This is a genomic window from Alkalibacterium gilvum, assembly GCF_900109085.1.
Taxonomy (GTDB): Bacteria; Bacillota; Bacilli; order Lactobacillales; family Carnobacteriaceae_A; genus Alkalibacterium; species Alkalibacterium gilvum.
This window is the reverse complement of the sequence record NZ_FNYW01000002.1, coordinates 115,344-173,014: the sequence shown is the minus strand read 5'-3', so window position 1 is coordinate 173,014 and position 57,671 is coordinate 115,344. Positions and strand designations below refer to the sequence as shown.

At 38.9% G+C, this 57,671-nt stretch carries 47 protein-coding genes, 1 tRNA gene and 1 pseudogene (1 of these 49 only partly in view); 10 read left to right on the top strand and 39 right to left on the bottom strand.

Translation table 11 applies throughout. The annotated features are described in order from the left end of the window. Window positions 1-31 precede the first annotated feature (31 nt). The 5 genes from BMX83_RS01790 to BMX83_RS01770 all read right to left on the bottom strand — a co-directional run bounded on the left by BMX83_RS01790 (window position 32) and on the right by BMX83_RS01770 (window position 6,856). Window positions 32-1,030: an acyltransferase family protein gene (locus BMX83_RS01790; protein WP_091632467.1), complete on the bottom strand. Its 999-nt coding sequence runs from the start codon at window positions 1,028-1,030 to the stop codon at window positions 32-34. Between the two features lie 249 nt (window positions 1,031-1,279). Then, window positions 1,280-2,524, bottom strand: a complete 1,245-nt coding sequence (locus tag BMX83_RS01785; RefSeq protein WP_091632464.1) for a CinA family nicotinamide mononucleotide deamidase-related protein — start codon at window positions 2,522-2,524, stop codon at window positions 1,280-1,282. Window positions 2,525-2,664: 140 nt separating this feature from the next. Beyond that, complete coding sequence (gene map / locus BMX83_RS01780; RefSeq protein WP_091632548.1) at window positions 2,665-3,420, bottom strand: type I methionyl aminopeptidase; 756 nt, start codon at window positions 3,418-3,420, stop codon at window positions 2,665-2,667. A gap of 742 nt (window positions 3,421-4,162) precedes the next feature. Next, window positions 4,163-5,077: a nuclease-related domain-containing protein gene (locus tag BMX83_RS01775; protein ID WP_091632462.1), complete on the bottom strand. Its 915-nt coding sequence runs from the start codon at window positions 5,075-5,077 to the stop codon at window positions 4,163-4,165. Between the two features lie 870 nt (window positions 5,078-5,947). After that, complete coding sequence (locus BMX83_RS01770; protein WP_091632459.1) at window positions 5,948-6,856, bottom strand: diacylglycerol/lipid kinase family protein; 909 nt, start codon at window positions 6,854-6,856, stop codon at window positions 5,948-5,950. 220 nt (window positions 6,857-7,076) lie between these two features. On the opposite strand from BMX83_RS01770, the gene BMX83_RS01765 reads away from it, so the two are divergent. Beyond that, the gene (locus tag BMX83_RS01765; protein ID WP_091632456.1) at window positions 7,077-7,535 is read left to right on the top strand and encodes a flavodoxin; all 459 of its coding nucleotides are present in this window, start codon (window positions 7,077-7,079) and stop codon (window positions 7,533-7,535) included. Between the two features lie 61 nt (window positions 7,536-7,596). Here BMX83_RS01765 and BMX83_RS01760 read toward each other — a convergent pair whose 3' ends face one another. Then, window positions 7,597-8,145 carry a TetR/AcrR family transcriptional regulator gene (locus BMX83_RS01760; protein ID WP_143059467.1) on the bottom strand — a complete coding sequence of 183 codons (549 nt, stop codon included), beginning with the start codon at window positions 8,143-8,145 and terminating at the stop codon, window positions 7,597-7,599. Between the two features lie 311 nt (window positions 8,146-8,456). Between BMX83_RS01760 and BMX83_RS01755 the strand changes: the two genes are divergently transcribed. Together BMX83_RS01755 and BMX83_RS01750 are read left to right on the top strand one after the other, a co-directional pair. Next, entirely contained in the window at window positions 8,457-9,695 is a 1,239-nt protein-coding gene (locus tag BMX83_RS01755; RefSeq protein ID WP_091632451.1) for an aminopeptidase, read from the top strand. Between the two features lie 326 nt (window positions 9,696-10,021). Further along, a complete protein-coding gene (locus BMX83_RS01750; RefSeq protein WP_091632449.1) occupies window positions 10,022-10,372 on the top strand; it encodes an ASCH domain-containing protein in 351 nt (116 codons plus the stop codon). A gap of 32 nt (window positions 10,373-10,404) precedes the next feature. Here BMX83_RS01750 and BMX83_RS01745 read toward each other — a convergent pair whose 3' ends face one another. Beyond that, a complete protein-coding gene (locus tag BMX83_RS01745; protein ID WP_091632446.1) occupies window positions 10,405-11,349 on the bottom strand; it encodes a LacI family DNA-binding transcriptional regulator in 945 nt (314 codons plus the stop codon). A 233-nt stretch (window positions 11,350-11,582) separates the two neighbouring features. Here BMX83_RS01745 and BMX83_RS01740 point away from each other — a divergent pair, with 233 nt between their 5' ends. Both BMX83_RS01740 and BMX83_RS01735 read left to right on the top strand, forming a co-directional pair. Next, window positions 11,583-12,383, top strand: coding sequence for an endonuclease/exonuclease/phosphatase family protein (locus BMX83_RS01740; RefSeq protein WP_177170454.1), 801 nt, complete (start codon window positions 11,583-11,585; stop codon window positions 12,381-12,383). Window positions 12,384-12,469: 86 nt separating this feature from the next. Beyond that, window positions 12,470-13,780, top strand: a complete 1,311-nt coding sequence (locus tag BMX83_RS01735) for a glucoamylase family protein (protein WP_091632441.1) — start codon at window positions 12,470-12,472, stop codon at window positions 13,778-13,780. A gap of 56 nt (window positions 13,781-13,836) precedes the next feature. Here the strand turns inward: BMX83_RS01735 and BMX83_RS01730 are convergent, their stop codons facing one another. The 14 genes from BMX83_RS01730 to bglX form a co-directional block, all read right to left on the bottom strand. Continuing rightward, entirely contained in the window at window positions 13,837-15,459 is a 1,623-nt protein-coding gene (locus BMX83_RS01730; RefSeq protein WP_091632438.1) for a glycoside hydrolase family 13 protein, read from the bottom strand. Between the two features lie 110 nt (window positions 15,460-15,569). Then, window positions 15,570-16,397 carry a sulfatase family protein gene (locus tag BMX83_RS10960; RefSeq protein WP_218141904.1) on the bottom strand — a complete coding sequence of 276 codons (828 nt, stop codon included), beginning with the start codon at window positions 16,395-16,397 and terminating at the stop codon, window positions 15,570-15,572. A 62-nt stretch (window positions 16,398-16,459) separates the two neighbouring features. Continuing rightward, window positions 16,460-17,032 carry a sulfatase-like hydrolase/transferase gene (locus tag BMX83_RS10955; protein ID WP_218141903.1) on the bottom strand — a complete coding sequence of 191 codons (573 nt, stop codon included), beginning with the start codon at window positions 17,030-17,032 and terminating at the stop codon, window positions 16,460-16,462. Between the two features lie 45 nt (window positions 17,033-17,077). Then, on the bottom strand, window positions 17,078-18,298 hold the full coding sequence (locus BMX83_RS01720; RefSeq protein ID WP_091632435.1) for a glucoamylase family protein: 1,221 nt from the start codon (window positions 18,296-18,298) through the stop codon (window positions 17,078-17,080). Window positions 18,299-18,318: 20 nt separating this feature from the next. Continuing rightward, complete coding sequence (locus BMX83_RS01715; protein ID WP_091632433.1) at window positions 18,319-19,293, bottom strand: carbohydrate ABC transporter permease; 975 nt, start codon at window positions 19,291-19,293, stop codon at window positions 18,319-18,321. Window positions 19,294-19,309: 16 nt separating this feature from the next. Next, window positions 19,310-20,167: a carbohydrate ABC transporter permease gene (locus BMX83_RS01710; protein WP_091632430.1), complete on the bottom strand. Its 858-nt coding sequence runs from the start codon at window positions 20,165-20,167 to the stop codon at window positions 19,310-19,312. After that, on the bottom strand, window positions 20,168-22,459 hold the full coding sequence (locus BMX83_RS01705; RefSeq protein ID WP_091632428.1) for a DUF5696 domain-containing protein: 2,292 nt from the start codon (window positions 22,457-22,459) through the stop codon (window positions 20,168-20,170). Next, window positions 22,452-24,470, bottom strand: coding sequence for a YIP1 family protein (locus BMX83_RS01700; RefSeq protein ID WP_091632424.1), 2,019 nt, complete (start codon window positions 24,468-24,470; stop codon window positions 22,452-22,454). The genes BMX83_RS01705 and BMX83_RS01700 overlap by 8 nt, the downstream gene beginning before the upstream one ends. 15 nt (window positions 24,471-24,485) lie before the next feature. After that, entirely contained in the window at window positions 24,486-25,358 is an 873-nt protein-coding gene (locus BMX83_RS01695) for a carbohydrate ABC transporter permease (protein WP_091632421.1), read from the bottom strand. Window positions 25,359-25,373: 15 nt separating this feature from the next. Continuing rightward, entirely contained in the window at window positions 25,374-26,285 is a 912-nt protein-coding gene (locus BMX83_RS01690) for a carbohydrate ABC transporter permease (protein WP_091632418.1), read from the bottom strand. After that, window positions 26,272-29,268 (bottom strand): extracellular solute-binding protein, encoded by a 2,997-nt coding sequence (locus BMX83_RS01685; protein WP_177170453.1) that lies wholly within the window; start codon window positions 29,266-29,268, stop codon window positions 26,272-26,274. Before BMX83_RS01685 ends, BMX83_RS01690 begins: the two co-directional genes overlap by 14 nt. A gap of 31 nt (window positions 29,269-29,299) precedes the next feature. Further along, the gene (locus BMX83_RS01680; RefSeq protein ID WP_091632412.1) at window positions 29,300-30,709 is read right to left on the bottom strand and encodes an ABC transporter substrate-binding protein; all 1,410 of its coding nucleotides are present in this window, start codon (window positions 30,707-30,709) and stop codon (window positions 29,300-29,302) included. A gap of 93 nt (window positions 30,710-30,802) precedes the next feature. After that, a complete protein-coding gene (locus BMX83_RS01675) occupies window positions 30,803-34,147 on the bottom strand; it encodes a GH36-type glycosyl hydrolase domain-containing protein (protein WP_091632409.1) in 3,345 nt (1,114 codons plus the stop codon). 11 nt (window positions 34,148-34,158) lie between these two features. Next, the gene (gene bglX, locus BMX83_RS01670) at window positions 34,159-36,318 is read right to left on the bottom strand and encodes a beta-glucosidase BglX (RefSeq protein ID WP_091632407.1); all 2,160 of its coding nucleotides are present in this window, start codon (window positions 36,316-36,318) and stop codon (window positions 34,159-34,161) included. A 478-nt stretch (window positions 36,319-36,796) separates the two neighbouring features. Between bglX and BMX83_RS01665 the strand changes: the two are divergent. After that, window positions 36,797-37,522, top strand: a pseudogene (locus BMX83_RS01665) (aldo/keto reductase); the annotation flags it as partial. 60 nt (window positions 37,523-37,582) lie between these two features. Here the strand turns inward: BMX83_RS01665 and BMX83_RS01660 are convergent. The 3 genes from BMX83_RS01660 to BMX83_RS01650 all read right to left on the bottom strand — a co-directional run bounded on the left by BMX83_RS01660 (window position 37,583) and on the right by BMX83_RS01650 (window position 39,526). Continuing rightward, a complete protein-coding gene (locus BMX83_RS01660; protein ID WP_091632401.1) occupies window positions 37,583-38,368 on the bottom strand; it encodes an alpha/beta hydrolase in 786 nt (261 codons plus the stop codon). 12 nt (window positions 38,369-38,380) lie between these two features. After that, window positions 38,381-38,791, bottom strand: a complete 411-nt coding sequence (locus tag BMX83_RS01655) for an OsmC family protein (RefSeq protein ID WP_091632398.1) — start codon at window positions 38,789-38,791, stop codon at window positions 38,381-38,383. 661 nt (window positions 38,792-39,452) lie between these two features. Further along, window positions 39,453-39,526, bottom strand: a tRNA-Arg gene (locus BMX83_RS01650). Between the two features lie 214 nt (window positions 39,527-39,740). Between BMX83_RS01650 and BMX83_RS01645 the strand changes: the two genes are divergently transcribed. Further along, complete coding sequence (locus tag BMX83_RS01645; protein ID WP_091632396.1) at window positions 39,741-40,367, top strand: YczE/YyaS/YitT family protein; 627 nt, start codon at window positions 39,741-39,743, stop codon at window positions 40,365-40,367. Window positions 40,368-40,416: 49 nt separating this feature from the next. Here BMX83_RS01645 and BMX83_RS01640 read toward each other — a convergent pair whose 3' ends face one another. The 9 genes from BMX83_RS01640 to BMX83_RS01600 all read right to left on the bottom strand — a co-directional run bounded on the left by BMX83_RS01640 (window position 40,417) and on the right by BMX83_RS01600 (window position 49,943). Beyond that, window positions 40,417-42,174, bottom strand: a complete 1,758-nt coding sequence (locus BMX83_RS01640) for an ABC transporter ATP-binding protein (RefSeq protein ID WP_091632393.1) — start codon at window positions 42,172-42,174, stop codon at window positions 40,417-40,419. Beyond that, complete coding sequence (locus BMX83_RS01635) at window positions 42,171-43,988, bottom strand: ABC transporter ATP-binding protein (protein ID WP_091632390.1); 1,818 nt, start codon at window positions 43,986-43,988, stop codon at window positions 42,171-42,173. The genes BMX83_RS01640 and BMX83_RS01635 overlap by 4 nt, the downstream gene beginning before the upstream one ends. A gap of 432 nt (window positions 43,989-44,420) precedes the next feature. Next, the gene (locus tag BMX83_RS01630) at window positions 44,421-44,741 is read right to left on the bottom strand and encodes a PTS lactose/cellobiose transporter subunit IIA (RefSeq protein ID WP_091632388.1); all 321 of its coding nucleotides are present in this window, start codon (window positions 44,739-44,741) and stop codon (window positions 44,421-44,423) included. Window positions 44,742-44,764: 23 nt separating this feature from the next. Beyond that, on the bottom strand, window positions 44,765-45,091 hold the full coding sequence (locus BMX83_RS01625) for a PTS sugar transporter subunit IIB (protein ID WP_091632385.1): 327 nt from the start codon (window positions 45,089-45,091) through the stop codon (window positions 44,765-44,767). Window positions 45,092-45,174: 83 nt separating this feature from the next. Next, window positions 45,175-46,158 carry a Gfo/Idh/MocA family protein gene (locus tag BMX83_RS01620; protein WP_091632382.1) on the bottom strand — a complete coding sequence of 328 codons (984 nt, stop codon included), beginning with the start codon at window positions 46,156-46,158 and terminating at the stop codon, window positions 45,175-45,177. Window positions 46,159-46,237: 79 nt separating this feature from the next. Beyond that, complete coding sequence (locus tag BMX83_RS01615; RefSeq protein WP_091632379.1) at window positions 46,238-47,080, bottom strand: metallophosphoesterase; 843 nt, start codon at window positions 47,078-47,080, stop codon at window positions 46,238-46,240. 227 nt (window positions 47,081-47,307) lie between these two features. After that, window positions 47,308-47,583, bottom strand: a complete 276-nt coding sequence (locus BMX83_RS01610) for a hypothetical protein (RefSeq protein WP_091632376.1) — start codon at window positions 47,581-47,583, stop codon at window positions 47,308-47,310. 216 nt (window positions 47,584-47,799) lie between these two features. Next, on the bottom strand, window positions 47,800-49,275 hold the full coding sequence (locus tag BMX83_RS01605) for a DUF1538 domain-containing protein (protein WP_091632373.1): 1,476 nt from the start codon (window positions 49,273-49,275) through the stop codon (window positions 47,800-47,802). Between the two features lie 23 nt (window positions 49,276-49,298). Then, the gene (locus tag BMX83_RS01600) at window positions 49,299-49,943 is read right to left on the bottom strand and encodes a P-II family nitrogen regulator (protein ID WP_091632370.1); all 645 of its coding nucleotides are present in this window, start codon (window positions 49,941-49,943) and stop codon (window positions 49,299-49,301) included. Between the two features lie 207 nt (window positions 49,944-50,150). On the opposite strand from BMX83_RS01600, the gene BMX83_RS01595 reads away from it, so the two are divergent. Then, window positions 50,151-51,488: a sodium-dependent transporter gene (locus BMX83_RS01595; RefSeq protein WP_091632368.1), complete on the top strand. Its 1,338-nt coding sequence runs from the start codon at window positions 50,151-50,153 to the stop codon at window positions 51,486-51,488. A gap of 798 nt (window positions 51,489-52,286) precedes the next feature. Here BMX83_RS01595 and BMX83_RS01590 read toward each other — a convergent pair. The 6 genes from BMX83_RS01590 to BMX83_RS01565 form a co-directional block, all read right to left on the bottom strand. Next, entirely contained in the window at window positions 52,287-53,537 is a 1,251-nt protein-coding gene (locus BMX83_RS01590; protein ID WP_091632365.1) for a mechanosensitive ion channel, read from the bottom strand. Window positions 53,538-53,665: 128 nt separating this feature from the next. Next, window positions 53,666-53,905 (bottom strand): DegV family protein, encoded by a 240-nt coding sequence (locus tag BMX83_RS11090; protein ID WP_091632362.1) that lies wholly within the window; start codon window positions 53,903-53,905, stop codon window positions 53,666-53,668. Continuing rightward, window positions 53,902-54,543 carry a DegV family protein gene (locus tag BMX83_RS01580; RefSeq protein ID WP_091632359.1) on the bottom strand — a complete coding sequence of 214 codons (642 nt, stop codon included), beginning with the start codon at window positions 54,541-54,543 and terminating at the stop codon, window positions 53,902-53,904. Before BMX83_RS01580 ends, BMX83_RS11090 begins: the two co-directional genes overlap by 4 nt. 14 nt (window positions 54,544-54,557) lie before the next feature. Then, entirely contained in the window at window positions 54,558-54,761 is a 204-nt protein-coding gene (locus BMX83_RS01575) for a hypothetical protein (protein WP_091632357.1), read from the bottom strand. A 44-nt stretch (window positions 54,762-54,805) separates the two neighbouring features. Beyond that, window positions 54,806-55,162, bottom strand: coding sequence for a hypothetical protein (locus tag BMX83_RS01570; RefSeq protein ID WP_091632354.1), 357 nt, complete (start codon window positions 55,160-55,162; stop codon window positions 54,806-54,808). 53 nt (window positions 55,163-55,215) lie between these two features. Then, window positions 55,216-55,488, bottom strand: coding sequence for a DUF503 domain-containing protein (locus tag BMX83_RS01565; protein ID WP_245746613.1), 273 nt, complete (start codon window positions 55,486-55,488; stop codon window positions 55,216-55,218). A 207-nt stretch (window positions 55,489-55,695) separates the two neighbouring features. On the opposite strand from BMX83_RS01565, the gene BMX83_RS01560 reads away from it, so the two are divergent. Together BMX83_RS01560 and BMX83_RS01555 are read left to right on the top strand one after the other, a co-directional pair. Then, window positions 55,696-57,219 (top strand): ClC family H(+)/Cl(-) exchange transporter, encoded by a 1,524-nt coding sequence (locus BMX83_RS01560; RefSeq protein ID WP_091632348.1) that lies wholly within the window; start codon window positions 55,696-55,698, stop codon window positions 57,217-57,219. 147 nt (window positions 57,220-57,366) lie between these two features. Beyond that, on the top strand, window positions 57,367-57,671 hold the beginning of the coding sequence (locus BMX83_RS01555) for a DUF368 domain-containing protein (protein ID WP_091632345.1). 622 nt of this gene lie beyond the right edge of the window; only the first 305 of its 927 coding nucleotides appear in the window; the start codon lies at window positions 57,367-57,369; its stop codon lies off the right edge, out of view.

The following is a 57,671-nucleotide window of genomic DNA, read 5'->3' as shown; positions in this document are numbered from 1 at the left end:
CAAACCTTGTTGAAAGCAAAAAACCGCTGGATTAGCGGCTTTTTTTATCTTTTCTAGTCTGGTTTGGCTTGGTCCATTTAATGTCCAACTTATAAAATAAGAGACCGATTACGATTGGGATGGTTAAAAAGGTGAACACATAAAGGATGCCACTTAAATCCGAAAAATACGCATGAATACACCAGAAGTAAAACATTTGAGTTAAATAAATATGAAAAGATGCCCGCCCAATCAGAAGGCTTAGTTTTTCTAGAGGTGACTCCCGCCCTATGCTTAAATAATTATTGGCGACTAGGATAATCAAAAGGGTATAAAAATAGGATGGGGCATGTTGGCTGTTCCAAAATTTTTCGACAATACCTATCCAGTCATAATAGTAGACCGCTGTAATGTAAATAAAACTGACCAAGGCTGGAATTATTAACCCTTTCACTTTTATATCAGACTTTTTAAGGGCATACCATATGCCCAAGACCAGTGCGAAAAGATAACGAATAATTAAAATACGGTATAAACTTCCGTCAATAGTCAAAGTGTACGACATGACATCTATAAATAAACTGACAAAAAATAGCAGGATCATCATTCGTGTCGGCTTTTTTCTCATTATGATATATAGGAAGGGGATAATGACTGTCGCTTGAATCATTATTGGTATAAAATAGCTCCCCGGTCCGTAACCGCCTTCAAAATAGCTAGTCAAAAGTTTCTTAATATCTTTATTTTCAAAGTGTACGTACTGAATGATTACTTCCAATAGCCAGATACAGGTAAAGGGTAGAAAAATACGCCGGACTTTGTTCATGAGATAATGCGGCGTAAAAATACGTGATAATTTGGTTTGATTTTTTCTCATAAATGACTGTGCGGCATTGTACCCCATGAGTACCATAAAAACAGGAACGGCCTGCCAAATATAATAAGGCGCAAAAATTTTGTATAGCCTCACATCGGATAAACCATGGACAAAAATAACTGAAATAATTGCCAAGGCTTTAAGGGTATCGATCGCATCATTCCGCTTAACCATAGTGCACCTCTTTTCTACCCAAGAGTATACTAACTTTCCCCTTTTTCAACAAGTTTATTGCTTGTTGAAAGGTTAATGAAAAATATACGCGATGTTTAAGGTGTAAATGAATCGATTCACTCCTCTATCACTTCTTCATTTCAACCTATTAAGCTCAGTGGCCCATCTGTGATTTCAAGAGTCATTCATCTCATTCAAAGAAAAAACAGACTCACTAGAAAGTGAGACTGCTCTTTATACGTTTAATTTTTATTTTACTCGTTCGGCTAAAAAAGCGAGGGCTTCGTTTTTAAGGATTTCTTTTAGTATAGCGGGTGATTTTTGAGAAAGAGGATAGGCCTTTGTTTGACTTTTTTTACCTTTCAAAGAGACTGAAATGTATCCTGTGCCAGACATGACGTGTTTTCTTTCATCAAAAGTGGTGTCTGCTTCAATACTCAGTCCGATATCTGTATTAAAGTCTTCTCTCGTTTTAAGGGCCAGGGCTTCTACTCTTTCTTCTGTTGACTTATTATCCAAATGAGTGAGACCCCACTTCCTTACTTTTGCTTTGTTTGCCTTCACCACTCGCCCGCCTTCAATCACTGACGTCTTTTCTGAAACATTTGTCAAAGAATACATGACGAGCCCGGATGTAAATCCTTCTGAAAGGCTTAGGGTCAGCTGTTTATTTTCCAATAATGCCATGACATGGTTTTCAACCGTCTGATTTTCGCCATAGCCGATAAAGTTTTCGGACAGCATGTTTAGGATATCGTCGGCTACTTTTTGATTCAATGCTTTAGCTTCCTTGGTGCTGGCTGCACTGGCTGTGATTCGAATGGTTACGTGACGAGGCTTGGCATACAGGGCGATGGTCGGATTCGTTTGGGCTTCAATCCGTTCATCCAAAAGGGTCGCGACTTTCGATTCACCAATCCCATTAAAATTCATGAAGAGTGATTCAATCTTTTCATTTTGCTGCATATTTTCTTGTATATACGGTTTCACTTCATTTTTAAGCATGGTTCTCATTTCGTGCGGGACCCCTGGTAGCAGAATAAAATGCTTCGCGCTCTCTCCTTGACGCTTCAGTTTATAGGCAGCGCCACAAGCTAGCCCAACAGCGTTATGAAACGTCTGACCATTTTTAAACGTCAAGGCTTCACGGTACACATTTTCATCTGGCTTTCGCCCACGTTTTTCAAAGAAGTCATTCATCAAACCAAGCTGTTTGTCATCTGTAACCAGCTCATCGCCAAAAAATTCAGCGGCTACTTGTTTGGTAATGTCATCTTGCGTCGGCCCAAGCCCTCCTGTCAGGATAATGAGATCCGATCGTTGTGAGGCGAGTTTTAAAGCGGCTTCTAACCGTTCGGGATTATCCCCGACTGTCTGCTTGTAATAAATACCTACGCCGATATCCAAAAGTTCCTGCGCAATCTCGGGTGCATTGGTATCGATGACGTAGCCCATCAAAAGCTCCGTCCCAACTGAAATAATTTCTGTTTTCATTCTTATATCTCCTCTGTCAATCGTTCTTATCTTATTTATTTTAACAGAAGTAAAGAGGCGACTGTCTGTATAATGCTTATATTATTGTAAAAAAAAGAAGCCCGTCTATGTGGGCTTCCTTTTACAGTCTATAGGCAATATTATTCGCCTTTTTGTTTTGTTAAAATACGTGGACCTTCTTTGGTAATCGCAATGGTGTGTTCATATTGGCAGCTAAGTCCGCCATCTTGCGTACGCGCTGTCCAACCATTATCATCCATTTTAGAACGCCATGTTCCAGTATTCACCATCGGTTCAATCGTAATAACCATACCTTCTTTTAAACGCGAGCCCTTACCCGCTTCTCCATAATGTGGAACACTCGGTGCTTCGTGTAGCGTTGGTCCAATGCCGTGCCCAACAAATTCTCGTACAATCGAATAGCCTTCTCCTTCAACGTAGGCTTGAATGGCATGACCAATATCCCCCATGCGATTCCCCAGTTGAGCCGCTTCAATCCCTTTATATAGCGCCTCTTTTGTAACATCCATCAATTTTTCAAGTTCCGGCGTCGGCTCACCCACGCTATAGCTCCAACATGAATCTGCCAAGGCGCCGTTCAAATTGATTACCATATCAACTTTGATCAGGTCCCCTTGCTTCAACTTTTCTTTTCTAGGAAAGCCGTGGCAAATTTCATCGTTGACACTCACACAGGTTGAGTATTTATAGCCTTCAAAGCCTTTTTGTTCAGCTATTGCATTGTTTTTGTCGATGATATCTTCTACAAAGTTTTCAATATCCATCCCTGTAATACCCGGTTTTATAAAGTCGCGCAAGCTTTCGTGGATTTCAGCAAGTAAATCGCCTGCTTTATCCATCGCTTCAATTTCGCGAGATGATTTTAATGTGATCACAAAACATTCTCCTTCATTATTCATTTCCTCTACTATTATAGCGAAAACACTAGGCATTAAAAACCTTTTTTATCGAAAACTTGTTAATTCAGATGAACTGTTGCTGATGGTGCATGTTTAGGTGCGTTTGAGCGGGGTGTGGGTGTGATATTGGCGTAACGTGTGGGCATCGTGTGTTGGGGGTCGTTTTACATGACGTCCTAGATAACGTTTTAGATAACGTTCGGACACATTAAGGACTATTTGATTGCGTAATGGTCAAAGTTTTCCATCTTCGACATTTCCAGATGATGATTGATGTGGCAGTGTCCGAACTTAGCGTGGGTTCGGACACTCTGAGATATATTTAGTCAAGAAATCGTCAAACTTCACCATCTTCGACGGTTCCAGACAATAAATAATGTGATAGTGTCCGAACTTAACTCGACTTCGGACACTCTGAGATATATTTAGTCATGTAATGGTCAAACTCACCCATCTTCGACGTTTCCAAGCAAGAAACAATGCGCCAGTGTCCGAACTTCACCCGAACTGGACAAGCGCTATCGGACAGGACTACGCTAGTTGTTTAAACGCCGATAGTAACAAAGCACAAACCAAACAATCAATGCTGGTCATACGCGCCAGGGCGCGTATGTTCTTATCTGATTCTCTATTGTAAAAACTGTCTAGCCAGACAGTTTTATCCCTACTAAAAAATATAAAAGGAAGCCTTCGATACAAAATCGAAGGCTCAGACCCTTTACAAATAATATGTAGCGCTAGTTTTCCCTTCTTTTTCGAACGCCTTAATTAATATCCGCCTAATTTTTCTAGAATTAATTTCCCCTCCGCACCACTGGCATATCTTCCTCGTCGTTACTTTTTCATCTGGAAATAGCAATTTAAAATCCATTATATGCCCAATGATCAACTCGTAAGTCGCCACGCTATGAGAACAGTCCCTGCATTTGGCTCGTCCTCTTGTTATTTCTAATGATGCACTACTACATTTAGGACAAAATAAACCTTGTTTCAAATTATTCAAGTCATAGTCAGGCAGGTATTTTTGATAAGGAACCTCTGTTTTATGTTCACGCACTATTTTTTCAGCTGCCAATCGTTGTTTCTTTGTCAAAGAAATATTGTGCTGATTGAGTTCGTTCAAATGCTTTTCTATCTGATTCGGTAGGAGGAACGGGTCGGTCGGCTTAGCTAGATACAAGGAAAACGTGGGATGAACAAATACGATAAATGATTTCACCGTTAGGCCTGATCCAAATTCCTTGATCACATCCTTCATTAATGTTTTAGAGCGGCTTATTTGAGTGACAGGGCTGACGATTTCTTGACCTGACAGAGTTAGCAGTTGACCCGCAGAAAACTGATAATTTCCTTTATAATTTTTCACCTCGTAAATATGCAGCGCATCCGTTGTCATGACAAGGCTGTCAATTTGAAAGCTGTTGCCTCCGCTAATAAGCAGCAAATCGTTCATTACCAAGCAATCATTCGTCAGATGCTTTTTGACAATTTCGTCAAAAAGCGCCTCTCCCGCGTAACCTTTTTCAAGATTCAATAGATAATTCTTATCTGAACTCGATAAATGCATTCGTTTATCCAGAGCTTGCAGTCCCAAAAGCAGTTTAGACTTAGTTCTCTCTTTTAATAACTTCATTTCAACACCTCCACTATAGATATTTACGAAAGAATTAAAAACTCACGAAACTATTTCGTTTTTTAATGTATTTCTTATAAATGAAGAGCATATCTGTCACAAATAAAGATGAAGTCATTCGGACGTATTGTGTGGTGGTGTTAGGGACATTATATTGCGTTCGGACACTCTAAAATATATTTAGTCATATATTGGTCGAACTCCCCAGACTTCGACACTTCCTAACGATAATTAATGCACTAGTGGCCGAACTTCACCCGACTTCGGACACTCTAAGATATATTTAATCATACAATGGCCGAAGTTCCTCAGTTTCGACGTTTCCAGACAAGAAACAATACGCCAGTGTCCGAACTTCACTCGACTTCGGACACTCTGAGATATATTTAGTCATGCAATGGCCGAACTCCCACAGCTTTGACACTTCCTAACGATAATTAACGCACCAGTGGCCGAACCACCTAAAATAAAGCACAAAAAATATCAATGCGGTCCATACGCGCTCTAGCGCGTATGTTCCTCCATTAAAGCTTTACTGTCGAAACTGTCTAGCTAGACAGTTTCATCCTTCTTAAGCATTACAAAAAGAAGCCTTCGACAGAAAAATCGAGGGCTTCTTTCTTTATTATAAAAACCGTCCGCTTAGTAGAAAAGTGGGTTCTCTTTATCAAAATTGTCGTGTTCGTTGACTAGTGATCGTATTTAGTCTCCTCGCCTATTTTTTATAGGGATGAAAGGGTTCAATTGAGGAGTGACTGTGATTACCTGTGAACAGTGAATTTTAATAAGCGGACAGTTTATCTGATAGGGGAGCTTTTTTAGGAATCAAGGTGAATTATTACCCTAATTCTTACTTCAAGTATACACACTTTAGTCATTTTTGTCAGGTACAAAGACTTCCATGTAGTGTTTAAATACTTCTAATTTTATTGGTAAATAATCGCCTTCGTCTCCATCAACGTTTGTGACAACTGTTTTATATTTTTCCTCATTTGTTAAGGAAATTTCTGCTGTTTTAAATTTACGGTAAAACACATCGTCATCTTCTGACACTTTTCCAGAGAATATCTTAGGAATCAAGTTAAACTTCTCGGCAATGTTTTCTCCTTTTACAGCCAGTAAATGTAAAAAGCCATCATCTTCACTCGCATCTGGAATCATTGTTGGAATCCCCGCAACAGAATTAGTCAGCGCGATAATGACTAGGAATGAGTCAACTTCTGTTATTTCCTCTTCAACATTGAACTTAAATGGGTACACTTCTTTTTCAGAAAGTGCCTTGAACCCTTCCAGCAGATAAGCAAAGGGACCTAATTTCGTTTTTTCTTCAACAGGTACGGAATGCACAGCTTCGGGAATAGAGCCAATCGCTACAATATCAACAAAAAACGTATCATTAATCTTCCCAATATCAATCGCTTTTTTCCGACGAGTCGTTAAACCCTTAACTGCCTTATCAGGATTCATTGGGATACCTAAAACGCGTCCCAAATCATTCACTGTCCCTAGCGGAATGAAGCCAAAGGGTGGACGATTTTCTTCAGTCGCAATCCCATTCACACACTCATTGACAGTCCCGTCACCACCTAGCGCATAAATAGCATCCACTTGTTGCTGCGTTGCTTCACGGGTGAATCGCGTCGCATCCCCCTCTTTTTCTGTCCATTTCAATTCCACTTCATCATATATTTTCTCAAGCTCTGTTTGAACTTTAGGGCCATATATTTTCCCCTCAGCACGGCCGCTTGACGGATTAACAATCACAACTGCTTTAGTCATAAACCTAATCTCCTTTATGTACTCAATTTTAAATGCATTTTATAACGTCATTCTTCTTATCAATTATACCTGTTCCGCAGACTTTATCATAATTAAAGGTCTGAATCTGTCATGTCTTTCTGTCTTTTATTGAATTGCATCCGTTTAAATGGTATTCTTCTTTTGATGAGATGAATACGAACCTATAAATGAGATTTTTCAGAAAGAAGGATATAAAACGATGCCGAGTGTAATGATTGTCTACGCAAGCTTGACGGGAAATACAGAAGAATGTGCGGAAATTTTGGAACAAGCTTTCATCGAACTTGGTGCTGATGTCGAGGTTGTAGAAAGTATTGTTGCTGATCCAGAAGACTATACTGAGTACGATATCAACATAGTTGGTACATACACCTACGGGACAGACGCAGACTTGCCTGATGAAATTGTTGATTTTTATGAAGAATTAGAAGACGTCGATTTGAGTGGCAAAATTTATGGAAACTTTGGTTCAGGTGATACGTTTTACGAGAAATACTGTAAATCAGTTGACGATTTTGATGAACAATTTGAAAAAACTGGCGCAACTTTTGGCGCTGAAAATGTCAAAGTTAACTTGAATCCTGAAGAAGAAGATGCAGAAAATCTTAAAGCCTTTGCCAAAAAATTGATAGCTGCCTATGAAAACAAAACAGCTTAAAGCAACCTAAAAAAAAAGACTTCTCTAAATGAAAATCATTTGGATAAGTCTTTCTAATTAACTAAATTTTGCCTACCTTCTTGTCTTTCCAAACCGTTTTTCCATAATATATTATAGAATTGGCAATATTATCTATCTCCTCTTCATGATAGTCCAATTGCCCCTGAGCGGATAATACAGCAGCACCATGTACCGCTGGCCATATAATTTCCATGAATTCTTTTCGATCAGTGTAATCTTCAAATTCCGACATGTTTTCCAAAACGTCGTATATGGAATTCAACACGTAGGCATTTAAATCATCAGCGGGATGTCCTTTTCCCATAAAGATTGCACAGAAAAGCGTGCCTTCTTTTTTTGCAAAGCGCATGTAATTGGCACAGACAACTACCAAACCCCTATCGCCAGTAGTCACTTTAAATACTTCTTCCTGCACCATCGTTTTAATATAAAGAAGCAAATGCTCTCTCAAATCATCCATATTTTTAAAGTCTTTATATATGGGTTGAGTAGATGCATTCAACGATTCAGCAATGCGACGGGCAGTAAAATCCTCAAACCCATCATGTTTAACAAGATCTAAAGCGGCATCTAGAATATGTTTCTTCATAATCCTCTTTTTCCTTGACACATCCCTCACTCCTAACACGTATAATCATCTACTATGTAAATCATTCCACTTACTTCTCCATTATTATACCATTATGGTTATTTACAGGAAAGTATTCTTGTGAAAAGTTAATAAACTTAATTAATATGATCGATACAACTGGACTATCTTTGTAAATATTAAACAATTTTGTTTATATCATCCGATTACTTATCTGAGTACATTAAAATTTGATGAAAGTTTTAGATTGTGACAAACTGTCATCTATGCTAATATTATTAGAGTAATAAAAATATATAGGAGGAATTTAAATGACATTACCACATTTCCAAGAAAATTTAAAAAAATATGCGGATTTACTCGTTTCAACTGGTGTAAATGTTTCTGATGGGCATACCGTTGTCTTGAGCGTTGACGTAGATCAAGCAGAACTTGCTCGCTTTATTACCGAGGCAGCTTACCAGCGTGGAGCTAAAGAAGTCATCGTCAAATGGACAGATGATCAAATCACGCGTTCAACTTTCAAGCATGCTCCTCTAGACGTTGTTTCAACCGTTGAACAGTACAAAGTAGATGAATCTCTGGATCACATCGAAAAAGGAGCAAGCCGTATTAGCGTGCGCTCATCTGATCCTGATTCTCTAAAAGGACTCGACAATAAAAAGATTGCGGCTGCTCGAAAAGCAAGAGGAAAAGCTTTCTCTGCTATGCGTAAAGCAACCCAATCAAACAAAGTCAGCTGGGTTGTTGCGGCAGCTGCTGGTGAAAAATGGGCAGAAAAAGTATTCCCTGATCTAGAAACGAAAGAAGAACGTGTGGATGCTTTATGGGACAGAATCTTCAAATCAATTCACTTATATGACGAAGACCCTGTCGCAACTTGGACAAACAAAGATAAAACATTGGAATCCAAAGCTGACGAATTAAATAAAGAACAATTTGTTTCCTTACACTACACTGCGCCAGGAACAGATTTAACCGTTGGACTACCTAAAAACCACCGCTGGGAAGGTGCTGGTAGTTTGAACTCACGCGGCGAACGCTTTATGGCTAACATGCCTACAGAAGAAGTGTTCAGCGCACCTGACGCAAATCGCGTAGACGGTGTGGTTGTTTCCACAAAACCATTAAGCTATGCTGGTAACATTATCGAAGGCATGACATTCCACTTCAAAGATGGAAAAGTTGTGGACGTTTCCGCTGATAAAGGCGAAGATGTCATTAAAGAATTAATTAAAGCTGACGAAGGTGCGGCTCGACTTGGCGAAGTCGCTCTCGTTCCTGACGCATCACCAATTTCACAATCTGGTTTAACATTCTTCAATACCCTATTTGATGAGAATGCATCCAACCACTTAGCACTAGGCTCCGCTTACGCTTTCAACCTAGAAGGCGGAACTGAAATGTCTGAAGAAGAACTCAAAGCAGCCGGCTTAAACCGCTCTGACGTTCACGTAGACTTCATGATCGGATCAGACCAAATGGATATCGACGGCATCCGCGAAGACGGCACACGTGTCCCAGTCTTCCGCAAAGGCGCCTGGGCATAAGAAAAGTTATTTAAGTTCGACTGACACTCGCGAAAAATAGGAAGCAAAGCCTGAATGAGCATCCCGCGCAATGGCTTGGGTTATCTTTTTTCGTGAACGTGTCAAACTTAAATAACTAGACAATAAGGTAGTGAATCTCCTCATTGTCGATTCATACTGCGGTTCTACGTCATAAATGACTAGAACCTCACCAAAAAGTTATGTAAGTTCGATTGACACTCACGAAAAATAGGAAGCAAAGCCTGAATGAGCATTATTGAAATAGGAACTATACTGAAAAACCTCCTGTCTTTTCAGGAGGTTTTTTCAAGAAAGGAACAATCCCTATGCATTATTTTATGGGGCTTTACGATAAGCCTTTCAAATTAGTGGAAGCAGGCGAAAAAACGGTGGAAGTCCGCCTGAATGATTTGAAACGACAGAAGTTGAAAATAGGCGACTTTATCACCTTCAATAAATTAACTAATCCTTTTGAAGCTGTTACGGTACGCATAACAAAGTTGTCTCACTTCCCTACCTTTAAGGAGATGTTTCAAGCTTTTCCTGCAGACGCACTCGGTTCTAAAGATGCAACACTTGAGGAAATGCTTGAACGTACGCATGTGATTTATCCTCCAGAAAAAGAACAAGAATGGGGTACGCTAGCCATTTCGATCGAACTAAGTGAAGAATATTAAACAGAAAAAGCTGCCATTCGTGGCAGCTTTTTTTAATTCGTCCCATAATATGTAGCAATTAATTCATCTTCTGTCTCTTTTTCTTTAATCAGATCATTTAAAACAGTAACAGCTTTAGCTCCCCACTCATATTTTGAATAGTATACACTCTTTATAGGCGGATTTAAATACTGCATGACTTTATTTTTGTCAAATCCGCTTATTATCAGCTGATTAATGATATCTATATCATTTTCATACATGTAATTATAAATTCCAAGAGCCATTTCATCATTTAGTGCAAAGACCCCATATTTTTTCCATGATTCTATTTCTATTTTTGATCCAGCTTCGTAGCCAGAGGTCTCATCAAAATTTCCTACTATAATTTCATATGGGATTTTCTCACTTTCTGCTACTTCAACAGCGGCTTTAGTTCTTTCTATACTGTCGTAGTTTTTTTGCGGTCCTGAGATAATATAAATCTTATCAACATCTTTTTTTATTAAATCTTTCACAGCTGCTTGAGATCCTGTTCTATTATCAAGCAACACCGTCTTTACGTTATCATGCTCGAGCTTTCGATCTAATACCACTATTGGATACTTCAAATCAGCATATTTTAATAATTCCTCATCTGTATAGGTCATATCTATAACCAGAATCCCATCGATCAATCGCTGGGGTAAAAATAAGTGCGCTCTCTTCCCAGAACAAACGATTAGATCAAATCCTAATTCATTAGCTTTTGTATTCATCCCTTCAAGAAGTTCTGAATAGAATGTACCTTGATAAGAAGACAAATAAACAGCTATAATATCTGTCTTTTGTTTTCTCAGATTCTGACCTGCCATATTGGGGATATAATTCATTTCTTGAGCAATGGTCTGTATCCTTTTTCTTGTCGCTTCACTTACCCTTGGACTATTATTTAACGCGTAAGAGACTGTTGATATAGATACCTCAGCTTTTTTTGCAATATCACGTATACCGACCATTCATTGCCCCTCCATTCTTTTTGGCTTATACAACTAATATACCATAATCTTTATCTTTATTGTATTAATTTCACAATTCTTTTACAAATAAAACGCTTGCAATAGAAACGTTTCGCATGTATGATAAAGACGTTATTACTAGTTTTTAACTGATTTTCTTTAAACAAAAATTATCAATCTATAATTAATGGTTTACCATTTTAAAATGACATCAAAACATAAGGAGCATTGAATTGGAAAAATACATATATAAAATTGCTACATATAATATCAGAACAGACACTCACGCTGACGGCGCTGAAGGCAGCAGATTCCGCTGGTCTCATAGATTTTCTTATATAAAAAAGCAGATTGAAATAAATGATTGGGATATACTAGGGATACAAGAAACAAGACAAAACCAGTTAGATGATTTCAAGTCTTTATCTGGTTGTGAAGTGGTCGGTTCAAAGCGTTCTGAATCACGTGATGCCGAATACAATCCTATTATCTTTAAATCTGATAAGTTTGATCTTATTGAAACCGAAACGTCATGGCTCTCACCTTCTGGTTCTAAAAATAGTCAAGCTGTTGAATGGAAAGCGGCTTATCCACGCATATTCACGACAGCCGTTCTAAAAGAAATCAAAACAGGGCAAACACTAACGTTTATAAATACACATTTTGACCATGTCAGTGAAACTGCACGCTATCATTCTGCCCAACTCATTGCAAAAAAATTGCCTAGATTAAAGGATAGAGGACCTGTTTTTCTGATGGGTGATTTTAACGGTGGATGCTCAGAGCGCTGGTATAAAGTAATCACCAATGATTTCTTGGATTGCGAAACCCTTGCGCCTCATAAAGTCGGTCCGGATGTCTCATGCACTATGAGCACTTTAGATTCTGATCCCAGCTGGAGTGACATGAGTAAAATCGACTATATTTTTTACGATCGGGATGTCGAAGTTTTAAAGACTGAAACCTTAACGGATAAGTTTCATGGTTCTTATCCTTCCGATCATTTTCCGCTTTCAGTAAAGTGTTTATTGTAATAAAACTGCCACCTATTATTGTCTTTAAATCGGAATTACCGGTGAAAATTAAAATTTTAAGTGATCAAAACGTTAGGAGTGACTTTATGAAAAAAGTGTTTATCTTGTTTTTTGCTGTCTTTTTAATTGGATGCGAATCCTCAGAAAAAAAGCATGAAGAAGAACTTAATACTGTGGCTAAAGATACCTATGCCTTCTTTGAAGAATTTACTGATCAAAAAACGGGTCTTACATCAGACAGAGTGGATGTAAGAGACCATATTGATAAAGCCGGCCACACTTCTCCCACGAATATTGCGATGTATATACTAAGTACTGTTTCTGCAGTAGATTTAGATGTCATCTCACGTGAAGAAGGACAGGAAAAGATAGCAGCAACTCTTGATACATTACAGGAAATGGATACGTGGAACGGTCTCTATTATAATTGGTACTACATAAATTCAGGAGAAATCATGTCGGATTGGGGTCAGTTCATTTCCATGGTTGATAATGGATGGCTGACTGCAAGCCTCATAATTGCAGGAGAATATTTTGACGGTCTAAATGCGCAAAGCAGTGATTTAGTTGATAAGATGAATTACCGTTCTTTGTATGATGAAGATCACGATTTGTTTCGTGGGGGATACGATGTCGCTGAACAAAAAATGACCGATCATCATTACGGTACTTTTTATTCTGAAACGCGCATGACGAGCTACTTGGCTATCGGAAAAGGAGATGTACCTGAAAAACACTGGTGGGCAATGAATCGTACACAGTTACCGTCAGATACTTGGCAGTCTCAAATTCCTGAAGGTGAAAAAGTGACTTATGATGGAACAGAGCTCTATCAGGGTCATTATGAGTATGAAGACATTACCTTTGTTCCCAGCTGGGGAGGTAGTATGTTTGAAGGTCTCATGCCGGCACTTATATTAGATGAAATACAATTAGCAGAAAAAGGATTAGGTTTGAATAATGCAAGACATGTTGAGGCCCAAATCAAGTATGCAGAAATTAACGACTTGAATGCCTGGGGTCTTTCCCCGGCAGCAACGCTAAATGGTTATTCAGAATTTGGTGTTCCAGAAATGGGGATTTCGGGCTATGAGAGTCAGTCAACAGTGACCCCGCATGCAAGCTTCCTTGCTTTAGATTATGACAGTGACGCTGTTATGTCTAATTTAAAAAAGTTAAGAGAATATGATATATACGGTGAGTATGGCTACTATGACTCCGTCAACTTGAAAACAGAAACGGTTGCGCAGTCATACTTGGCGTTGGACCAGGGAATGATTATGCTTGCCATTGCTAACTACTTAAATGATGGTGTGATCAGAGAGTCTTTCCACAATACAGAGATCGGAAGTAACCCCGAACATTTACTGAAAAAAGAAGATTTTCTGATAAATTAAATGAAAATGAAATCAGCTGCACACTTGTTTTACACTAGTGTGCAGCCATTTTTATTCTATTGATTTTTTATGACAAGTGTTTCATATGGTTCCAATTTAAATTTGGAATAATTAGATGGTTCTTTTCCAGTCGAGGACATGATCATTTCAAAACCATTGTTCATTTCATCAAGTGTAACATCACATTGTTCTTCGCTGAAATTGGCAATCACTATCCAAATTTCATTATCATATTGACGCTCATAAACAAAAAGCTGGGGGTGCTTTTCAAATAAGAGCTTGAATGTACCTTGTGTTATGATCGGATTGTTTTTCCTTAGTTCTATAAGCTTCTGATACGTATAAAACACGGAATCTTTTCGTTCTAAATTATTCTCTACATTTATTTCCTTATAATTCGGATTTACTTTCAACCAGGGTTCGCCTTCTGTAAAGCCTGCATGTTTATCATCGTTCCACTGCATTGGCGTGCGTGCATTATCTCTTCCCTTGGCGTTTATCGAACGTATGATTTCTTCATGAGAATAACCCTGATCTAACCGTTCATAATAGAGATTGATCGATTCGATGTCTTCCGCTTCTTTGATGTCTGAAATCGGCTGATTCGTCATCCCTATTTCTTCACCTTGATAGATATAGGGTGTTCCTTTCATTAGATGAAGGAGTATGGCGAACATCTTGGCACTTCTTTCTCTGTATTCTTCATCATTTCCCCACCGTGAAACGATCCGCGGAGTATCGTGATTATTCCAGAATAAACTGTTCCAAGTATCATCGGGTAACTCTGTCTGCCATTTTTTGAATACCTGCTTTAGTTTCAGGAAATCCAGATCTAATAAGTCCCATTTTGATGTCCCCGGTTTTTCATCCAAGGTTAAATGTTCGAATTGAAAGACCATTGATAACTCATTACGTTCAGGAGAAGCAAACAAGGGAGCTTTTTCCGGAGTGACTCCCCACGTTTCACCAACAGTCATGACATCATAATTCCCAAAGGATCGCTGATTCATTTCCTGAAGATAGTCGTGTAATTTGGGGCCATTGCCTGTTATCAACTTGTCTGGTTCTTTGCCTATTAAGTCAATAACGTCCATACGAAAACCACCGATACCTTTTTCCAGCCAGAAATTCATCATATCATATATTTCCTGTCTGACAGCAGGGTTCTCCCAGTTCAGATCGGGTTGCTTTTTACTATATAAATGAAGAAAATACTGTTGTGAGTCTTCATCCAATTCCCAGGCAGAACCACTGAACATGGAAACGAGATCGTTTGGCTCACTGCCGTTCACAGGGTCTCTCCAGATATAGTAATCTCTATATTTATTCTCTTTGCCTTTTAAAGCTTCTTTAAACCATTTATGTTCATCAGATGTATGGTTGACGACTAGATCCATTACAATATGGATATTACGTTTTTTAGCTTCTTCTATCAATTGATCCATATCTTCCATTGTTCCAAACTCAGGGTTGATCGCTTGATAATTACTGATGTCATACCCGTTATCATCATTTGGAGATTCATAAACTGGGCTTAACCATATGCCTGTGACCCCCAGTTCTTTTAAATAATCAAGTCGACTGATGATCCCTTGTATGTCTCCTATCCCATCTCCGTTAGAATCCTGAAAGCTTCTAGGGTAAATCTGATACATTACTGCATTTTTCCACCAAGTCATTTCATTACTCCTTAAAATGTAAGTTTAGTCTCTGAACAATAGTTTCCCAGAATAATCAGAGCTCTGAGTATTCCGGGAAAGTAGACTGTCAGTCCTATGTTCGGTCAGATCTATTTGAATTCGTGAGGGTGTCTTTCTCTGAGTTTCTCTGCTGCTTCCGTTCTGCCAGTCGGAATCAGCCGTTCATTGATGTACATTTCTAGATGACCATTCGCATGATACGGTCCTCCCTCTTTCAAAACTGTCCACATAGGATCATGGGGGACGTTCATTTTACTCAACATTTCATCGTGCCATGTCGCTAATGTCTCAATGGCTTCTTTCACTACTTCCGGATGTTCATCTGAGAGGTCAGTGGTCTCATGCGGATCAGCCTTCAAATCATAAAGTTGATGCTTATCGAATAAATGATACCCGTCATGATAGGTGCGTATATATAGCCAGTTATCAAATCGCACGCTTCGCTGACATACATGGGCATTTTGACTGATTACTAAATAATCTCTGCCGTTATCTTTTCCTTCAGTTAAAGTGGAAGCATAAGATTGTCCATCCCAATCGTCACTTTTTCTTGCATCAAGCAGATCGCAAAGTGTAGTCAGGATATCCAGGCTATAGTGTAATTCGTTGTCTACATGTCCTTCTTTTGACCCAGGCATTTTTATGATCATCGGAACATTACAAGTGTATTTGTCTGCAGTACCATGTTCAGCATAAATACCCAGTTCACCTAAGTTCTCACCGTGGTCTCCTGTGATAATGATCATGACGTCATCTTCTATGCCTTGTCTTTCCAGTTCTTCCATAAGCATCCCCAAATGATCATCCATGTAGCGTATTCCCGTATCATAACCGTCGATCAGCATCCGCATGTCATTCATATCTTTTATTTCAGCGGGATGTCTCGGGAATCCGGGGATCAGTCTATTCCAGAACATGTCGACTTCCCTTGCCGAATGAGGGCCGACTAATTTTCGATCTTCTTTTATTTTTTCTTCGGTCAACCATGAAGCAAAGGATCATTTTCAAAAGGCTCCCCGTAACTTTCTGACGTACGATAAGGGGTGTGCGGGTCCCAGTAGTTGACGTATAAGACCCAGTCATCCTGTCCTTCTTTTTGCTTCAATTTTTCTATAGCCAGTGGCGTGATATCTGAAGCGATCTCGTCCCCTAGTTTTCCAACATTGATGACTTGGTTCCATCCAGCATTAAAATGCCAGGCTGAATGACGTTCAGGGAAAGTACTGATCAATGTTGTGTCCATATCTTTTTGTCTAAATATTCCTGCGAAGCTGAATCGATCTAAATTATCTTTAAAATCAAGATCCTGTTCTGATACTCTTAATTTTGATGCTTCTCCACCATGGTTGATCAATCCTGTTCTTATACCCATTTTTCCTGTTGTCAAGGCTGTTCTTGAAGGCAGGCAAGGTGCATCTGACGTATAATAATTTGTAAAGCGGACACTTTTCTCAGCTATTTTATCAATAACAGGGGAAGTGTTCCTCTTATAGCCATAACACCCTAGATGATCCGGTCGCAGTGAATCGACATCAATAAAAAGTAATTTCACTTAGAATACTCTCCTTTAATATTTTCTTCTTATATGGTCAATGGTTTACTTAGATGTTTTTACCCAGTTCAATTTTTCTGTTGCGTTTTTGACGTACTTGTTCTGCATATAAAGCTTCCAAATCAGACCGCTCTGATAGTTCGCGGCCATCAGTAATGTCGCGCCTTTATCGATACCTATAACTCTTTTAGCTACCCATAAATCATTATCTTCCGCATTGAATGAGTCCAGGAATCCATATTCGCTCCATAATTCCGGAATATTATTATAAAAGTTTTCAAGTACATTCAGAGAATCATCTGGTGTAAATACGATAGAGCCTAAAGCAGCCGTGGGAGCAATGGTTCCATAGTCATTTTTTAACGGTTTATTGTCTATATCGTAAGCCGGAGCGCCATGTGCATGATAACCATTTGGCCCATCACACGCAGTAAATCCCCATGTGTTTTCACCGTAAGAAGGATAGTTGTCCTGATGGTCGATCGCATATTGTTTTTGTGCTCGTGATGCTGATACCGAATTATCAAACCAGTTGATGCCATCTTCATCCACGACGTTTTCAAAGTCATACCATGCATGAGAATATTGATGAACGAATAATGGATTATGTCTTGTGGCATAAAATTCAAAATCTTTATACGTTCTTAGTTCACGATCAAAACCTTTGTAAATTTTCGCCGGGACGGCATGTGTCGGTGAAGCGACACCTAAAATATACTGCATTAGTTGTTCTGCATACATATCCCATTGACCAAAGCCGCCTTTTTCTTCAGTATAGCCCATGTAATAAAGATTACGCTCTTCATCGTAATACTTTGTCCAGTCGATACGATGATATATTTTGTCCATATATTCATACACTTCGCCACCGAAATATTCAGCGACAGTGATGGCCCCATTTACCAGCAAAGCCGTATCAATGATCGATGCACAGTCATAAAATGCTTCGAACTTTTCAGCTGTTTCTAAATTAAGAAAATGATAATAGAAACCATTCAGATGTTCTGCATTGTGCCAAAAAGTTTTAAGTGTTCCTAATGCTCTCTTATGTCCTTCATCTTTAGTTATCCAGCCTTTATCCACACCTACCACGATGGCACTTAAACCAAAGCCGACAGAGGCAATACTAGCTCTGTGTTCGTCTTTTTCTCCGTTCCCGTCACGTACTAGACCATAACCTGGACTATTTTCGTCCGTATTCGCTTCTTTCCAGAAAAAGTCGAAGCTGCCTTTCATTTCCAGTTCCAGTATTTCTTCTTTGTTCATTTTGTCAATACTCTCCTTTTTTATTCACCGGTTATTCCGGATCTATCTATACTTTCAACAAACCATTTTTGCGAAATGAAGTAAATGATCAGCAGTGGAATGATCGATAACAACGTAGCTGCTAATTCGATTGCTTCATTTACTCCTGCTATTCCGTCGCCACCGCTGCCTGGGAACATATTATTGTAAGCAGCAACGAAACGCTGTAATTCTAAAGGCAAGGTGCTCAATGTTCCACCAAAGTATATTGAAGCCAAGTATGTTTCGTTCCAATACCAGACTAATGAGAACAAGAAGCTGATTATAAATGCTGATAGTCCCATAGGTATGCCTATTTTGGTAAAGATTTTAAACTCCCCTGCTCCATCTAATCGGGCTGCTTCGATCAGTGACACGGGTATGGCACGATAGGTCTGATAAAATATCAAGATGAATATCGCACTGTTTATCCCCTGCCCCAAACCTGCAGGAATCGCATAAGCCGCTATACTTCCAAGCAGACCTAAATTATTAAATAGAATATATCTTGGTATTACTGTGATTTGCGGCGGGATAACAAAGGTACTAATAACTAATACGAGTAGTATTCTTTTACCTTTGAAATCATATCTCGCAAAACCATATCCTACAACAGCTGCTACCATCATTTGTAAAACTGAGGGTACTACTGCTACAAATATTGTTTCAAGCAAAGTAGGTATATAATCTAAAACTTCATAGGCGCGTGTAATGTTCTCAGTATAAAAATGCGTCGGAATCCAATTGACTGAAGAGTTCAGCAAGTCACTTAGATCTTTGAAAGAATAAGATATCATGTAAATGACTGGATATAAAAAGACAAATCCTACGCTGATAAGTAGAGCATAAAATATGACTTTCATTATCAAACCCCTATCTGAGTTTGTTCCGAGCAGCCTTTTTTTAACTTTGACCCATTTTGACGGTTGTTTTTTCTGCTTACGCTTCGTAGGCGGCTGGCTCTCTAATGTTTTCATAGTCAATCCCTCTCTCTTATTTATACTTGCGATTGAAAAGTCCGATAATGCCTGTGAATGTTATTAAGACCAGAACGATCAGAATAAAATATATCCAGGACAATGAAGAAGCATAGCCAAAACCAGTTTCTAATTGGAACATATTGGATTGAATATGACCAACGATCGTGCTTAATGAAGAAACTGAATACATCACCGTCGTATAGACTATATTTACCATGATCATTGGAAATAAAGATGGGAGAGTGATTTTCCAAAAGCTTTCCCATGACGATGCTCCATCGATAGACGCAGCTTCATAAATCTTTTTGTCTACTTTCTGCAGGGCTGAATTGAATATAAGTATTTGTACTCCTGAGAACCATAAAAGTATAATAAGATTATCGATAATGTAAACAAAGGAGCTGGCAAGAATATTGTCCATGCCGGCAATCATTTCATAAAGGGCATTAGTTTCCACCATGTTCAAAGTCGCTATATCGAGACCTATAAGCTTGTCCAGAACAGGTCCGCTACTGATAATCACAGGCAGGAAGAAGATGGTTCTAAACACACCCTTGAATCTAATGTTTTGATTGAGTAATAAGGCGATCAATAAAGATATGATCACTATCAACGGAACAGAAATAAGTATTTCTCTAACGTATTCTATCAGACGATTGATGAATTCTATATCACTCGTCATGGCACTTTGGTAATTTTCAATGCCGACGCTTTCTGTCTGGATCCCTTCAGTTGTAATCGTGACATCAAAAAAGCTGAGGTAAAACGAGTATAAAATCGGATAAATCGTTAAAGTAACAAAGCCGATCAGCCAGGGAAGTATAAATAAATAGCCTTTATTTTCTGGATTTTTCATTATTTTCTTTATCATCTAGACTCCCCCTTTGGTTATAGTAAATGACTTTCCGTCTACAGTACCATGGGCTGTTTCAGCTGCTTCTTCTTGGTAGTTGACTTGTATAACTGTATCGTTAGAGTAGGTCACTTTGATCAAACCCTCTTCTACTATTTCGCGGTTTACGATCGTTGCCTTTTCCGTTGCTTCGGCCACTTTTTTAATTTCTTTGTATTGATTCAAAACCGAAGCTTCCCAATTTTCGAATTCAGATGTATAGAGATTATTTGATTCTGTTTCAATTAATTTATAAGGATCTTCTGTTGTCAAATAGAAAGATGGATACGCTCCGTACTCTACCATTTTCAGTAAATGTTCATTTTGATTAGGCACAAAGTTGGAAAATGGCGCGTAATAATCAACATATCCCTTTAGAACGATTTGAATGAAGGGCACATTATCGGTCATGTAAATGTAATTTGAATTATCCATTGGTATATCAAGATAACTATCCATTAATTGCCAAAGGTAACTGTTCGGTTCATATAATGCCAGATCATCTGCTGTATTTTTCTTCATATCTTCAATCAGTTCAATCGTTTCAAGCATATTTTCATCTCGACTATGCCTGTTTCCCTTATTATACGATGAAAATAAAGCTTGAGGAGTGTTTTTTAATGCTAGATTCGTCATGCCATATTTTTCGTATTCATCCTTATCTTTCTCTAAAAGGTCATGTGCCCCTTGTGGAAGCAAATAAGAATAAGGAGTTCCTTCTTCTTGATTAAACATCAGAGTATTAGCGTTGATTTGTTCGATAAATTCATTATTTTCAATTTTTGTTGGTCGATGGTAGGCTCGTGTATAATCTGTCTGAAAATGAAGATCGAATCCGAGCTGACCCAGCTGGTCTTTGACTTCAATGACTTCATCTTTTTTCCCTAAATGGCTGTCTATTGGAAACTTACTAGGTAGAGATCCTGTAGCCCCACCATCATACCAGCCTCTATAAACAAGCATCGCTTCACTTAAACCTTTTTCTTTCAAAGATTGCACGTGGTCATAAACATCCATTATCGGCGTCATTGTGATGTAGCTGTCCCAAAAAAGTCCTTCTTCTTTTTCTCCGCCTAAAAATTCAAGACGAACGGGAGGTGTTTCTTTTTTATCTTCCTTCAGTATATTATGCTCCAGAAGGTATTTCTGGTACATTTTCGCCATTCCTACATAACTCGCTGAATCTTCTTTTAATAACTCAAAGTGTAATTTTATATCAAATTGATTCCGTTTATCTTGTATACTGTCGATTGCTTGTGCCCCACTTCGACTTGTAGGCTGTCTATATTCTGATCGAAAAATGTATTCTGTTGTCAGCCAGTTGAACTCAGTAGATAGTCCAGCTTTTTGGGCGACGATTTCGCTGTAAGGCGCCCCTGATTCAACGATCGTAAACAGGCCATTTTGATTCACTCCATGTACATATCCATAAACCGGTAAAGATAAATTATGAGCAGCTTCTTCATCTGTTAAAGCTTTACTCTTAACGATCCCTGAATCTTCTCCATAAAATCTTGCACGATAAGGATAATCCATACGTGCCGTATCATCGTCGAAACGAAGAAGCGCTCCTGAACCATCTGGAATAAATTGATAACCACTTATTTCCTGTTGTTTGGTCGCTCCCAAGAATGGATAGAGTGATAGATTTTTTAATCTCGCTTCGTCTGTTTCTTTAATCGATTCTTCAGGAATAACCACGCTGAAACTTGAATTTTCAATCTCGACTTTCAGGGTCACTTGGATAGACGAAGGAAATGTGATGACTGCACTGAAACCTTTATCAGTTTTAGTTACGTCTACTTGTGTTTTTTCATCTAAAATGTACTCTGTCTGTTCTTTATTGTTTCCGTTGACACTTGTTATCGATACGGCAGATCGAGCAAATGACTGCCATGTGTCATTAAGATTCTCTTCTTCAATGTTGTCTATTGTGGAACTCCAAATATAATTTGTTTCCTTGTTTAACACTTTGAATGCTAGTGTATCATTTTCTAAATATAAAGCAGTTGCCTCATTCTCAGCTATTAATTCAAAATTATCCAGTGAAGGATTGGGACTTTCAACTTCAGACATGTCATAAGGGGTCTCCAGTGTCCCTTCTTCCGTAATTTTATCAAGGTTTTCAGTCTGTTCGTCTGTATTTGTTTGAATCGTTTCCGTCTCTTTTGTTGAGGCGTCTTCTTTTACATTCTCATTTGCATAAGCAGCCAAGGTCACTGAACTGAGCATCCCTACACAAACAAACAGCATCGTTAATTTTTTATACACGTGTCAACACCTCCAACACTAACTCATAGACGAAATCATACAGATTAACAAATAAAATATACATAATATATAAAACAACGACTGTGATCACAGCTGCAAATAAAGTCAGAAGTATATTCTGAACGATTTTCCAGCCTTCAAAATCATGCATTTCCTTGATGACCATCACAAGGTGCACCAATGTATATACAATCATGATTTGAATCGGGAAGTTGAATAAAAATGCTTCATTCAAGGTCAAGGCATTAGATAACAGTATGACTGGTATCATACCTACGAGAAGCGGTGCAAAAGAATAAGCCACACCCATATAAATGTCTTTGAATGACCCTTCCCCTTCAGTTATGGTCGAAACCATATAGTTCATACTGATAAGCAAAGCAAAACTAAGTATAAACAAGAGGACTAACATGAAAATGTTATAACTTTCAAGCAACTTGTAATTAAATATAAAACCAGTAAAGTAATTAAATAATATAAATTCGATTACTAATATACCGTATATAATACTCGCTGCTGTGACCGAAGATTTACCTAAATTCTGAATCTCATATAAAGTATCTAAAGGATGCCTGAACATCCGGAAAACATACCCAAGCTCTCTCAGCAGTTTTCTTTTACTGGTTCTTTCTTTAAACATCTGATAAAGTGTTTTGCCTGTTTTACGTTTCACCAAGTAATTGACCACTTTAAATAAGATAAACAGAACTATGATTATAAATAGAGTCATTCCTAAGTTCTTCTGAAACCAGTCATTCCTTATTTCCCAAAAAGTGTCTGAATATGCCGGTATGTCTTTGGCTGTTTCAAATGAATTTAAAGCCTGAGAATATTTTTCTCGTTGAAAATAAGATTCTCCAAGAGCATATCGCGCCATTTTGAAAGAAGGGTTCATATTGATGACGTTTTTCCAGTATTCTTCACTCTCAGTATACTTTCCGTCTTCATAAAGAATCAGTCCCTTATGTATTTCATCAGCGAATTCAGTAGTTTTCAGTTTATGGATCAATTTTGCTTCCGAGTCCACTACATACAGCGTTCCTTGTTCGTCAATACCAATAGCTGAAGGACTATTATAGACCCCTAATCTCTGTGATCCAGAATCCCTTTTACCAAACTTAAATAAGATGGATCCCTGGTCAGAGTATTCAATGACTTCGCCTTCACTGGTCAATACGTAAAAATTATCATAAAGACCTGAAGCAATATCGATAGCATTTTCGGGTTGTTCTGTCCCCTCATCGAGCATGTTAGCTCCGGCAACATTCAGCTTTTTGATATTGTTCGTTTCAGCTGTTGTCGTGACGGTATATACGATCCCTTTATCATTGATATCGATATTACTCGTTGCTGGAGGGACATTTCGAAAAACTTTCGACTGTTGTATTTCTGATAAAAGGTTGTCGCGTATCACCTGCAGAAAATTCGTAGGTGCTTCGTTTGCGCCATAGTATCCTAAAAAATCTCCAACTGCATTCATTTGTATAATTCCTGCAGTTGCTCCTTCACCGATCACATACATGTTACCTCTTACATCTACAGATATTTTTCTGGGCGTAAAGGGGGACGTTTCACCGAAGATCGGTTCATCCGGTCTACCGAATTCGGCAAGGATTTTTCCATCAGGAGCAAATTTCACGATACGAGAAGAAAGACCATCTGCGACATATATATTATTATCTTTATCGAGATCTATTCCTGTAGGTCCAGATAAAATGTCTTCACCAAAACTGTCGATCAACTCACCTTGTTTATTCATTATCATTACTTTTTTCTCTTGAGAATCAACAAGGTAAAGTTTATCTTCCTTTATGACGATATCCTCAGGAGCTTTCATTTGATTACTAAACAATATATCATACGCTTCATATGCTGTCTGCGTTTCTACCAATTCTCCACTTGGTGCTTTTGAATAGGTCTTATACGCAGCAGCATCAACCGGGAGTGGTAAAGAAACAAGCATGATGAATAGTAATAGTAAAAATCCGGTTAACTTACTTATTCTTCTCATGTTTACCCTCCTGTACTATTTAATACCTGAATGAGCCATTGTGTCCATTACTTGTTTTTGCAAGAATATAAAGATCACTAAGTTTGGAATGAACATGATCAATGACGCTGCCGCACTTACGCCCTGCCCTGCGACCGCGTTACCTTTTGTGGCCAGCGTGCTCATGTAAAAGGCAAAGGTTCTTAAACTCTCATTATTTATAAATACATCTGATATCTCGACGTTGTTCCAGGTAGCCTGGAATGCCAATATAGCCACTGTCGCAATAGCAGGTTTGATCATGGGAAGGATGACTCTTATATATATCTGAAAATCATTCGCCCCATCCATTATGGCAGCTTCAAGCATTTCATCAGGTATCTGATCAATAAACTGTTTGATCAGGAATAATCCCACTGGCATCGCTAAAGCCGGTAATATATGCACCCAGAATGTATTGATGAGACCCAGTTGTTCTATAACGAAATACCTTGGTATCGCTACGGCTGTGGCTACGAACATCAATGCAATCGTATTGATTTCCGTCAGTGCTTTTTTCATTCGAAATTGCTTTTTAGATAAAACATAGCCTGCCATCGTTGCGACAATGATCGTTAAAACAACAACGACTAAACTTACAACGATACTGTTAAATAAATAACGGGACATTGGTGTAGCCCCCAGACTTGTACTTTCAAACAAATTCCTGAAGTTCTGCCACGTTGGTTTTTCGACAAAAAATCTAGGAGGGAAAGCAAAGAGTTCATCGATCGGCTTGAACGCATGATTGAATATATAGACGATCGGCAATCCCATAAATATGGCTAATGGGATCAGAACAGCATAGAATTTTAATTGACTTTTATGAAACGTTTTCGGATTTATCTGACGTCCTTTGAATGCTGACATAATACTCCTCCTATTTTAATCGTTATCACCAAATAATTTCGTGGCTACTTTAGAAAATGAATAGATCAATAATAATAATAATACGGATATAGCTGCTGCATATCCCATTTCATAACGCAAGAATCCATAATCATCAATGTGATTGACCATTAATTGTCCCGCATTTTGCGGAGTCGGATTGGAACCCGACAAGGCGACACCGATCATACCCCCCTGGAACGCACCAACCACCGCCATAACGGCTCCAAATAACATTTGTGGTCTCATCGATGGGATCGTTATATAAATAATCTCCTGAAAGCGATTGGATAAGCCATCAATATAGGCTGCTTCATAGACTTCCTTATTGATATTCAATATTCCTGAAAGCATCGCTAAGAAGCCCACTCCCATACTACTCCACAGAGAAACAATGATCATGATGTTCATTAAATGTTCAGGCGATTGCAGAAATTGAATCGGTTCAGATATGAAACTGAATCGGATCAGCAAACTATTCAAATATCCATTGGCGTCACCACTGAAAATTATCGTCCAGAGTACTGACATGGCTATCCCCGCAGTCATAGAAGGTGAGTACATGATCAAGGCTAAAACCGTACGTGGTTTATGAGAAATTTGCGCCAGCATCCATGCAACCATAAAGGATAAAATATAACCGCCAGGCCCAACGATCAATGAGAACTTCAATGTGTTGGGTAAAACTTTCTGCATGAACACTTCATCCTGCGTCAATAAATTCACATAATTTTCAAGTCCCGCAAAAGTTGGAAACTGTATGGAGTCAAAATTTGTAAATGATAAAAATATAGCCATGATCACAGGTACGATAATAAATACAAGGAACATCAAAAAATAGGGTATGAGGAACGCAAAGGTTCCCCAACCACTGGTATATTTAATTTTATTCTGCTTACTCTTCATCATTTTGATTCATCCATTCTTTAACTGTTTCCAACTGGGGAACACGGTAAGGTTCAACGATTTCTCCATCTTCAATATAATTAAACTCTTCCATTTTTCTACGGATTTCCCGGTTTGCAGTGATCACACTGTAATCAAGGGAAGCACGGACATTCTGTCCATAAAACACGGTATCTGTCCATGCGTTGCTGATCTCTCGTTCCACCATATAAGATCCAGGTATTTTTGGTACTTCTTTTAAATATTCCCATTGTTCCAAAATCACTGATTTATGCTCTTCCTGCCAAGGCAATTCCTCGAAGGCATCTAAATTAGCTGTATGCCACATATATTCGGGTCCGAAAAGTGTCTGTAAATTTGTAGCAAATTCGACTTGGGTATCTTCAGACATCCACCATTTCATGAAGTCCCAGCCTTCTTCTTTTTTCTCACTTTTTTCGAAGATCATTCCACCCTGTGCAGATCCGGGCGCAGATCGATCGACGGTTCCATCTTCTTTCAATACACCAGGATGCGGCGCTATGGTCCAGGAGTTTCTAATTTCCGGTGCTGCAGAGAGCAATTGTACGTATGTCTGGAAGTTAGCGATCCCAATAGGCAACTCTCCGTACCTGAAGGAATTATAAAAGTTCGGTACCTGTAAAGGCAGACTGTATAAAGTATATAAGTCTGTCATAAATTGCATCCCATCTACTGCTCCCTGAGAATCGATTGCTGTCTGCATGCCGTTTTCAGAGTAGATCTCACCACCATTTTGATAAATAAAGGGCGCTGTAAACATAAATGGTTTTATCCCTGCTGTGCCAGATAATGGAACGTAAAAATTCATTCCGAATCTTTGCAGTTCAGGTAATATATTGGCAACATCATCCCAAGTATCAGGAATAGGAATATCAAGTTGCTCCATAATATCCTCGCGGTAGAACAAGACGTAGAAGTCCTGAGTCTCAGGCATTGCATAAACTTCATCATCGATCATCATAGGTAAGAATGCCCCTGGAGAAAATTTGGAGCTGAATTGTTCAAAATCGTCAAATTCTCTAAGATTATGTGCTGCTCCTCTGATCGCCAGTTCCCATGGCTGACCTACACTGACTCCCAGGGCGACATCGGGCTGCTGATCAGATGAATTAGCCAAAATCAGTTTCTGTTCATTCGGCATGACAGATAAACGTACTTCTTTACCGGTTTGTGCAGTATAGTTTGCATCAACCATATTCTGCATCAATTCAACATACTGCTGATTTCGTCCTACCCAAACTTCTAGCACATCACTGTCGGTGTCTTCAACATCGAATGTTTTCGCTGTAAAAGAAGCTACAAATTCTTTCACTTTATTGCTCATTCGGTTCAAGAATTTTTTCTTAGGTGCAGGTAGATCTGAATTTTCAGAATGGACATAGAATCTGTCCAGGGATAGTGGTGATTCCTGTAAGCGACTGATCAAGTCACCTACCATTTGTGTGGCTGAGCTGCTTCCTTCAGACAATTCTGTCAATCGATTAGGCAATTCATCCGGCTCCGCTCTTAAAGATTCCAAGCGCTGGATCAGCAATTCAAGTGAAACCTCATCCGTCGTTTTATCCTCTTTATTGCCATAAAGAGTGTTCAAGTTTTTTGCATATGAATTAAGTGAATCTATCCATACAGTAAAACGCTCTTTTATATCAGGGATATATTCACTGATATCCCAATCTCTGTTCATATCCGGCTGATTCCCTGTTAAACGTGAAATCGACAATCCTAATGTATTGATACTCTGCAGCATTTCATTTAATTCATTTACTAAAGGGGTGAGAGGTGTAATACTCGCAGTTAATGTGATCGTGTTTTTCCCTTCTTCAAGATATACAGAGTAAGGTTCGTTATCTTCATTAACTAAGGTCTGATTCATCCAATCATTGCTAGGCTCTATACGATAATTCTCGAACGCTTTAAAAGGAATGTCGCCATTTATTTCTATTGTTCTGAACACTGGCACATCTTGTTTGACGTCCTGTAAGGTTTTAAGCGTGATATTATAAAGTCCTTCTTTCAAAACAGTAATATCGTAAGTCACACTTTGCCCACCTTTTGTCCAGGAGTCACCGCCGAATGTGTTGAGTTTCTGGCTTGAGACCTCATAAGGGACAGCGTTGACATCTTTGCGGGCAATCGGTCGTATATAGGAACTGTTTTTTCTATCTGGATGTTCAGCTTCTTGAACGAGTAATTCATCTTTCGTTTGTTCATCTGAAAAATTCTTGCTGTATCGCTCATATGTGATGATATCTTCAGGCGAGAATACTTTTATATCTCCAATAAGCATTTCTCCTGAAGCATGTGTCAATGTGATTTCGTTTGTTCCTTCTTCTAAGTAAAATAACAACCCTTTTGCAAATTCATTGTTCGGATCTTTGAAAGTCATCGTGAACCAATCTTCTATTGCCACCTGATTCGGGACCAGTTCATTACCGTGACGATTCTCTTCGAAGTCATTGCTTTCGTTTTCCCAGTAAGTCGGGGCAATGATACGTCTACTTTCAAAATACTGGAATTCATCATTTACCTTTATGGATAATTCCGGATCTACAAGTCCTTCGTTCAAACGGTAGTAGTCCATGCCTACGTGATAAAGTCCTGACTCTTCGATGTCTACTTCAAATGATAACTCGTCGTCATCACCCAGATGCCAGACATTTTTTTCATATCCTCTTGTGTCTTCTGTTATAAGATTTTCTTTTTTATCACCTTTGAAGGACGAGGGAGAGATGACAGCTTGAAAGCCGCTGTCACCTTCACTTACGTCATCCCATTCGTTCAGCACTTTATGATAAGGCTTTTCAACAATGTCCTGATAGTCTTGATCCAAGAGAGTACTCGTTTCGGTTGACTCTTCACTGTTATTAGTTATTTTTTCTTCTGCATATGATTGTGTAAAGTTAATTGTAAAAACAGCTGATAATGATAACATACCTATCAACCTTTTGAGTCGTCTTGATTTCAAGATCATCTTCCTTTCATTCAAATCAATTTAATTATTCTTCAGAAATTCCCATTTCTTCCACCGCTTCATCATGTGCTTGTTGCGCTAATTCCTGCAATTGCGAAGCATAGTCCTGATAATTGACATTGCCGGCAACACTTTGATCAATGATATAACCTATCGTTGCATTTTCTTCATCACCGATCGATATGCCTGTTGTCGCTTCATATCTTGATTTGGCAAAGCCAGGTACTACTTTAAATCCTTCGATCATTGATTCATCAAGGTCTTCATACGCTGCTTTGATTCCTGGGATATCAACTTTTTCCCAATACGCATCCAGGATTTCCTGATCAGTGGAAATCGGTAGTGTATTGAAGCCGAAGTCGTTTTCTTCGACTAATTCAATACGCTTCATGAAACCTTCTTTACCAAATGTCATAAATTTAGCGAATTCATAAGCTTCTTCTGCATGTTCTGTATTTTGAGCAATACCGACAAAGTCATTTACGATGACACTGTTACCACCAGGAAGACCGATAAAGTCCCAGTCGATATCTGTATCTGTTGCGAATGATGAGTTCATCCATGTGCCATTGTAGAAATAAGTGATTTGACCATTTCTGAAGGCAGCCCCTGTATCGTCGCCACTCATGCGTTCTTTATCTTCATCTGACATGTTGACATAAGTGTAGCCATTCGCTCCTAAATCCTGAGCAGTTGAGACTCCTTCTGACATTTCACTTGAATCAAGGGAATACATTCCATTCTCATCATTATAAGTAAACCATCCAAAGTCTTCATTTACTGTACCTGGATACCAGTCAACGATTTGAGAAGCATTTTCTAACCCTACTGTATCTTCACTGATATTAGTAGATGAGCGGACCCCTTCTAAAAAGTCGTCCATCGACATGCCGTATTCCGCTACAGGCAGGTTCTTGTCATTCAAGATATCATTATTGACATAGTAGCCCATCAAGTGAGTTGCAAAGGGTATTGAAACAGTTTTACCATCGATTTCTGATGCTGTTCTTACTGATTCAGGGATCGATTGGAACTGCTCATCTTCGGCAGCCATGTCGGAAATATCCATCAGCCATTCATTTGAATAACTTGTTGGTATATTATTCATCATAAATACGTCAGGTAATTCACCTGCACTGGCTGCAGTTGATAAGGATCCGTCCCAATCATCCGTAGTTATCGAATCATCGATAACTACTTCTATATCGTCTTGAGACTCATTAAATGCATCCACCATCATACGTTCAACTGTTTGATCACTTTCGGTCCCTAAATTCCAGTTTGCGTAATTCAAGGTGACCGTTTCACCTGAACCATTGTCACCTTCTCCGCCACCGTTATCAGCATTATCTCCGCCGTTGCCACATGCAGCCAGCACCAATCCACTCATCATCAAACCCGATAGTCCCATCATCAATTTGTTCTTTTTGACCATTGTTTTCACTCCTTTTATTTTGTTGAAACGTTTCGATAGTTTGAGTATAAAGTAAATCTAAAACGTTTTCAATGACATAGCTTTACATTTAGATTAATATTTAATGAGAATATTATTTTCATTCTCATCCAGCATATCCTGGAATTTTTGTTTTTCAATAATTATTCCCTCAGCACGATACTTGTTCTCGCTTTGCTCTGCTGCTACTTTTTTATTGTTGATTGTAATTGTAGAATCTTTCTTATCTGTCTCGGCATTATATGTGAAAGTGACGGGCTTACCATATAATGTCATTGAAACTTTTAATCCATCCAATTCTTCAGGTAGTACGGGATCGATGATGAGCTGTTTTTCTGTTTCTCTTATCCCAAGGACATTTCCTATCATTTGGTTTAAATAAATGCCAGGTCCGCTTGAGTAGACGCGCCAGCCACCTTTGACCTCAACTTCTCCTCTACGCAGTTTGTCATAATTATTCTGTGCTTCATAGCGATCATCAAAGGCTGCATCTGAGCTGCTGAAGTAAGCATTACTTTGTCTTCTCTGCGCATTTTCAACATGATCTCTGATATTTACCGGATTGATCTTAAGTAGATTTTTCCATGTTTCATCGCCTTTTCCTAATTTAGCCATTGCTTCAATATAACGGATATGCGCGTGGATATATAATAAACCTATTTCACGTCCAAAGTTTGCTGCCTGTTCTGCACGCTTGAAATTCGTACTCACTCCACCTTTATAGGTTGCGGGTCTATTCATCAAGCGGATACCGTCGTTGAATGTCAGTTCATTTTTTATGATATCCAGATGCGTTTCTACTTGCTCTTCATCAAACAGTTCGCTGATCATACTTCTGATCATCGGTAATAACCGGTAAGTTATACCTGTCTTAGTATCTTTGGGATGAATCATGAAATCGATCTGCTCTTTTTCCATATATAAGAAGCCAGGGATCACTTTGTCAGACATAATATATTTATCATAATCTCTTTTTATTTTTTCAGCGAGGTCCTTCAATTCTTTATTGAATTCACTATCAGATTTTTGAATGCCTTCTGCTAAATTATTTAAAGCCTGATAAGTTAAAGCAACGGTCCAGCTGCTTACCATATGTTTTTTCAACTTTTGATTATTAGGCTGTAAAGTATCATCCCAATCGCCGTCACCATATGAAGACAAGGCTGTACCATCAAGGAAATTAGCTTTGATATACGAAAGTTCTTTATTCAAGTGATCCAATAAGGTATCTTCTTCATCCGTTGATCGATGTGTTTCTAAAGAAAGATAAGGCGCTTTTTCGTTTAATATACTGTAGTCACCGGTAGCCGTTAAATAGTCTCCTAAAAGTTTCATCGGCCATACGATAATGTCTCCATGACTTTCATCAGAGTGAATGTGTTCATAGTTATCGAACATGAACCATTGCGGCCAATTACCATCTTCTATGAACTGATGACTATATAACTTGATGATTATCTTTCTGACGACATCATATCGTCTCATGGCAAGGAAATACTCTGCTGGTCCTTGTGCGACATCTCTTGTCCCCCATGCTGCTCCCCCATATTGCTCCAGTCCATGCGGAGATAGATAGTGAACAAACATATCGTGCGTATACCACCATAATACAATGTTCATTTTTTCAACTTCCGATTTCACTTTCTCGCTGGGATGATCAAGCGACAGTTGGTTTGTCAATGAAGCATAGTAATTCTGGAATGCTTCTTTTTCATGTTTAAAATCGAATGCTTCTTCTGTATATTCTTCCCCGGTGATCGTTCCTTGAATAATCAGCGAGAATGTATTTGTTTCTGGAATATCTACCACAAATAATGAAGAAGTTGCTTCGTCATTTTTATTTGTCAAGCTGGATCCATCTGAACAAGTCACTTTGGGACCTTCAATGGACATATAGTAAGTCAATTCCGGATAGGTGGATCGGCTGACGCTGTTTTCGCCAGGTTTAAAAGTTATCATGTTTCCATCCTGTTTATAACAGTATGGCACAGTGTATTCTTGTTCATGCAAGGCAATTTGATTAGTTACCTTATAAGCATATGATTTCCCGCTTGCTGTTTCTATAGTTAATTTCAGTGAGTCCGATCGACTGTGTGTGATGTTCGTTACAACAAAAGTGTCTTCAGTTGTTTTGTATATCCACTTAGCATAATTGAAGCCCATCTCAAATACTGATGGCATGGTAAGCAAGTGATATTGATCATCTATTTTCACATAGATGCGTTGCCCCTGTGTTTTCAATACATTCAAGTGATTTCTTGTATTGGTCAAGAATTTATTCATTGATGAATTTCCTAAAACAATTTGTGAATTGAAAACCCCTGCCATCCAGGATGTGGTGGCCATGATCGGTTCGTCAACGGTCAATTCATTTTTACTGTAAATGATGTGTCCATGCTGACGTTCCAAGCCGACTTCTTTTTCTTTTAAAGCCACATGACTATAATCTTCTGTAAAGAATGACAGCATTTCATCGTCAGCTTTTTCTTCCTGAATACGATTTGGATAATATTCATTTAATTCTTCTATGGTCATACTTTCAACAGACAGTGGTTCTCCCAGTGAATCATTCAATGAAACCTTAGGCAACTGTTTAGTGTCTGTTTCTTTAGTCAATGATTCAAAACTCTTCTTTATTTCTTCTTTATATTCATGTTCCTTTATTCCTTCTGGATGATTATCTCTATACAATCCATAAAAGACAAATCTGTGGGAACCATTTAAAGCGATCTTATCAGATTGTAAAGCGGTGTAATCAAATTCATATTGATACACTTTATTTGCCAGTGTTTCTTTCTTCAATTGTTCGATTTCGTTCGTTTCTTTGTATTCTTTTCCATAAAACTGAAAACCGTCTGTGGAATATCCAACAACGTCTGTCAGTCCCCCCTGCTGCATGTATTGAAATTTATCAGCGGATTGATTTTGTCTTGAACAGACCACATACCCATTTTCTTCATTAAACACAGAATGTCCTACATATTGAGCCACATAACCTTCATTTGACTGGAGGGCTCCCTGATAATGGAGGCCAAGATCCCAGCCATAAACGATATCTATGACTTTATCGTCACCTTCGACATCAACTGTCCAAAACCAGGCATTACTTTCACCTATTTGAAAAGTTACTGTGTAATCAATACCTTTAAATGTTCCCTGCCATTTCATCCTTTGATCTCCTACTGCAAACGTGCTCGGAGATTGGATACCGAGTAAAGGTGTATAAGAAATACTCCCTTTTTCATGAAGACGCAAGTAAAGATTGTTCATTGAACCATCTATCGTATTTCCTAATACTTGATTCAACATGACACCATTCGCATGGGCTTTTTTAATATCACCCGTTTTCAGAAAAATAAATTCTATATCATTATTTTTCAGACTATGTGTATACTTCGTTTCTGTATTTACTTCAATCATTGATATGCTCCTTACCCTTTTTTATAAATAAACTTTTCTGCCTTTTTGACCAGGCTGTTTCCTCCAATAAAGACTTCAAATTCACCAGGATCTGTTTTTACTTTTTGATCAGGATGCACATAACTCAGCATATCTTTTGATAAAGTAAAGGTCACTGTTTCCGTTTGCCCAGGCTTTAATTCTATTTTTTTGAAGTTTTTCAATTCTTTTTTAGGCCGTACTACTTCTCCAACCAGATCTCGAACATATAGTTGTACGACTTCCTTACCTTTATATAGTCCATTATTTGTAATAGTAATGGATGCCTCGATCGTATCGTTATCTGTCATTGTTTCTTTAGACAGCTTCATTTTGCCGTAATCGAAAGTGGTGTAACTCATTCCATAACCGAATGCATACTTGGGATAATTGGAGCTATCCAGATATTTAGAAACGTATTTTTGATCAGGTGCACTTTCAACTGGTCGTCCTGTACTAAAGTGATTATAATATACAGGTATCTGTCCCACATTTTGAGGGAATGACATCGGCAGTTTTCCTGAAGGATTCGTATTTCCCAAAAGAATATTAGCTACTGCTTCTCCACCTTCCGTACCAGGGTACCAAGCTTCCAGTATGGCATCTGAGTATTTATCTACTTCAGTCAAATCTAAAGGTCTACCATTAAACAAGACAGTTACGACCGGTTTATTCAAAGCTTTCAGCTGCTTCAATAATTTCATTTGTGCTTCTGGCAGTCTGATATCTGTTACACTTGCTGCTTCGCCACTCATTTCAGCGCTTTCACCTAAGGCCAGCACGATGACATCCGCTTTTTTTGCTGTTGCTTTCGCTTCATCAAGCATGTTTTCATCTGTGTGATCTAGAGTACTTCCCTCTGCATAAAGGACGGACTCGGGTGAAATCATTTCTTTCATACTATCTATGATATTGCTTGCTGTATCCGGTTCTCCTCTCCAGGACCATGCACCTAACATGTTTTCATCTCTAGTGAAAGGACCGATCAATGCAATTTTCTGATCTTTTTCTTTTAAAGGTAGAACATCATTATTTTTTAATAAGACCATTGATTCTTCCGCTACCTGCTGCGCTTTTTTGCGGTGTGACTGGCAGAAAACCAATTCTTTTTCTTTTTCAACATCTGCTTCTCGATGTGGATTTTCAAATAATCCTAATTTGTTTTTTAATTTAAGTATTCTTAATACTGCTTCATCCAGCAAGTCTTCAGAAACTTTTCCTTCGTTGATCAGTTCCTCTAAGTGTTTGATATAAGTAAAGGTCATCATTTCGATATCTAATGTTGCATTCATTGCTTTCATAGCCGCTTCTTTTTCATCTGCAGCTACTCCGTGCGGGATGAGTTCTTTGACAGCTCCCCAATCGGAGATAACAACTCCGTCAAAACCCCATTCTTTTCTCAATACATCATCAAGCAGCCATTTATTTCCTGTTGATGGTATGCCATCGATCGTATTGAATGCCGTCATTACAAGTTCTGTTCCTGCGTCTACAGCAGCTTTATAGGAGGAAAGATAGTCTTCTCTCAATTGGCGTTCGGACATATTGACTGTATTGTAATCCCTTCCGCCTTCTGGAGCGCCATAAGCTGCAAAATGCTTCACACATGAGGCGATCGTGTAGGGGTCTGAGTAATTTTTTCCCTGATACCCATTTACAAAAGCTTCCGCAAATCGTTCATTTAAATATTTATCTTCTCCAGTCGTTTCCAGTACGCGTCCCCATCTGGGATCTCTTACCAAATCGACCATAGGTGAAAACGTTACATGAACACCTGATACTGCGGATTCTATCGCGGACACGCGTGCTGTGGTTTGTCCTAAGTAGGTATTCCAAGTTGCTCCGATCCCTAAAGGAATAGGAAAAATAGTTTTAAAGCCATGAATAATATCTCCCATGAAAATCAAAGGTATTTTCAAACGGCTTTTTTTCAAGTAATTATCCTGCAGATTCCTATTGGCTTCTGCTCCTGCTGCTCCTAACACTGAGCCTGCAACTGGTATCAACTTATCAGGAATACCCATTTCTGCTAGTGGTCCAGTTACCACAAAGTTTTCTGATGTATAAGGTTCACCAGATATTTGAGATAACTGTCCCACTTTTTCTTCAACAGTCATTTTATTAAGTAACTCCACAAGTTTGGAATTTTTCACTCTATCTCTCCTCCAGATATTAATGAATTTTGTCGTCGAAACGTTTCGACAAACAAAGTATATAGAATTATCATTATTATTGCAAGGGCTTTCTTTAAATTGATTAAAATAATTTAGAATTTGGAATTTGGAATTTTTCATATTAACAGAAAAAAAGTGTTTACTTTGATTCTTCAAAATGTTTCCTTCTATTCACAACGAGTGAATCGCATACCGACTGATGAGTCATTTTACCCAAATTTCAGTTCTATAATATTGGAGTTAATTATTAGGTCTTTCCTTTATTAAATAGCGCTTGCAGGAATATTGACTTTATAAATGATTTCTCTTGATGGACTGTTAGTTTTGATATATGCTACCGTTTTCAATAAAATAGGATCAACTATACAAGGAGGGTTTAGCTAATGATCAAGTCTTATAGAGATTCTGTAACGCTTAACGACGATAATACTATTCCTATGAGGGATTCGGTACGGCGGAGCTGAAAGGTGAAGAGGTTGAGCGTGCTGTGACCGATGCATTGAATTCCGGTTATCGCTTTATTGATACGTCGCCGAATTATGATAATGAAGAGCATGTGGGGAAAGGCATCCATCATGCGCTGAATGATGGCACGATCAAGTGGGAAGATCTGTTTGTGTTGACCAAGATCGAAAGGGAAGACATGAGTGTAGACGGTGTCGAGAAATCTTTGGACGAAAACCTCGAACGACTGCAGCTCGATTATATCGATCTTCTGATCATCCATGCGCCAGCCACTGAAGATTCTGTCAATATCGATACGTGGAAAGGACTGGATGCTGTTCGTAATTCCAAAAAAGTCAAATCGATCGGTGTCTCCAACTTTTCAACCGATGAACTGAGATCTCTGATGGATAAGGCAACCGTCCGCCCCGTCATCAATCAGGTCAGATTTTCTCCCGGAAATGTCGACTGGGAAACGAAAGATTGCTGCGACAGCCAGTCCATTCTGACCATGGCCTATTCGCCGCTTAAAAAAGGAAAGCTTGACAGTGATGTGATCCAGAAACTTGCTGAAAAATATGAGAAAGCACCTCAGCAGATCGCCCTGCGCTGGACTATCGAAGTGGGAACCATTTCTATCCCCCGTTCCGGCAACCCCGACCATATCAAAGAAAATATCGATATCTTTGATTTTTCACTAACAGATGAAGAAGTACAGGATATCAAAAATTTAAGTTAAACATAAAGCCGGCTTCCTGAATATGGAAACCGGCTTTGCTATTGCTTTGTTCTTATTTTATTATTCGTTGTAAATCCATTCGACCGCCTGTTTGATCGTCATTTCCCAGAACTTCCAGTCGTGTTCTCCTGATGCTTCACTGTACTGGTGGCTGATGTTTTCTTTTTTCAACCAGTCATGCAGGGCTTTGTTTTCTTCATAAAGGAAGTCTTCAGTGCCTATGGCTAGAAACAAGTCAGGTTTGGTTTCAGCTTTCTTTATCACTTCATAGACATCCAGCGACTCATCCATATCATAGAAGTCATTGCTGTTTAGGATATAACTCAGTTTTTTATTGATAGGATTGTCTTGTTCAAGATTATGCGATTGGTCATGTCTATGCAGCACACTGCTGGATAAGGCGATGACTTTACCGAAAGTTTCATTGTAAACATGGCCGTTTCTTAGCGCACCGTAACCGCCCATAGACAGACCTCCAATAAAGGTATCTTCGCGTTTAGTAGAGAGCGGGAACAGTTTTCGCGTGACATTGACCAGTTCTTCACCGATAAACCGCCCGAAGTTCGAGCCGTCCGGATGATCAACGTAAAAACTATTTTCCCCTGACGGCATGATAACAACGAGGTTGTACTGGTCAGCCAGTTTGACCAAGGTCGTATTGATGATCCAGTCTTCGTGGTTCCCATTCCATCCGTTTAGTAGATACAACGTTCGATAGCCTACAGACTTAACGTCCGTCTTGGTATCATAGTCGTATAAAGATTTCGTGGCCGTCGGTATAATCGCTGAAAACGTCACATTGCGCTGCAGCTGTTCTGATTGAAATGTTGTTGTCAGTGTCGCCATTAAATCAACTCCTTATTTCTTTGGATCCGCCACTTCCTCACCATTTAATATAACCTTGTAATTAAAGTCTGCTTTCAGTGAGTTCGCAACAGAACAGTATTTTTGGTCGCTTAAATTTACTGCACGCCATACACGACTCGCTGGGATATCTCCATCGATACTTATCGTAATAGCGACTGACTTGAAATAATTCGGTACTTCCTCATTGCGGTCGCCATCGGTATCGATTTTCAAATCTTTAATTTTATCTGCATAAGGTTTGAGTATCATAACGATATCAATTCCCATACATCCTGCGAGTCCTCCAAGAACAGATTCCATCGGTGAAACGCCGTCACCATCTGGATCAAGATGCATTGTTTTTCCTCTATCATTTGTCATCGTATAGGCTCTTTCACCGTTCCATTGTGTTGATACTTTCATTTACAAGACCTCCAATAGTATGTTTGCTTACTTAAGTATAGCATAATTTCAAGAAGCAAGATAATCTTTAAAACCATCCTATATCAGAATTCTTTTAGTGAGTTGTGGGATCTTATTCTATATCTTTTTAGGTTACAATGTGGGAATAATGATACCTTCGGACAGTCCAGTACTTGTAGGGCTTCCCTATATGTCAAAGCTCTCAATCTTCGACACTTCCAGTACTCACACCACCTTCTAATATGTCGAAGTTTCCTATCTTCGACCCTTCCAGTACTCACACCACCTTCTAACATGTCGAAGTTTCCTATCTTCGACCCTTCCAGTACTCACACCACCTTCTAACGTGTCGAAGTTTCCTATCTTCGACCCTTCCAGTACTCACACCACCTTCTATCATGTCGAAGTTCTCAATCTTCGACGCTCCCAGTACTCACACCACCTTCTAACATGTCGAAGTTCTCAATCTTCGACGCTCCCAGCACGCACCCTACCTTCTAACATGTCGAAGTTCCACCCCTTCGAAAACCAAACTACCTAAATCACCACCATCAACACTACCACTCTCCCAGCTCTCCCCATACCAAATCATTAAACAATCTCAATATACGCAAAAAGAAACCGCGTCTCTTATTAAAGAGGCGCGATTTCTTTCATATAATAGAGCTAGTCGGAATCAAACCGACAACCTTTTCCTTAGGAGGGAAATGCTCTATTCAATTGAGCTATAGCTCTATAATCCTACTTAATTAGTGTACTACAAATCAGTTATTTTGACTAATAAAATTCCACTATTCCAACTATTTTTTTCTCTCCGTCACTCTAAAACATATCTAAAAAAACGCAAAACCAGCTCACCCAAATATTAAAGTTTTCCTTGCTATGTTGACTTTAAGAGCGTTTACTTATATGATGAACATTGACACTATTTAACAAGAAAGAGGTACATATGAAAAAAATCAAAATTATTTATTCTACACTTGGCACTCTTTTTATTGCGCTCGCGGTCACAGCATTCCGCTTGGCTAGTTTAGGAACAGATCCATATTCCACCTTTAACTTAGGCTTCAGCATGTTACTGAACATGGAATTCGGCGTCTTCTTAACTATCTCCAGTCTTTTAATGCTTATTTATATATTCTTTGCGAACAGAGCACTTATTGGCATAGGTACAATCATCAACATCTTTTTAGTCGGTAACCTATCAGATGTTTTTGTTAACTTTATAAAAGATGGCTTTGGAACATTTGAAGGCCTGGCTTTCCGATTAATCCTGTCCGCCTTGGGAGTCGTTTCGATGTCCATGGGAGCCGCTTTATATATCGAAGCCAAAGAAGGGGTCGCGCCTTACGATGCCATGCCGATTATCTTATCCGATAAAGCCGGCATATCTTACCGCCTATCCCGTGTCATTGTTGACGTTTCCCTTGTAATTATCGGCTTCTCCCTTGGCGCCGGTTTAGGAATCAACACAGTCATCACGGCATTCTTCCTAGGCCCATTCATCCAATTCTTCCGTAATATTTTTGAAAAAGATTTAAACACAAAAGCTTTGCGTTACGCAACAAAGAAATAACCACTAAATAAGCCCGTATTCTCACTATAGAGGATACGGGCTATCTTTGTTAAGTTGAGAGGTCTTGTCCTTTTTTCTGCATCTCATACATTTCCTTGTAAACACCTTTTTCATTTAACAACTCATTATGCTTCCCACGCTCAATGATTTCTCCTTGTTCTAACACCAAAATCTGATCCGCATGTTGGATCGTAGACAAACGATGGGCGATAATAAAGGTGGTCCGCCCCTTTTTCAGTACGTTCATCGCATGTTGGATGATTTCTTCCGTTTCCGTATCAATGGACGAGGTTGCTTCATCCAAGATAAGAATTTTGGGATTGAAGGCTAGCGCTCTGGCAAAGGAAATTAACTGACGCTGGCCTGAGCTTAGTGTGCTGCCCTTTTCAACAACCGGTTCGTCTAAGCCTTTATCAAATTTTTCAATAAGCTCCAAGCCACCCACATCAATCAATGCCTGCCGTGCTGTTTCTTTAGATATCAAGGGATTGTCCATGGTTATGTTTGTGTAAATGGTCCCTGTAAATAAGAAAGGATCTTGCAGAACGATTCCCATCCCTTGACGCACTGATTGCCTTGAAAATTGGTTTGTTTCCTGTCCGTCGATTTTTATCTTACCAGACTGCGGGTCATAAAATCGGAATAAAAGGTTCATGATGGAACTTTTACCTGACCCAGTGTGGCCGACGAGCGCAACCGTTTGTCCTGGCTCGGCTGTAAAGTCAATATTTTTTAAAACGTGCTTATCTTTAGTATAACCAAAGTTTACATGCTCAAAAGAAACCCGTCCTTTAGAAACGGTTAATGCTTCTTCTGGATTATCTTCCGTTTCCATATCCATCAGCTCAAAAACCCGGTCCCCGGCCGCAATAGCTTGTTGGACAAAAGCAATTTGCTGGATGGTTCCTTTAATTGGTTCATACAAGCGACTGACATATTCCCCAAACAAGTAGAGCATCCCAACAGATATTCCAAGGACACCATTGATATATTGTGTACTGAAGTAAACCATGAGAAGCAGCAAGGAGAAACGTTGCAGAAAGTCCGCAAAGGTCCATTGGAAGGCAGAATCCAAAATAACGTATTTCCGCATCACTTTGTACCATTTATCATTGATTTCTTCAAACTCGTCCTTCATTTTTTCTTCTTGACCAAACGCTTGAATAATCTGCATACCCTGAATGGATTCGTTGAATTTACTGTTGATGTCTGAATTGTATTCGCGCTCTTTTTTATTGTATTTACTGGCGTATTTTGTATAGTATTTATTCCAAAGATACATGATTGGGATCAAGACTAAAAGCGCCAAGGCCAAACCTTGATGGAAAAAAGCGATGGCAAGATAGGCTCCTATGATATAAAAGACATTGATTAATATTTGACCGATAGTTGCAACATAAAACTGTTGCCGCAAACTCTCCGTATCATTTGTGATACGGGCAACGATTTTCCCAGCCGGCAGATTATCAAAGTAACTGATAGGTAATTTTTGAACATGGGTATATAATTCATCACGAAGAATCTTTATGATACCATTGGCTGCTCTCATGCGATATATGGATGAGACGTAACGCATCACAACAGTTGTAATAAGCAACCCAAAGTAAATAGCCATTAATTCTATCAGTGCATTCGTAATGGGTGTCCCTTCTCTAGCTGCTGGCGTGATCACATTATCAATCACACGCTGGGCAATGATAGGGGCGCCTAAATCAGCGAGGGTTGAAATAATGACCAAACCAATCCCGATGGCAAAGTATTTTTTGTAGTATTTCATATAAGAAAGCAATCTTTTTATTGTACTCATCGATCTTCACCTTCTTTTAAAGCTTTGTTGTTTTTCAAAGCTCCCTCTTTTGTGCTTACTTTTTCCCCGTTTGCTTCTTCGGAAAAGTCTTTGATTTCCTGCTTTTTAAATTGGTCATAATACCAACCCTGTCTTTCAATCAGTTCATCATGGCTTCCTCTTTCAATGATCGCACCCTTGTCCATGACAATGATTTCATCCACTGCTTTGACTCCAGAAAGCCTGTGAGTGGAAATAATGGTTGTTTTATCTTTTCTTTCTTCTTGGATATTGCGTATAATCGTTTGCTCTGTCTTGGCATCCACTGCTGATAGGGAATCATCTAAAATCAGTATTTCTGGATTTTTGATAAGCGCTCGCGCAATGGAAATCCGCTGTTTTTGTCCGCCTGAAATAGCGACACCTTTTTCACCAACCATTGTATCCAGGCCGTGCTCCATATTATTTAAATCCTCTTCAAATGATGACAATCTAATACTTCTTAAAATATCCTGATCTGAGGCATCATTTTTACCGAACGCAATATTCTCTCTTACGCTTCGGCTGAATAAGGTGTGGTCTTGTGGCACATAACCAATCAGTTCTCTGAGCGAGGCATCTTGATAGTCGCTATAGGCATAGCCCCCCATGGTAAACGTGCCTTGACCTGTAGGAAATTGATTTAATAGTTGGCGTATCAAAGTTGTCTTCCCCGAGCCCGTCTTTCCGACAATGCCTAAGGTTTTCCCTTTAGGTAAAGCTAAATCGATATGATTTAAACTCACTGTTTCACTTGCTGTGTAGCTGAAATTAAAGTTGTCGAATTGAAAGTCGCCAACAGCATGTGCCGGCATGTTCCCGGTGAAACTTAGTCCATCGGTTGCCGCAATGATATCTTCCACCCGGCGCATGGACGCGCTCCCTTGCCTCAAAATCAGAATCAATTCGGAAACGGAAATAATTGGCCAAATCATCATTCCTAAATACATTTGAAAGGCAATGATATCTCCCACGGATAAGACACCTTGTGAAACTAAAATCGCTCCGTAAGATAAGGCAATCATTGTGCTAAGTCCCGCAAAGAGCTTTACCGTTGGTGCAAAGATAGCGGATAATTCACTCACCCGATTATTCTTTTTCAATAATTGAGTCGTTTGTGACTGAAATTTTTCAATGAAGTCATCTTCTTTAACATACGCACAGATCACACGCATGCCATCAATCATTTCCAGTACATCGTCATTAACAGATGAGAAGGCTTTCTGTGAGATTTCATAGGCCTCATCCACTTGTGCACCCTTGACTTTAATGACATAAGCCATTGGGAGCAAGGGAAGGACTGTCGCAAAGGTTAAAAACCAATTCACCGTCACCCCCATCATAACGATTAGTGTCGCAGTAAAGCCGGTGGCGCTCATCAAAACAAGCATACCGTAACCAGCTGTGTCGGCTAAAGCGCGAATGTCCTGTGTTCCACGTGCCAGCAAGTCCCCAGTTCTAAATTTTTCAAAATAGGGTGCCCGCATGCGTAAAAAGTGACGCATCAAGGTGCTTCGCATTTGGCGTTGGAGTTTATAAGCGCCTGAGAACAAGCCATAGCCCCAAATTAAATCAAGGCCATACGTAATAAATATGAGGCTCGCAAATTGCACCGCATAGACAAGCAACAAATCTGCATCCATTGTCCCAGTAACGATGGCATCAATGAATCGCCCGATGATAAAGGGAATAAATACTGCAAATATATTTGATATGGCTAAGGTGAGAAATGATAGCATGTATTGCCATTTGTGTTCTTTGAAAAAGAATTTCAATTTAATTAAAACATCAAACATGGAGTCAACCTTCCTTTAGTGTTCAGTATTAACAACAGAACTAATCATTTTCATCTATGGCCTATAAAAAAAGACAGTCCATCCCCTGATAGAGAATAGACTGAATTACCCTTTTAGGCTCCTACTTAATTAGTGCATCTTAAATAGATTCTAGTGTATTGTCTTGGAGAGCTTTACCTTAGTGGTCTGGTATTCAAAATAAGCTTTAATACGGTTGTTTTCCTTAATTAAATACTTTTTCATTTTGCACTCTCCCTTTCTAAAAAAACGTTTTAGTCTTGTTGCTTATAACTATATACTAAACTTTTTTTAAACACAATAAGGTCTTGCTATCTTTTTCTATTATTTAAATTTTTATACAAAAAAGGCTGAACGTTTAATTGGGGGCAATGACTTTGGGGTCATCCTTTCCCAATTAAGCGTTCAGACTCTTTAATTTATACGTTGATATAATTTTAGCATTTCATCTGCCAGATCATGGTATGTCATCGCGTTCATCACATGATCGCCGGCGTGGATGAGGAGTAGATTAATGTTTACATCCTCTCCTGCCGCTTCTTTAGCAAGTAACTCTGTCTGAATGTCGTGTGCTATCTTTATAGATTGAGCGGCACCATCCAGTTTTTCTTGTGCACGTTTAACGTCGTTTTTTCTAGCAGCAGCAATAGCTTCCAGTGCACTGCTTCGCGCATCGCCACCGTGCATAATAAGTGTCATCACAACTTCCATGATTTCTTCGTCATGTTTAGCCATGCTCATCCTCCTCAAAGGAATCCTTATTTTCTGCTTAATAAATCAAGTGCCTTATCCAGAATACGTTCCCCGTTTATGGTACTGAAATCTTCTTTAGTGATTGTCTCAACAAGACAGCCGTCAGTCTTTTTAGGCCATGCCTCGACTTTGTTTTTCAAGTGCCTGGCTTGGGGACTTAATAGCACGATATCTACTGCTTTGTCTTGAAGCTTTTTCTCTACTTCCAACTCTGAAACAGCGAAAATATAAGCATCGCTTTGCTTTTCTTTGGCGACTTGTTGCATGTCACCAACAAGTAAGCTACTACTCATTCCACCAGTACAGACAAGCATAATGATTTTTCTCGGCACAAGCGTCACTTCCTCTAATGGGAATGCTTTTAGGATATCCTTTTGATTCTTTATTGAATCAATTTTTTAGATAATACAACTATTTAGCTTTGTTGTCTGATTTCTTCAAGCACTTCATGGACGTTGTATGACAAGGTGAGCCACTCATCCAATTTTGCTTTGTTTTCGTCTTTTTCCGGATGAGTCATCACTTTTGCAAAGGCTTTAGCTTCCCAGATTAGTGGATTATCGGCTGATTTATCCATGGATATCTCCTGGCTTTCACGTGTTCGCGCGTCTACAAGTTCAGCTTTTTCAACACCCGTAATGGCATCCAAGACTAAGGTTTTATCTAAACTGTAAACTTCTGAAGCGGCCAAGGCTGTGATCATTTTCCCGTATTGCAAGGTGACATCAAAGTCTGGGTAACGTAAAATAACGGTTCCTTTTCCGTCGACGCCTGTTTGGATTTTTTGAGAAAAGGCGTGAACAGAATCCGGTTTTCCAAACCAGCTAAGTGCTGCATACACTGTATATATTCCTAAATCGTTAGCGGCTCCGCCTCCAAATTTTGGTGAGAAAATCGGTGGTTCTTCGCCAGCAAGGACATTGTCAAAACGTGAGGAATATTTTGCATAGGTTAATGTTGCACCATATATCCCTTCAAAGTCTTGGATCATTTTAGTTAATTTTACAAAGTTTGGTTCAAAGATATGACGGGCTGCTTCAACTACCACAACGCCTTTGGATTTAGCTAACTCTGTCAATTCCGCCCATTGTTCTAAAGAGGTAATCATTGGTTTTTCCACAATCGCGTGTTTACCGTGCATGAGGGCTTCTTTAGCCTGGCTGAAATGTAAGCTGTTTGGAGAGGCAACATAAATCACATCGATAGCCTCGTCATTTAAAAAGGCTTCAAAATCATCGTAAGCTGATTCAGCCCCATACTGATCCTTGAATGTATTGGCTGTGTTCATGTGTCTTGAGTAAACAGCTCGGTAAGTGTAAAGGCCGCTTTCCTTAGCTGCTTCAACGAATTGTTCTGTAATCATGCTTGTGCCTATTGTGCCTAATCCTAACTTTGTCATAACTATCTCTCCTTTAATTCATTATATATGATAGTGAAATCATTTGAAAATTTAAGTGGTTTCGTGACTTCTTTTTCCTTTAATTCAGTGTAATTGTCACAATTTCTGGACGATTATTGATACGAATGGGGAAGGAGGAATTACCTAATCCACGTGACACAATCATTCGTTTAGCAGGATTCTCTTCATGATTAAAGAGGCCATAATCATATTTCGGGAAAAAGCCTTGTCCGGGTGAGAAAAAACCGCCAAAAAAGGGTACACGAAATTGTCCGCCATGGGTGTGGCCACTTAATACAAGTTCAGGCATTTTGGTTTTATCTAGCGTATAATGAACAAAATATTCCGGTCGATGCGCTAGCAAAATTTTGGGTTGCTTAACCATGTTTTCTGTTAACTCTATTGGACCTAGAATTGGCTGGGGTAGATGGGTCTGGTCTTGTCTTTCTGTTAATCCCATGAGTGTAATGCCCTTATTCGAGTGTTCAGGTAAGATAACTGCTTCATCTATAAGCAATTTCACCCCCGCTGTTTCCAGAATATATTTATAGTCACTGAAAGACGCACTGTTTATATCATGGTTTCCTGTCACTGCATACGTTGGTGCAATTTTAGCGCACCCTTCTGCAAAATGCCTTAAGGGGGTATCGATAAAATCATCAAGTCCAGCATGCACAAGGTCTCCTGTGATGACTATATAGTCTGGTTTTTGGTCTGCTGTTTTATCTAAGATGGTTTCAACATAACTTTTATTTGAGCGGGGTTTGAAATGTAAATCAGTAAGATGTACGATTTTTTTCCCTTTCAAGTCATCACTTAACTTTGGAATCGTTAAATTGTAATGTGAAACATCTATCATATAATTCTGTATGTAAATATATCCGAGCACTGCCAAGCTGAGTGCTAAAAATATCCAAGCCATCGCTGTTCCTCCAAATAGTATTCTCTTTATTAAAAAGTTACTCTTATTGTAACATAGAATAGAGCCAGTCAGTATTCATATTCTATTTTTAAGTGATTGAGCGGTTAAAATTAAGCGAGCTAAATAGACTAGGTTTTTTTATTTGTTTTTTTGAAAAATAAATGCGTGTGTTTTGTTGAAATGAAACAGTTAGACACTGAGGTTGAAGCAAGAAGCGATAGAAGAGGCTATGTTTTTATATTTTTACACTTTTTGAAATGGTATAAATGTTTAAATGAAATAGAACGTATGACTTTTGTTTCGTTGGCATCTTCTTTAATGAGTGACACTTTGGAGACTTGCATCTTGAATAAATCATCCCAATTCAAGTTATACCGGCGCAAGACTAAATCCAGCGGGCAATCCAGCTCACCGTCAGCATTTTTAATTAATTCGTGCTCCCTGATTAATAACTCTTTTGATTCATTTGGTGTGCTTATCTTGTAAATAAATCGTTTCTTCACGAATACCCCTTCTTTCTATAAGGCTCTCGTTTTACTTTGTGGTTTCGCTATCTTTATTATACGTTAGTCTATTCACTATGTCTGTGTCTGAATTTAGACAAATCATAGCATACTAACGTTTAGATCTGTGTTCTCTTTAAAAGTAAAGAAAAAAACTTACACCCTGGCTCATTTAGAAAGCCAAAATGTAAGTTATAAATGTCAGCTTGCCCCACGTTACTGACTACTTCTTTTTGAATAAGCATCAACCAGGCCAAAGAGCTGAATCGTAAGGACAGGCATCATCGCTACAATAGCAATCATTCCGAATCCGTCAATCAACACGGATGCGCCTTCTGCCCCCTCAGCTGCGCCTTGGATAAAGCCTAATATAAAGGTTGCTGTCATAGGTCCTGAGGCCACGCCACCTGCATCAAAAGCCATGGCGACGATGGTTTTTGAATTAAAGAAACTTAAAATGAAAACCAGCAGATAACCTGGAAGGAGAATATGCCAGAGCTCAAGTGAATCACTGGTGACTCGGAAGGCTGCAAGCAAGGTCGCTCCGCCTACCCCAAATGACAGGGCTGTTAAAACAAAGACGGGCTTAAGGGCGCCAGCAGTGACACGCTCAATTTGTTCAGTCAAAACGGCTACAGCAGGTTCGGCCAAGATGGTTACCATCCCAAGTAGGAAGGATAGGATATAAAACCAAGTATTTTGATTTCCTTTCATTAACTCGAACCCTATAATGCTTCCTATATTGATAAAGCCAAAATTTACTCCGGTCAAGAAGAAAAGTAGTCCGGTAATAACATATATGACCCCTAACATAATGCGATGAAATTTGCGTTTCGGTAATTTAAGAAAGAGGATTTGATACAGGATAAATATAATTGCTATGGGCGCAATTGCTGATAAGACATCGCTGAATTGATTTTTACCTATTTCAAATAAATTCAAAAATATTGATCCATTTAGACCAAAGGAAATCTCTAAGTCACCCGTTAATGAATCGGTTGGATTGATTAAGTTGCTAAAGAGGACCGTTATTACGGCACCTGCTGATGCAATTGCTACTAAGCCGAAACTGTCTGCTCCTTTACGGACGCTGTTCTTTTTTAGTGACGAAATACCGGCAGAAAGAGCTAGTAGAAAGGGTACCGTTATGGATCCTGTTGTGGCACCTGATGTATCAAAGGCAATCGAGAGAAATTCTGAAGAGGCGAAGAGTGATAAAAGGAGTATGATGCTGTAACTCGTTAGCATAATCGCCATGAATGACCAGGTGTATACAATTCGTAGCAAGCCAATAACGACCATTACTGCGATGCCTAAGGATACAATAAAGACAAGTAGTGATCCTTCTACCGCTCCCCCTGTTACTAGGCTGATTTGGTTTCCTAATACGGTAAGGCTTGGTTCAGCCATTGATATCATAAAGCCCAAAAGTAAGCCTACAATAATTAGTACACTTATTTTATTTGAACGGGCTATTCCTTTACCTATGTATTCTCCAATAGGCGATATAGCAATTTCTACGCCAACTAAGAAGAGGGTTAAACCGATAATGATACATATCGTTCCTAAAACAAAGGCTGTGAGAATCGTTGAACTAAAAGGAACTAAAAAGAAGTGAATCAACCAGACAAACAAAAATATAGGCGTCACAGATCGCGAGACTTGTAAAAGTTTTTCAGTAATAATGTTCATGTTGACCTCCTATTTTAATTACTTTAAAATATGCCTCTTGTTTCGCTGAGGTCCGTGGTAAATAGTATCCCTGCGTTTGGTTCTTCTAGATTCATTTCTTTGTTAATAGCCCTGGTTATCCCATCGGTAATCTCGTCGCGCGATAAGATGAGGACAATGTCTTTTTCCGGTTCAATTTCCATATTAAAGACACGCTTTGTTTCTTTACCGCCAGATCCATGGGCGTGAATAACGGTTCCACCCTGCGACCCCGCTTCATTTGCCGCTTCCAGTACACGGTCTGATTCTCCTTCATCGACGATAACAAAAATGGCTTGATACATACCTGTTTGCTCCTTTTCATACGTTTCCGTTTTTTCTTCTTTAACAACGCCTAGTACTTTGTTTAGAGGCAGTCTAAAACTAATTCCTTTGTTCTTTTTATCTAATTGCTTTTTTTCAGCCACATCATTCATAGCTTTTTTCGCTACAGCTGATGGTGCGACGATAAGGACGAGATCTCTTTTTATGATATCCATTCCCAGTTTACGCAAGATGCCAGAGCGCGCTGTGCCCTCTCCCTTGAAGACTGTTCCCCCCTTGATCCCTGATTTTGCTGCCAGACGTATAACTTCATCTCCTTCAGCATGACGGACAATAAATCCCAGCAAATCCATACCTTTAAGCATGTGTTCCCCTCCTTTAGCTTTTCTTCAAGTATAACTGATTTATTAGCTCTTTGCACATTTTCATTATCTCTTCTCAGAAAGCCTTTTCTTTATTTATGAGGCTATTTTAATGAAATAGCTCTTGTAAACGGCGAATTAATCAGATAGAATGAAAGACATCATTAAATTCTCATCTTTTTTTAATGTAATAAAATAAGGAGTGATTATATGTCAGCAAAAAGAGAGCAGTGGGGATCCCGGTGGGGGTTCATCTTAGCAACAATGGGATCGGCAGTGGGTCTTGGTAATATTTGGAGATTCTCATATGCAATGGGGTCAAACGGTGGTTCAGCATTCTTAATTATTTATTTGCTTAGTGTTATTCTTTTAGGTTTCCCTATTATGCTTATTGAGTTTTCCATTGGTAAAAGAGGGCAAGACGATGCAGTACAGTCTTTCAAAAAGATCGCACCTAAAACGTCCTGGTATATCGCTGGTGGCCTAGGGGTTTTGGCAGCCTTCTTGATTCTTTCTTTTTACGGTATCATTGGTGGCTGGTCGTTACGTTATACTTATGAGTATATTTCTGGTGGTATCGGTGGCGATTCATCAGCTTTCTTCCAAAACTTTATTGGACAGTCTGTCTCACCTATTCTATGGTCCTTCCTTTTCATGGCCATCACAGTAGCTATCGTTTTGATGGGAGTTAAAAAAGGGATTGAATCGTCTAGTAAGTGGATGATGCCCATTTTAAGTCTACTTGTTATTGGTCTGGCTGCTTACAGTTTGACCCTAGGCGGTACGGCTGAGGCTTTCGCATTCATGTTCCAACCTGAATGGTCAGCCTTTACGGATCCAGAAGTTTATCTTGCTGCTATGGGACAAGCCTTTTTCACCTTAAGTTTAGGTATGGGAATCATGCTTACTTACGGTAGTTATCTGAAGCCGGACGAGCGCTTGACTTCTTCCGCAGCTGTTATTATTTTACTGGATACATCTTTCGCGCTTATTTCAGGTTTGATGATCTTCCCGGCGCTTTTCGCATTCGGGTTAGATCCAACTGAAGGTGCAGGACTGGTCTTCATTGTTCTTCCAGGTATTTTCGATGCTCTTGGCGGTATCGGAATCTTTGTAGGCTTGCTATTCTTTGTACTACTTACCCTAGCCGCTTTGTCATCAAGTATTTCCTTGCTTGAGGTTTCCGTTTCCTTCTTAATGGATCGTGTTAAGATGACACGTAAAGGGATTACTTTGTTATTGGGAAGTATCATTTTCCTACTCGGTATTCCTTCATCATTGAGTCAAGGCGCCATGGATATTACTATTTTGGGAAGTAGTTTCTTGGACTTTATGGACTTGTTTACAGCAAATGTTCTCTTACCATCAAGCGCACTGATTTCTGTTTTGTTCGTAGCTTGGACTTGGAAGAAACAAGATATTTACACGCATACTGATTTGAAGCAGGGTGCTGTCGGCACAGCCTTCCTTATGTTGGCTCGCTTCTTCGTGCCAGTTGCGATTGCTCTTGTTTTAGTTTTCGGCATATTCAATTGGTTGTTTGCTTAATCTACTATTTAATCTATTATCGAACACTTCTGCATCGGTCTGACGACCTTTACAGAAGTGTTTTTTTAGTTGTAGCTTTAGGCACTAAAGCTTTCCTTATGGGGCTTGGGGGTTGGTTCAGGGGTTGAGTTCAGGGGTTGAGTTTATTTTTAGTGCTGAATGTGTCGAAGGTGGTCAAGTTCGGGCTACTTCGACCAATCCGGGTGTTACAAGTACGCCATAGGTGTCGAAGGTCAACCTACTTCGACCAATCCGGGTGTTACAGGTACGCCAAAGGTGTCGAACTTCGGAGTCTTTGACGCTTAGGACACCCAAACGATACTCCGAGGTGTCGAAGGTCAACCTACTTCGACCAGTTCCAGCGTTACAGGTATGCCAAAGGTGTCGAACTTCGGAATCTTCGACGCTTAGGACACCCAAACGATACTCCGAGGTGTCGAAGGTCAACCTGCTTCGGCCAGTTCCAACGTTACAGATAGGCTAAAGGTGTCGAACTTCGTCAGCTTCGGACAATTGAATGTTAGAGCTAAGCTGATCTGGCCGAACGTCATTAAACACACCCTACTATTCAAAGATCATCTCCTTTTCAATGCCTTTTCTGCTGGTTTCTACTATATTTCTAGTTATCCACCAAAAATTCAATACACCCTTGCGCAAAAATCATAGCCTTCCTCCATCAAAGCTTTCTAACAAAGCTTTCTAAAAAAAATCATCTATATTTATTTGAAATACAGAAAAATCCAAAAGAGCTGAGATACGCCCTTTTGGATTTCTTTATTTATATACTATTTTAAATTATTATTGATCGCTTGGCTTTGCGCTTTCTTTGTCGATTTTTTGGTCCGCGCGTTCAAGTTGTTTACGGGCAAAATCGCGTCCGCCTAAGCCGAATGATACGGCAAATGCGACGGCTAGGCCACCAATAATGAATAGGAATGCAAGATTTACAATGTTTGAACCGAAATTCAGTTGGTCTAATGCCATGAATAGAGCAAAGACGATAACGATATATTTAATCAGTTCACCTGCAAATTTGCTGCCTGTTGATTTGTTGATTGCAGATGCAAGCATTTTCCCACCTACAAAAGCCAATCCAATGATGATTGCTGCGAATAGGATGTTTGGCAAGTATGCAATAATTGCTGCGACAATGTCATTCAACATTGTTAAGTTTAGTGCATTCAATGCTTCAACTAAGAAGAACACACCAATAAGAGCTGCAACCGTGTTACCAATAATTTTAGCTAGGTCAACATTCATGTCACCTGATTTGTTAAGGTAAGATGAATATTTATTGAAGCCAGTTCCTCTCAATAGGTCTTTTAGCATGTCGCCAGCAAATTTAGCTATAGCAACACCAACGGCTAGAAGAACAACTGCTACTAAAATGTTCGGAATAGCGCCCAAGATTGAGTTCAGAACCTCACTGATTGGTTGAGCGATTGTATCGATATTTAGAACATCTAGTGCCATGAGTACGATTGGGATAAGAATTAATACATAAACAGTATTAGCTAAAACAGATGCTAACGTTTGTTTGTTACTCTTAACCATTTCAGTATTAGAGTTGTCTGTTGATCCAGTAAGCTTGTTCATCATTTTATCTACATTAGCTGCAACGCCAAGATTATAGATAAGATTCTTAACAAATTTCGCTACGTAGAAACCTAACACCAAAATAATAAGTGCTGCAATTATATTAGGTAAGAACGCTAGCGCTGTATCGATCATGTTTGTTACTGGTCGACCAATAGATTCCAAACCGAATGTCGCAAAGATACCTGGCAAGAATAATACCCAAACCAAGAAATAGCCTACTTTTCCTAAAGCACTGACCATGTTACTTCCCTGGTCATCAGTATCTGCTGCACCCCATTTTGAAAGCTTACTTGACATACCCGTCGCTTCCAGACCTTTGACTAGTGCTTTCTTAACAAGTGTCGCGACTACCCACGCAACGATGATAAGTACGATTCCCATTAATAACTGTGGTAAGAAATTAATGAAATTCGCTAATGCATTCTCAAACGAATTAGCAATATTATTCATTGATTATCTACTCCTTTTTTATTTTTTGTCCTTAACTGAACAATTTCAGTATATCATTTAATGCATATATCATCAAATAATATGCATTGAACAAAAAGACATCCTTATCAGATAAGGATGTCTTTTTGTTATTCGTTTATATACATGTAGTGTTCTGGCTTTTCATCAAAATAGAATAAACCTACGCCGCCGATTCCCAAATGTGCTGCCAAAAGTGCGCCAACATCTAGAATTTGGATAGATGCTTCCGGCAAAGCCTCTGTCACTAATGCTTCTAATTTTTGAGCTGTCTTGTAATCATTGACATGGCTAATCGTAATAAGTTGATCGGTAAAGGAACCTATTTCTTTTTTCATTTCTTTGATCATTCGTTTATATATACGGTCTTGGCCACGAACAAGTTTTTAAGATAAATCCCTTTTTCATTGACCGATAAATAGGGTTTAATATTGAGCGCATCACCAGCGGTTCCTGCTACTTTAGGAAGTCTTCCGCCTTTAACAAGCCACATGAGATTATTTAATGTGAACTGGTAATTTATATGCTCGGCATTCCACTTTGACTGCTCAACGATAGTATCAAAGGCTAACCCTTGTTTTACCATTTCCATTGCTTGTAGAGCCAACAATGCGCCGCCGCCGGATCCTCCTTTAGAGTCTATGACTGCTATATTCATATCAGGGTATGTACTGAGATAATTCTCCGCTACGGCCTGCCCAACTTGATACGTTCCTGAGAACTGACTATAAATTGTCAGATAGATGACATCGTCCCCTTTTTTCCGGGCATCCTCAAGCATTTCTATAATTGCTTTTGGAGAAACTTGGGATGTTTTAGGCATAATTCCCTGCTCCATTTTTTCATGCACTTCCTGGAGTGAAATATCTAGCTGATCCAAGTAATCGTGTTCGTCTATAATCACACTCAGAGGTAAAAAGTCATATTCGTAATGTTCCTTCATATAATCATTCTGATCAATGCCAGAATCAATAACTATTCTTATCATGTTTTTCTCCTTATTCAATCTTGTTCTAGTATAGCCTTGATTTCATCTAAAGTCACTTTATTTTCAAAGTAGCGATTCCACGTTTTTTGCATGTGCTTTAAAGGAACATTTCCGTAAATCGTACTTAAGTTATTTTTCCAATGCTTAAGCAAGGAGTGTTTTTTACTCTCTTGAGTAGGGTGTGTCGCCTTTTTGTGGCTTTTACTTTTCTTATCCAATCTCAGTCGGTCCTGAACACTGAAAATAATTTCTTCCGGTATTATTAGAAGTAAACCGTCCTTTTCTTTTGAAACGAAAAAAAGCCTTTCTGAATGAGCGTAATAAACCCTTTAATATCATTTAAATTCTTTACACGATAAAAATTTGTCTGCAAATCGGGCAAACGTAAAAGAATATCTTTTAGTATAGGATGGTAGATCGTTTCTGCTTGTTCAAGTATCGTTTCAGAGAGTGGTGTTACTATCTTTTCCTTTTTCCAACTTTTTTTCACAGAAATTGCGTGCGTATCCGCTAGAGTTAAAAGGACGGCTTTCTTATATCCTTGTAATAAATCACTCAGTTCTGTTTGATCATTTTTATGTTTTATATAAAGTGTCTCTTCTAGTGATGCGTTAGCCATAATTCTTTCCTTTCATATAAGGTGTTGTTGCTTAAGAATATTTTTTCTGTTCTTTAAGCTTCAATCCAATGGTATTCCAGTATCTCAACTTCATAATGAGCTTCGATTTCTTTTAAAGCGGCTTCGAGTCTTTTACGGCACAGGGTTCGATTATTTGATACGACACCAAATCCAAGAACGGCTTTGTTTTGCAAATCCATATCGCCCACTTCAGCGACAGATAACTGATGTCGATTTTCTGTTCGCCTTAAAATACTTTTTATAACGCTACGTTTTTCTTTCAGAGAGTAAGAATCATAAATCAAAAGCGTTATTTCAACTCCCATAAGAAACAAGTTATTTTCCTCCTCTTTTATCTCAGTCATTTTCTTATTTATTTCATTTTTCAGTCATATACACTTTTATCATATTCCTTCTTGCCCTGAGTGGTCAACTTTTTAAATGATATTTTGCTAAATTTAATTCTTCTGACTTGTTTTTTTCTATTAATATAATATAAAATGTAAGTTACTCACATTATATTGGAGGTTTTTATGAGGGCTTTACATAATCTTGAATGGTCTAAAATACTGTATGTAACGAAAGGAATGCTTGTTGGCGCTATTGCGGGAGTCGTTATTAGTTTATTACGTGCTTCTGTTGAGCTCCTGTTAGAAACGACATTTGAAGTGTATCATTTTTTAAATGACCAGCCTATTTGGATAGTCGGATGGGTTTTACTTATGCTTTTATTTGCATTTATTATCTCTTTGCTTATAAAACATGAGCCGGATATCAAAGGTTCCGGCATCCAAGATATTGAAGGCCAGCTGCACGGTAGTCTGGATTTGAATTGGTCTTCGATTTTATGGCGTAAATTTATCGGAGGTACTTTAGCGATTGGTTCTGGACTTGCGCTTGGGCGTGAAGGTCCTTCTATTCAGCTTGGCGGTGCTGTTGGACAGGGGGTTAATCATTATCTCAAAGGGAATCGTTCCCAGCAAAAAATACTAATCTCAGCCGGTGCAAGTGCTGGACTAGCTGCTGCTTTCAATGCCCCAGTTTCTGGTATCCTCTTTGTTCTAGAAGAGATGCATCGTAAGTTTTCAGGAATCTTGCTTCTCACAGCTTTCTCAGCTTCTATTACAGCTAATTTTGTTGCCTATCAGATTTTTGGTGTTGAAGCGCCTATGAATTTAGGTGAACTTTTTCAGTTCCCTCTTGAATATTATGGTCACTTAGTTTTACTAGGTGTTTTTCTAGCCTTAGGTGGATGGTTGTATCAGGAAGTTCTGCTAGCTATGCCAAAAGTATACAGCATGCTACCTATTCCGCCCTACTTATATATATTTATACCTTTTTTACTTGTTATCCCCATTGGTCTCTTCTTCCCTTCAATGCTTGGTGGAGGTATAGAAGTAATTGATATGTTGAATGAAGGTTCACCAACACTCTGGTTACTCGTTGGTATTTTTGTTTTCCGGTTTATATTTTCACATCTTTCGTATGGCTCAGGTCTTCCTGGCGGTATTTTTATTCCTGTTTTGAGTCTAGGTGCTCTCATGGGCTCTATTTATGGAAATGGCGCTCTATCACTCACGGGTATCGATGATATTTTCTTACGTAGCTTCATTATTTATGCCATGGGCGGCTTCTTAACTTCTGTTACAAAAGCTCCCTTAACTTCGGTTATGCTGATTACGGAAATGACAGGATCTGTCACGCATCTTATGCCACTTGCGGTTGTGTGTTTAAGTGCTTATGTTATGTCTGACTTTGTAGGCTCTGAACCTATTTATGAAGAACTTCTTTTCCGAAAAGTCAATGCGCAACCCCGTCTTTTTCAGGGAGAAGTCGCAGAGATAACTATGCATGTCGAAGTCGGTACTGCCTTGGATGGGATGATGGCGAAACATCTGATTACTCCGGAGGGCGCGCATTTAGTGAAAATTGCTCGTCGTGATCACGAATTTATTCCCCATCGGGACACGGTCTTTCTACCTGGTGACGAACTTATTATCAACACCGATAAAGGCTATGTTTCTGATGTAAAAAAACAATTATACAAATACAATTAATATCATATTTAAATGTAACTACTTAGTTTAGTCTGTGACAAAATTAAATAGTTACATTTTTTTCATCCTATTTATCCTTTATTATGTTAAACTATAAAACATGTTAGACTATAAAACGGATAGATTATCATTTTTAAGGAGCTTATTATGCAATATATTTGGTTAGTAATCAAAGGTTTATTTATTGGTATTTCAAATATCATCCCTGGTGTTTCAGGCGGAACAATGGCTGTATCTCTGGGTATTTACGATGATATCATTCACTCTTTTACACATATCAGAAAAGAATTTAAACGAAGCATGCACGTTTTGCTACCGATATTGATTGGGGCTTTACTTGGCGTAGCCGGTTTCTCTATGATTATTACATGGTTGTTAGATGAACATACTTTCTACACAGCTTTTGCTTTTGTTGGTTTGATTTTAGGTGGCCTGCCTATTTTATCTGAATC

What these genes read in the sequence shown, in the direction of transcription:
- BMX83_RS01620 (WP_091632382.1), bottom strand. Translation starts at nt 46,158, where the DNA reads ATGACAAAGTTAGGATTAGGCACAATAGGCACAAGCATGATTACAGAA.
- BMX83_RS01680 (WP_091632412.1), bottom strand. Translation starts at nt 30,709, where the DNA reads ATGGTCAAAAAGAACAAATTGATGATGGGACTATCGGGTTTGATGATG.
- BMX83_RS01770 (WP_091632459.1), bottom strand. Translation starts at nt 6,856, where the DNA reads ATGACTAAAGCAGTTGTGATTGTTAATCCGTCAAGCGGCCGTGCTGAG.
- BMX83_RS01785 (WP_091632464.1), bottom strand. Translation starts at nt 2,524, where the DNA reads ATGAAAACAGAAATTATTTCAGTTGGGACGGAGCTTTTGATGGGCTAC.
- BMX83_RS01590 (WP_091632365.1), bottom strand. Translation starts at nt 53,537, where the DNA reads ATGAATAATATTGCTAATTCGTTTGAGAATGCATTAGCGAATTTCATT.
- BMX83_RS10960 (WP_218141904.1), bottom strand. Translation starts at nt 16,397, where the DNA reads ATGTTCTGGAATAGACTGATCCCCGGATTCCCGAGACATCCCGCTGAA.
- BMX83_RS01615 (WP_091632379.1), bottom strand. Translation starts at nt 47,080, where the DNA reads ATGGCTTGGATATTTTTAGCACTCAGCTTGGCAGTGCTCGGATATATT.
- BMX83_RS01595 (WP_091632368.1), top strand. Translation starts at nt 50,151, where the DNA reads ATGTCAGCAAAAAGAGAGCAGTGGGGATCCCGGTGGGGGTTCATCTTA.
- BMX83_RS01755 (WP_091632451.1), top strand. Translation starts at nt 8,457, where the DNA reads ATGACATTACCACATTTCCAAGAAAATTTAAAAAAATATGCGGATTTA.
- BMX83_RS01765 (WP_091632456.1), top strand. Translation starts at nt 7,077, where the DNA reads ATGCCGAGTGTAATGATTGTCTACGCAAGCTTGACGGGAAATACAGAA.
- BMX83_RS01700 (WP_091632424.1), bottom strand. Translation starts at nt 24,470, where the DNA reads ATGAGAAGAATAAGTAAGTTAACCGGATTTTTACTATTACTATTCATC.
- BMX83_RS01760 (WP_143059467.1), bottom strand. Translation starts at nt 8,145, where the DNA reads ATGAAGAAACATATTCTAGATGCCGCTTTAGATCTTGTTAAACATGAT.
- BMX83_RS01580 (WP_091632359.1), bottom strand. Translation starts at nt 54,543, where the DNA reads ATGATAAGAATAGTTATTGATTCTGGCATTGATCAGAATGATTATATG.
- BMX83_RS01720 (WP_091632435.1), bottom strand. Translation starts at nt 18,298, where the DNA reads ATGAACAAAGAAGAAATACTGGAACTGGAAATGAAAGGCAGCTTCGAC.
- BMX83_RS01675 (WP_091632409.1), bottom strand. Translation starts at nt 34,147, where the DNA reads ATGATTGAAGTAAATACAGAAACGAAGTATACACATAGTCTGAAAAAT.
- BMX83_RS01715 (WP_091632433.1), bottom strand. Translation starts at nt 19,293, where the DNA reads ATGAAAACATTAGAGAGCCAGCCGCCTACGAAGCGTAAGCAGAAAAAA.
- BMX83_RS01600 (WP_091632370.1), bottom strand. Translation starts at nt 49,943, where the DNA reads ATGCTTAAAGGTATGGATTTGCTGGGATTTATTGTCCGTCATGCTGAA.
- BMX83_RS01775 (WP_091632462.1), bottom strand. Translation starts at nt 5,077, where the DNA reads ATGAAGTTATTAAAAGAGAGAACTAAGTCTAAACTGCTTTTGGGACTG.
- BMX83_RS01660 (WP_091632401.1), bottom strand. Translation starts at nt 38,368, where the DNA reads ATGGCGACACTGACAACAACATTTCAATCAGAACAGCTGCAGCGCAAT.
- BMX83_RS01790 (WP_091632467.1), bottom strand. Translation starts at nt 1,030, where the DNA reads ATGGTTAAGCGGAATGATGCGATCGATACCCTTAAAGCCTTGGCAATT.
- BMX83_RS01730 (WP_091632438.1), bottom strand. Translation starts at nt 15,459, where the DNA reads ATGACTTGGTGGAAAAATGCAGTAATGTATCAGATTTACCCTAGAAGC.
- BMX83_RS01655 (WP_091632398.1), bottom strand. Translation starts at nt 38,791, where the DNA reads ATGAAAGTATCAACACAATGGAACGGTGAAAGAGCCTATACGATGACA.
- BMX83_RS01635 (WP_091632390.1), bottom strand. Translation starts at nt 43,988, where the DNA reads ATGTTTGATGTTTTAATTAAATTGAAATTCTTTTTCAAAGAACACAAA.
- BMX83_RS01605 (WP_091632373.1), bottom strand. Translation starts at nt 49,275, where the DNA reads ATGAACATTATTACTGAAAAACTTTTACAAGTCTCGCGATCTGTGACG.
- BMX83_RS01570 (WP_091632354.1), bottom strand. Translation starts at nt 55,162, where the DNA reads ATGGCTAACGCATCACTAGAAGAGACACTTTATATAAAACATAAAAAT.
- BMX83_RS01645 (WP_091632396.1), top strand. Translation starts at nt 39,741, where the DNA reads ATGAAAAAAATCAAAATTATTTATTCTACACTTGGCACTCTTTTTATT.
- BMX83_RS01565 (WP_245746613.1), bottom strand. Translation starts at nt 55,488, where the DNA reads ATGGGAGTTGAAATAACGCTTTTGATTTATGATTCTTACTCTCTGAAA.
- BMX83_RS11090 (WP_091632362.1), bottom strand. Translation starts at nt 53,905, where the DNA reads ATGATCAAAGAAATGAAAAAAGAAATAGGTTCCTTTACCGATCAACTT.
- BMX83_RS01745 (WP_091632446.1), bottom strand. Translation starts at nt 11,349, where the DNA reads ATGGTCGGTATACGTGATATTGCAAAAAAAGCTGAGGTATCTATATCA.
- BMX83_RS01695 (WP_091632421.1), bottom strand. Translation starts at nt 25,358, where the DNA reads ATGTCAGCATTCAAAGGACGTCAGATAAATCCGAAAACGTTTCATAAA.
- BMX83_RS01640 (WP_091632393.1), bottom strand. Translation starts at nt 42,174, where the DNA reads ATGAGTACAATAAAAAGATTGCTTTCTTATATGAAATACTACAAAAAA.
- BMX83_RS01750 (WP_091632449.1), top strand. Translation starts at nt 10,022, where the DNA reads ATGCATTATTTTATGGGGCTTTACGATAAGCCTTTCAAATTAGTGGAA.
- BMX83_RS01710 (WP_091632430.1), bottom strand. Translation starts at nt 20,167, where the DNA reads ATGATAAAGAAAATAATGAAAAATCCAGAAAATAAAGGCTATTTATTT.
- BMX83_RS01690 (WP_091632418.1), bottom strand. Translation starts at nt 26,285, where the DNA reads ATGATGAAGAGTAAGCAGAATAAAATTAAATATACCAGTGGTTGGGGA.
- BMX83_RS01735 (WP_091632441.1), top strand. Translation starts at nt 12,470, where the DNA reads ATGAAAAAAGTGTTTATCTTGTTTTTTGCTGTCTTTTTAATTGGATGC.
- BMX83_RS01560 (WP_091632348.1), top strand. Translation starts at nt 55,696, where the DNA reads ATGAGGGCTTTACATAATCTTGAATGGTCTAAAATACTGTATGTAACG.
- BMX83_RS01630 (WP_091632388.1), bottom strand. Translation starts at nt 44,741, where the DNA reads ATGGCTAAACATGACGAAGAAATCATGGAAGTTGTGATGACACTTATT.